Origin of the sequence: Hymenobacter siberiensis (genome assembly GCF_018967845.1) — a bacterium.
GTDB lineage: Bacteria > Bacteroidota > Bacteroidia > Cytophagales > Hymenobacteraceae > Hymenobacter > Hymenobacter siberiensis.
The window spans coordinates 1721598-1779268 of sequence record NZ_JAHLZZ010000001.1 but is presented as its reverse complement, the minus strand read 5'-3'; the positions used below and the strand labels follow the sequence as shown (position 1 = coordinate 1779268).

Here is a 57671-nt window from a genome sequence, read left to right as displayed (position 1 = left end):
TTGCTGCCGGTTTCCCATTTCAGGTTGGTGCGGTAGCTCTCGTCGCTGTCTTCTTCGGTGTTGATTCCGAAGCCCACGTTCACGTTGCCGAGCAGGCTGGGCTGTTCCACGGCAAAGCCGGGGGCCTCGCTGGTGGCGGTGCGAATGGGAAAGGCGTAGGGTGAGCTGGCTACGCCCAGTAGCGGCGGCACGAACTCGCGCTGCTGATACACCCGCCACCGCTTCAGGCCCACGTAATGCGCCGGGTCGTCATCAATGCCCCGGAAAATGCGGTCATAAGCTTGATAATCGGGTTCGGCGGTTGGCTTTTTCAGCAGCACCACCGGCGAGTCTTCCGGGCCGAAACTGAGGGGCTGCGGGGCCTGGCCGGGGGCATCGTGCCAGGCTACGTGCGTGCTGGTGGTGCCAAAGTCGATGGCAAACCGGAAACGCTTGGTTCCCTGTTGCTTTACTTCCTTCCAGAGCGGCACTACCAAGGCCCGGCCGCCGGCGGGCGCGGGGTTATACACCTCCACGTAGTCGAAATGGGTGCCACGCACTTCGTAGTACGTGCTGCCTTCGTCCTGGCCGGTTTTGGGGGTCCGCACGTAGCGGGTGGCGGCCTGGCCGGTGCCGGTTTCGCTCAGCGGCAGGCCGTTCACGCCAAATTTCAGCGTCACGGGCTTGTGCACCTGGCGCGGGTCGGTGTTGTTGGCATCCACCAGCATCACCTTATAAAAGTCGTTGTACTGCGGGGCATCGAGCAGCTTCACGAAAGGGAAAAACGAAAGGGCCACATTGGTCACGCGCCGCTGGCCCAGGGCCCCAAGCAGGTTGTCGCCCTGCGGGCTGTCGTAATAGGCCCGCTCGTATTCTACGTGGCCGCCGGTCACGGGCAGGCGCAGGCGCACCCGCACGCAGGCCGGCTCCAACTCCAGGCTCAGGTGCTCGGCCAGGTCCTTGGGCTCGAAGTAATCAAAATAAACCGCCTTGATTGGCAGCAGTGGCCAATGGGGCGGCTGGTAGCCCGTGGCCGTCTTCACGGTGCCGCAGTAAAAACGGCTCTGGTCCACCTCGTAGGGCACCATGAGCAGGGTTTCTTCCAGCAGGTCGCCCAAGGTAAGGTACGGGTAGGGCAGTTCCTGACCGGGCAGGGTGCGGTCGTTGACCGGGCGCGGGTCGGTAGCCGGCACCTTGGACCCGCTCTCAGCCAGCGCCGTGTTGTTGAAGTACATCTTACCCGGCATTTTCAGGCCGGGGCGCAGCACCAGGGGCAGGTGTTCGGCCACAGTGGCGCGGGTGGGCACCAGCCGCAAGTCCGAAGTACGGACGGTGTTCTCGTCGGGCCGCACCCGCACCGGCACCCCGGCAATGGCCACGGGATTACGCTGGGCATCCAGTAGCGCGGGATAGGCCGCCGCCGCCGGGGCCGCGTCCTGTTCCAAGCGGCCCTTGCGCAGCAGGTCCGGGTCGAGGCTGTCGCGCACGGTGCCGGCCAGGCGCACCAGGTCCGCATCGTGCACGAATTGCCGGTAGATGAACTCCACGAACGCCGTTTCGCGGGCGGCCAGCGGCACGTAGCGCTCATCGAAATACTGACCGCCGCCCTGCGGGCGCTGCACCGGCAGCACGGGCGGCGCAGGAGCCGGAAACAGCAGCGTGAGCGGCGACGTGCCGCCCACCAGCCGGGGAATGCCGTCGGAGCCGGCGTGGTAAAACAGGTACAGCTCGGTCACGTCCCGGAATTCGGGGTCGTTCAAATACAACGCCAGCACTTCGGCCAGGGGCTCGGTGGCCGGTTTGGCACGCATGGCCGCCAGTTCCGTTTGGCGCTGCCACACCCGCACTTGCAGGCGCTGGCCGGCCTTGGCCAGCTGGTGGTAGTTGAAAATCAATTCCCACAAATCCCAGAAGTGCCCCACCAGCCGGTGGCTGGCCGTGAGCGTGGCCGTGGGACTGGCCGCCGCCACGGCAGCCAGCGCGGTTTTCACGAGGTGCATCCGGGCAAAGGGCGAGGGAATGGCCACGGCCACGCGGCTGGTCTGGCCGCCATCGGGGTCGAGCATGCCCGCGATGTCTTCTTTGCTGAGGGAGCCAGTGCCGGTCTGGCCCCAGCCTTCGTGGTCGTTGGCACCCGTGGGGTGCAGGCGCAATACGTGAGCCATAAGCAGGAAGCCAGCGCAAAGGGCTGGCAGAGGGGGTTAGCTGTATTGAAGCTTGTCTTGGACGGCGGTGGCGGTGGCCTTCTCAAACGCATCTACTACCCAGCGCAGGGCCTGGGCATCGGTGGGGTTGGTGAGCTGCGCCTTGCCCACGGCCTCGCTCAGCAGCGAAGCAAACCGGTCGGGAGTCAGGCCGCCGTTGAAAATGCTGGTTGCGATGGTTTTGTCGGCCACCATCTTGTTGAAGCTCGTTTCGAGGGGCCGCAGGGCCGCAAAGCGACGCTGGTTCTGGTCGAGTTCGGTCAGCCACTCGTTGTATTCCGCGAAAAAGGCCTTCAGGTCGCGCAGCACGCCGGCATTGTCGAGCTTGCCGGCCAGGTCGCCAGCCCGGAAATACGTGGCCGACGTGTCGGTGGGCGTGTGTTTTAGGTAGTAACGAGCGAAATAATGCAGCCGAATCAGCGGCTGAGCCACTTCATCACGCAGCTGCTGCGGAAACTGGCTGAAATCAAATTCGGCCGTCGGGCTGGCCCCGCGCAGGCCAAATTCGTGGTAGCCGGGGCGCTGCCCGTCGAGGCGGGCGGCGGGCTGCCCGGCAAAATGCACGGCCGCCAGCGCGCCAAACAGCTCCAGCACATGGGCACGGTTGCGCTGGGCCGCCCGGCCGGGGTGGTTGGGCAGCGGCGGCCCGGCCACATCGCCGAGGTAGTAGAGCGCATCCAGCCCGCGCAGGTTGTCGGCGTAGTAGGAAAGCGCGGTTTTGGTTTTGGTCAGGAAGGTATCCGAGTTGATGAAGTCCGGGGCGGTGCCGGCGGCCTGCTCCGCGGCCGAGGGCTGGTCGAGGCGGAAGTAGGGCAGCATCACCAGCGCGCCGGCTTTCAGGGCCGTCCGCACGTTGGGCTGCGGCAGCTTGGCTTCGGGGGCGGCGTCGCGCAGGTTTTTCACGAGTAACGGAAAGCCTGCTGCGCCGGTGCCACCGAAGATACTGGATACGAAGAACACCCGGTCATCAGCAGTCAGGCTGGCAGCCAGGTACTTCATTTCCTTACTTTGCACCAGCGCGTTGAGCACCACACTGCCCACGTTAGGCGAGCCCCGAAACCCCACGTCCAGATTAGCCGCCAAGCTGTCGGACGTGAATAGTAGGTCGGTCAGCCCCTGCCCTTCCACCGACAACTCGTTATAGCCCACGTAGTCTTTAAACGACTTATTGATGCCGCCGAAGTCGTACACGAACGAATCAGTGAGTTGCCCGGCCCCGGTCGTGTTCAGTTCGGCCAGGGTGCTGAGGGGTTGGCTGAAAAAGCCCGTTTTGGGCTTCTGGCCGTCGGCGTAGAGGCTGGCGTGAATACGGCCGTAGCGCTTGAGCAGCTCCACGGTGCGGTTCATGTCGCCGTTCTGCGTGTCGGGGTCAATAAGCACGGGAACCAATCGGTCACAACCGGGAATGCGGACCCCTGCGGCCAGCAGCATGGTCAGCGAGCGCAGCACCCGTGCCCCGGTACCGCCAATGGCAAAAAGAAAAAGCTTGGATTCAGACATGGAAAAAGGGCAACGATGAGCAAATTGCGGCGGCTAGCGCCCATAAGTGAGCGCCCGGTACGGAATGGGCCACACCGGCGACCACCGCTTGAACAGCGTCGAGAACACCACGAACCAGAGCATAGCCACCCCGCAGTTCACCACCGTGAAGCACGTGCGGTACGACTCGGCCGGAGCCCCCAGTTGCGTGCAGTAGTGGTTAGCCAGCACCGCGCCCAGCCCGGCGGCCAGCAACAGCGTCAGGTACCAGTGCAGCGGTTTCGAAAGGCGCTGATTGAGTGCAAACCCCACTACATAGTAGAAAATCAGCATCAGTCCCAGCCCGGCCCCCAGCGTGGCCCAGCCGGTATTATTGAAAATCTCGGCCTTATAAAGCCCGTAGCTGGCCGTTTTGTGGTAAAACAGCCCCACTAGACCGGAATAGAGCGAATTGAAAATCGTTTGCATGTGCAGAAGGTAATCGCGGTTATTATTCTTTGTTGAGCGTGAGGACCGCCGTGAATACCGGCGGCAACGCGGCCGGGTACGATGCCCGCACGCCCGCCAGCACTTCCGTGAGGCGGTAGGTGCGCGGCGCGGGCTGGTTGTCGTTTTCGGTGCTCCACTGCCCGACCCAGCCGGGTAGCGCATCGGGCGCAGGCAGTACGAATCGCAGCGCCGTGCTGCCGGAGGCCACTGCGCTCAGGCGCACCCGCACCGTGTGGGTGTAGCCCGCCAGCGGCCCCGCCGCCTGGGCCACGGCGCGGAGGCTGCCCGGTACGATGGCGGCCGTGGTGCCAGCCGCTACCTGCAGATGCAGTTGCGCCGCCAGAAAGGCTGGCTGCTGCCAGGCCGGCGACAAAGCGCTGATATTGAGCGCAACGGTAAATTCGGCGGGCGCGCCACCGTCCAAGTCCACATCCAGGTTTTGACAAGCAGCTCCGTTCATGCCATCGCACGACACACCAGCCGTGGGTAGCAAGGCACTTTTGGCCGGCAGTCCCGTTAGCACAGCCACGGCGGGCACCTTGCCCAGGCTCAGGCCAAAGCCGGCGTATTGTGCGGTTGGCCTAGTGAGCGCGGCGCGGGTGTAGCGGGCCACCAGCGCGGGCGGGCCCACCACCCATATATAATAAGGCAACCGCTCACCGCCTAGCTGCCGCGACGCTTTGGGTGCCTTGACCGCCGGATGAAAAGTACCGTAAAACCGCGACGTTTCGGCGTACACGGCTATGGCCAGACCGGCCTTACTGGCTTCGACCAGCGCAATGCGAATGCGGTTTTTAATTTGCGAAAGCGGGGCTCCGTTTTTCGGGCCGTAGATAAAGTCCGACACCACCACGCTCACCTCCCGGGACGCAGCCGGGCGCGCCAGCACGGCATTGAGCAGGTCGGGCAATTCGGTGCCCAGCGCGGCCTCCTTGGGCTTCTCTCCCTGCACATACGCCATCATTTGCTGGTATTTAACCGGCTTGCTGATAGAATCTTCCAGGCACAGAAAAAACTGCCGCTGCGCCACGGCGCTGTTGGCGTAGGTATCGGTGAACAGGTCGCCCACGCGCTGCTGAAACTCCGTGGACGGGTTGGCCGCAGTTTGCAGTGGCATAAACCCTTTCATCCCGCCGGAATACTCCAGAAATACGCTGACATTCAGCGGAGCAGGCTTGGCGGCTACAATGGCTTTTTTCGGATTTTGGGAGGGTTGGTCCGTCTCCGATTTAGTCGCCGTATCACTTTCGCAGGCGGTGAAGAACAAACCAGCGGCCAGATAAAGCAGGGCGTTTCGGGAAGCCAGAGCAAATATCATCGAACCTGAATAATGTGTAGAAAGGAGTTGAATTAGCAATACTACTGCTTTTTTTAGGAATGTTCATCAATTATTGCTTTAATTCAAACACGGTGTTGGAACACCCTAATTTCCCCCCGCGTCCAAACGCGCGTGGGCGCTGATGGTATGTGCATCTTAAACATTGGCGCCATTTCGCGCCAAACCAAACCCGCTCGCCGCCGCTTTCTACCGGCCGCAAGCTGGCTTTTCAGCCAACGTTTCTACCGTGCCAACTGTTATAAAGCAGAAGGCAAATTGGGCCACCCCAACCCCGCCCCGTACCTTTGCGCCAGCGGCCTCCTACGTTGTGGCCGCCTCAAACCCGACGCCCGGTTAAAGGCACTTATTGCTCTTATGCCCAACACGATTTCAACCGATATCTGCATCATCGGGGCCGGCCCGGTCGGCCTGTTCGCCGTTTTCGAAGCCGGTTTGCTCAAGCTCCGCTGCCATGTGGTTGATGCGCTGCCCCAGCCCGGTGGCCAGCTCTCCGAAATTTATCCCAAGAAGCCGATTTACGACATCCCGGGTTTTCCCGAGATTCTGGCCGGCGACCTCGTCGATAATCTGATGAAGCAGATTAAGCCCTTCCACCCCACCTTCACGCTGGGCGAGCGGGTGGAGCGGTTTGCCAAGCTCGACGATGGCTCGTTCCAGCTGTTCACCACCGATGGCACCGAGATTCACTGCAAGGCCGTAGCCATTGCCGGCGGCCTGGGCTCGTTCGAGCCCCGCAAGCCAGCCGTCGAAAACTTGGAAAACTTCGAGGGTGGCAAAGGCGTGCACTACATGGTGCGCGACCCCGAGAGCTTCCGCGACAAGAAAATCGTGATTGCCGGCGGCGGCGACTCGGCCCTCGACTGGACCAACTTCCTGGCCAATGTGGCTTCCGACGTCACGCTCGTGCACCGGGGCACCACCTTCCGGGGCGCGGCCGACTCGGCCGAGAAAGTGCAGAAGCTGCACGAATCCGGCAAAATCAGGCTCGTGCTCAGCTCCAACGTTACGCACCTGCACGGCAACGGCACGCTGAAGGAAGTGACCATCACCGGCAACGATGGCAAGGCCGAAACCGTGCCGCTCGACTGCTTCATTCCCCTCTTCGGCCTCACGCCCAAGCTCGGCCCCATCGGCGAGTGGGGCCTCGAAATCGAGAACGACGCGGTGAAAGTGAACACGCTCGACTACAGCACCTCGCTGCCCGGCGTATTCGCCATCGGCGACATCAACACTTACCCCGGCAAGCTAAAGCTCATCCTCTGCGGCTTCCACGAAGCCGCCCTGATGTGCCAGGGCGCGTTCAAATACATTTTCCCCGACAAGAAGTACACCCTCAAGTACACGACCGTGAACGGGGCACCCTCTATGTGAGATGGTGAGTGGTGAGAGGGCGAGTTTGATGTTCGGTTTACGCAGGTAGCGCGGCTGGAACGTCAAGCTCGCCCTCTCACCACTCACTATTTCACCATCTCACTATATGGAAGAAGACATCCGCATCTACGTCGAGGAAGCGCCCGGCCAGCGCCGCGAAATAATTGCTCCCACCGACATGGGCCTGAGCCTGATGGAAGTGCTCAAAGCTGATGGCTACGACATTCAGGCGACTTGTGGCGGCATGGCCCTGTGCGCCACCTGCCACGTGGAGGTGCTGGCCGGCCCCGCCCTGCCCGAGCCCCAGGATGCCGAGCTCGACATGCTCGAAACCCTGCCCGTGGTGCACGAAGGCTCGCGCCTGAGCTGCCAGATTCGCCTCACGCCCCGCGTGGATGGGCTGGTGGTGCGCCTGGCCCCCACGGGCGCTTAGCAAAGCCTTTAATTACCAACAAAAAAGACCGTCAGCTCAGCATGACGGTCTTTTTTATGTATTCAGATGACACCTTATCCGGCCGCCACCAGCTGCTCGCGCATGCGCTCCTTGGCGGCAGCCGACAACCCCGGGCCAGCCTGCACGCGGCCGGCAGCCGAGGCCCAGGCCCATTCGGTAATCAGGATAGACTGCCGGGAGTAGCGCTTGCAATAGGGGCACAGGTGCAGGTGCAGCCACAGGCTGGCACGCTCGCGCTGCGGCATTACCGGGTCCTGGCGCTGCTCGATGAGCAGGGTGGCATGCTGGCAGTTGATAAGTCGTAACATAGCGAATAGTTAGTTTTTGCCCATGCCGTGTTTTTCGAGGCAGCGGCGCAGCTGCAGCTTGGCCCGATGCACGATAACCCAGTAGTTAGACGCAGTCAGGCCCAGTTCCTGACAAATTTCCTCGGCCGATAATTCCTCCACGAAGCGCATGGCAAATACGGCGCCTTGCTGCGGCGGGAGCCGCTCCTGGCACAGGCGCAGGATTTCGTGCAGCTCCTGCTGCTCCAGGGCGGCATCGGCCCGGAGCCAGCTGGCGGGGGCCTGCGGGCCGGTCCAGTGGCCGTTGGCGGGGTTGAAATAATCAGCTTCCGTAGCCCCACCGTCGTGGAGGGCATCGAGGCCGACGTGGGGGGCGCGGGCCTGCCGGCGGTAGTGGTCGATGATTTTGCGGCGCAGAATCACAAACAGCCAGGTTCGTTCCGAAGCATCGGCGCGGAAAGTGACCAGACTGGCCAGGGCGCTGAGAAAGGTTTCCTGTACCAGTTCTTCGGCGACCTCCGAATCGGAAACGCGGCTCAGGGCAAAGCGGTAAAGCTCGTCGCCGAAGCGGGCAGGCCATTCGGCCGGTACGGGGGTGGCTGGAGTCATGCGGAGCGACGACTGGACGGGTTGAGTCGCACCACAATATTACGCTTCGCTTGGTGAGCAGTAGCGCCGACTTTGCCGTCCGCGTACTATTCACTCACTACTGACGTAGTGGCCACGCCCACAATGCGGCGCGAAGCAATTTCCTGTACCAGCGCTACTACCCGCAGATTGGGGCGCTTCCAGCCAGCAGCCAGGGTGAGGGCCGGCGAGGCGGTGAAGGAGCCGTCGGCCCCTACCCTGCCCAGCGGCAGCAGCTGCTGCACCACGGCGGCGTGGTGCAGCAGCAGGCCCGCATTTTCGCCGCAGCCAATCTGCGAAGCCAGCCCGCTCTCGATGATGGCCAGCAGTACCTCGGTGGCAGCGGTACCGGCGGGCAAGCTGCTCACCCGAACCTGTGCGCTACTGCCCAAAACTGCCACCGACACCACCGCCTGCGGCACTTTGGCGGCTTTGGATACGGTGGCTACCAAGTCGGCAGAGCGACTGCCCACCAGCTCGCAGCGACCATTCACCACGGCCTGGGGCGTGTAGGAACCCGTGCCGAAACTGGTGGCGTACTGCCGCTGCCGCGCGGTGTAGGCCGGAGCCGAGAAGCCATCCTTCTACCCCAGCCGGTTCCAGTAGTCGACGTGCTCGCCCAGGGCAATGACTTCGACACCGGGCACCGCCTGAGCCCGGACCAGCTCACGCAGGGCCGCATCGGCGGCCGGGCAGCTGGAGCAGCCTTCGGAAATGAACAGCTCGACCACCACGGGCACCCGGCCGGCCCCCGCGAAGGGGCCCACGCGCCGCGCCGGCACCGGTGCCGCCCAACTGCCCAGCATCGGAACGGCCAATAACCAGTGTAATGCTTACATAACAACCAAAAATAGCCAACGCGAAGGCTACCAGCCGCAGACGCGGCCACCACCTCCCCTGCCCGGCCAGACGCCGCACGGGCACCGGCCTTACACGCCATGCAAAAAAAGCCCCCGGCGCGCTGGGGCGCGCTGGGGGCTTATCAGGGATTAGGCTGCGCTTGGGAAGCCGCGGGGGGCCAGCACTATTGGGCGCGCTTGGCGGGAACCGGGTCGGTGGTGCCCGCCGCCGGCACGGCCGGCGAGGGGGCCGCCGGGGCAGCAGCTGCGGCCGCGCCGGCAATAGGCACTAAGTCGAACATCTCCAGAGCAATACGCCAGCTGGCATCGGCCTCACGGCGCCAGATGCGCAGGAAAGTGCCGTTTTCCTCGGGGTGGTTGGTGCTGGCCGGGCGGTGCAGCGAGCCCACCACATAGCCCAAATCGCCGGCGGCGGCCAGGTAGCCGGTATTGGCAATGAAGAGGTAGCCGCCGTCGATGGACTTCATGTTGGCCGAAGCCGCCGCGCCCTGCATCATCGACAGGCCCGAGCGGTAGAGGCGGGCTTCGGCGCTCAGGTATTGCTGGTAGGTGGCACCGGGCTTCATGAGCTCGGCGGTGGCAAATTTGCTATCAACTTCGAGCACAATATTGGACGGCGCGGTGCTGGGCGTGGCCGCGGCGGCCATCAGGCGGGGCCGGGCCACGGTGGCCATCTGCGAAGGCACGGCCCCAATGCGCTCAATGCTCATATCAACCGCGAATTTCCACCGCCCATCGAGCTGCTTGCGCCATACGGTCACGTAATCGCCGGTCGAAACCGGGCGGTTGTTTTGCAGCATGGTCCAGGGGCCGGTGGTGTAGCCCAAGTCGCCCGACTGCGCGGCATCGGCCAGCACCGGGTACCAGGTAAGCTTGCTGCCGGGGCGCGAGGGCAGCGTACGCCACACCTCCTGGGCGTTGGCCAGCTTGCCGTTTTCGGTAACCAGGGAGGTGGGGGAGCTGTTGGCCAGAAACGCCGCTTCCGTACTTGTTTGCGTAGCTTGAGTCGCAAATGCTACTTCGGCCGCCACTACTGCCTCGTGGGGCAACTGGGCAAAGGCAGCCATTGGCAGCAGAAGGGCGACCGTAGCGGCTATAGTCAACTTATTCTTCATAAGGTCACAAGTAAAGTTAATTCCAGCTACTAATGTACGCGGTACGGTATAATTATACTTTTGGTACAATTTACACTTCCCCTTTCTGTACCGAACTTGCGGCCCTATTGGCCTAGCTAGGCCGGTTTTGGCTTTTTGACACTCTTGCTTTATTCGTTTTTTTCCTTGTTTTTATGAAATTATCAGACCTCACTGCCCGAGCGCGCCGCATTCGCCTGGTGCTCACCGATTGCGACGGCGTGCTGACCGATGGCGGGGTGTACTATTCCGAGCGGGGCGAGGAAATGAAGCGGTTCAATATCCGCGACGGCATGGGCGTGGAACGCCTGCGTAACCACGGCATCCTGACGGGCATTATGACGGGCGAAATGTCGCCGTCGGTGCGTACCCGCGCCGCCAAGCTGCGCATTGAGGAGCTGCACCTGGGCATAAAAGACAAGCCCACCTGCCTACACGAAATTCTGGCTCGCACCGGCCTGACGGCCGAAGAAGTGGCCTTTATCGGCGACGATACCAACGATGTGGAGATTCTGGGCCTGGTCGGCCTGTCGGCCTGCCCCGGCGATGCCACGTCCTTTGCCCGCGCCGTGGCCGACTTTCACTGCCAGACGGCCGGTGGCCACGGCTGCTTCCGCGAGCTGGCCGAATTCATCATCGCAGCGCAAGCGGTGAAATAGTGAAGTGGTGAGGTGGTGAAATGGTGAATAGGCGCAGAGCGATTTCGGCGTTGGTGAGGCCTTCGCCCACCAGGCTTAGCACCTCCATTTCGCGCTTGCTCAGGCCCAGGCTCAGGCGGGCAACGGTGCCCTCAACGGGCCGGGCCAGATATAACCGGTTTAGCAAAGCCAGGCCGATGGCCGAACACAAAAACGGCCGGCCGGCCGCCACGGTACCCAGGCTGTGCAAAAGCTCCGGCAGCAGCGCCGATTTAAGGATGTAGCCGTTGGCCCCCAAATCGAAGGTCCGGGCCACGTAGCGCTCGTTGGTGAGCTCGCCCCGGGCAAGCACGCGCAGCTGGGGGTACTGCTCGCGCAGGGCCGCCAGCACCGCGAAGACATCGGGGCCGTGCAGGCTCAGGTCGAGCAGCACTACTGTGGGGCTCAGGATGGGCAATTGGGCCAGCAGCTCCTCGCCCGTCGTGGCTTCGCCCACTATTTCGAGGCCTATGGCAGCTCCCAACCCGATGCGCAGCTCCTCGCGGGTGAGCCTATCGCCATCGGTAAGTAGCAAACGAATCATGGACGGAGAAAAAGGTAGAGCAGGCAGCTGAAAGATGGAGTTGTTTAGAAAGTCACAAAAGGTACTCAACCGGTCATGCAGCGCGCAGCGAAGCATCTTGCTCGCATCGTTGAACGGGCCTGAGGATGCGAACGGTCATGCTTCGCTGCGCGCTGCATGACCGTTCGGGGACTTTCTAAACAGCTTCCTTATCAAATTCTCAACCTACAAATCAGTAAAATGAGAATAAACAACCCGAAATTACCCTTTTTGCTAAGCTCAACTATAAGTATTGTAACAAAAGCAGTGTGAATCCCTTCAAAAAGCCGGATTAATCCGGGTGATTTAGTACTAATACGTAGCCCCGGGTCTCGTACATTCCAAGTTGCCAACTTTGTTGCGCGCCGGCCGTTTTGCCTAGTTCAAAATATCTTCCAGCTATGACACGACTACTTCTTGCCGATGACCACACCATCCTGCGTGATGGCATCCGGGCCCTGCTCTCTGCCGAACCGGACCTCGATGTGGTGGGCGAAGCCAGCAACGGGGCCGAAGTGCTGGCCCTGCTCGAAACCACGCCCGTAGACGTGGTGCTGATGGACGTGCAGATGCCCATACTCGACGGCTTTGCCACCATGCCGGAGCTGCGCCTGCGCTTCCCCGAGGTGCGCGTGCTGGTGCTCACCATGCTCGACCACGAGAACTACGTGGCCCGCATGCTGGACGCCGGCGCGCTGGGCTACGTGCTCAAGAACGCGGCCATCAGCGAAATCACCCACGCTATTCGCACCGTGGCGGCTGGCAACCCGTTTTTGTGCACCGAAATTGGCCTGAACATGCTTTATAAGGCCGTGGCCCAACGCCCGGGCACCGAAGACTCGACCGCCGAAGGCCACTCCGGGGCCGACCTCACGGCCCGCGAGCTGGAAGTGCTCAAGCTAATTGCCGAGGGCCTGACCAACGGCGAAATCGCCGACAAGCTTTTCACCAGCAAGCGCACCATCGAAACCCACCGCCAGAACATCATCGCCAAAACCCAGGCCAAAAACACCGCCGCCCTCATCAAGCTGGCCGTGAGCCGGGGGCTGATTTCTTGAGTTAGGAGTTAGGAGTTGAGTTCGTCGCAGAATGACTTACAACAGCCATTACAGCTTAACTCTTAACTCTTAACTCAATTAAGCATTCCGCCGATGGTGCCGATGGTGAGGGCGACGATGACCGTGTTGAATATGAAGGCGATGAGGCCGTGGAGCAGGGCGGCGCGGCGCAGCTCGCGGTTGCCGATGCCAATGTCGGCGGTTTGGGCCGTCATGCCGATGATGAAGGAAAAGTAGGCGAAGTCTACGTAGTTGGGCGTGAGTTTGGGGCTCTGGTCCTGGCCCTGGTCGTCGGGGAATATCAGGCCGCCGGTGTCCTGGCCGGTGTCTTCATCGGCGTCGTAATAGGTGTGGGCGTAGCGCAGCGTGAATACGAGGTGCACCAACGTCCAGGCCAGCACTACGGCGGCCACGCTCAGCACTACGTGCAGTACGCGCAGGTCTTTCGAAATGCCTTTGAGCGAGCCCATCAGGCCCACTACGGCCCCCAGGCTGGCCATGGCCGCGCACACCACCAGCACGAAGGCCTGGGTGCGGGGCAGGTCTTCGGAGGCGGCTACGCGGCGCATGTCGTCGGTGTCGGCCTGCCACATGCCCATGATTATCAGCGCCAGGTCGGTGGTAGCAAAGCCCACCCAGCCCACCACCACGCGGGCCAGGGTGCCCAGCAGGTGCGGGGCCAGCAGCGCACCCGCAATGCCGATTATTACCGCCAGGGCCAGCCGCCAGCGCACATCCATTGTTCGCGCCCAGCTCATTGGCCGGGTGCCTGTTGCTTTGGTTTTATTCATTTGGCTGCCAAGGTAGCGCGGCCTGGCCAATGCCCACGCCGCAGCTCCTGGTGGCCGGAATAGTTGCCGCGCCGTAAGCAAATGCATCTTTCCGCTGTTATTTCGCTCTATGAATGCTGCTCCCCTCTCCGGCCTCTACGCGCCCTCACTTGCCCTCGTCACCGATTTATACCAGCTTACGATGGCCTACGGCTACTGGCAGCAGGGCTTGCAGGACCGCGAGGCGGTGTTTCACCTCTACTTCCGCAAGGCCCCGTTTCAGGGCGGCTACGCGGTAGCCGCCGGGCTGGCCCTGACCGTTGATTGGGTTGAGAACCTGAAATTTTCGGAAGATGACCTGGAATACCTCGGCAGCCTGCGCGGCAGCAAAGGCGGGGTGATGTTTCCGCCCGATTTCCTGCGCTACCTGCGCGAACTGAAATTCACCTGCGACATCGACGCCGTGCCCGAGGGCACCGTTATATTTGGTAATGAGCCCATTATGCGGGTGCGCGGGCCGCTACTGCAGGCGCAATTGCTGGAAACAGCCCTGCTCACACTCATCAATTTCCAGACCCTGATTGCCACCAAAGCGGCCCGCATCCGGGAGGCCACCGGGCCAACCGACCAGATTCTGGAGTTTGGCCTGCGCCGCGCCCAGGGCTTCGATGGGGGCCTGGGCGCCAGCCGGGCGGCCTACCTCGGCGGGGCCGATGCCACCAGCAACGTACTGGCCGGGCAGCGCTACGGCATTCCGGTGCGCGGCACGCACGCGCACAGCTGGGTGATGTCGTTTGCTAATGAGGTGGATGCCTTTTCGGCCTATGCCCAGGCATTTCCCGACGACTCGGTATTTCTGGTGGATACCTATGATACGATTGAGGGCGTGCGCCAGGCCATTAAAGTGGCCCGCCAGATGCGCGCTAACGGCCACGAGTTGGCCGGTATCCGGCTCGATTCGGGCGACCTCGCCTACCTCAGCCGCGAGGCGCGGGCGGTGCTCGACGAGGCCGGCTTTACCGAAACGCGCATCGTGGCCAGCAACGATTTGGAGGAAAACCTCATCACCAGCCTCAAGCAGCAGGGCGCGCGCATCGATACCTGGGGCGTGGGCACTCAGCTCGTAACGGCCTACAACCAGGCCGCACTGGGGGGCGTGTACAAGCTGGCCGCCCTACGCAAAGCCGATGACTCGGGCTGGGACTTCACCATCAAGCTCTCCGAGCAGGTGGCCAAAACCAGCATCCCGGGCATCCTGCAAATTCGCCGCTACCTGAACGAGTACGGCAAGCCCCGCGCCGATATGCTGTACAACACGGCCGAGAGCCTGCCCAGCCACCTCATGCTCGTGGACCCGGCCGACAGCACCCGCCGCCTGCCCATCCGGCCCGATACCCAGTTTCGCGAGCTGCTGGAGCCGGTGTTCCGGCGCGGCCGCCGCGTGCTCGACCTGCCCACCCTAGCCGAGAGCCGCGCCCACGCCCAGCGCGAAGTGCAAAGCCTCGACCCAGGGGTGCGCCGCTTCCTGAATCCCCATGTATTCCCCGTCGGCCTCGAAATGGGCCTCTACGAGTACCGTACCCGTCTGATTCTGGAGAAGCGGCCGATGCGCTCGGCGTAAATTACTTTTTTCAGAGTTTTTTTCTTTTCCACTTGTCTTTAAACAGACACTCGTGTTGCTATGTAGTCTGTTGGCAAGTTGAATAAGTTATTGATGGCAGGGTCGTGCGCTACCGCCTCATCTAATCCGACAATCAGCATTTTATCGCTTGACTTATTTGCAAACGACCAAGTACCATCGTCGCTATCGTGCCAGACCCAAAGAATAGGTCGTCCTCCGCTCAATACTTCTTCAGCTATAAAGGTGGCCGCGTTTCGGGGCTCGAAAAATTTGAAGTCAAGCTTCTGGCCCAGAAGAGGTTGGTCTAGTTGGTAGCTCTCCTCGAACTCCGGCTCCCAAGGGAACTTACCGCCTTTATCCGTCCAGAATAGTTGCAGCGCGGGGAAGGCTTCGCAGTCATAAAACCACTGGGCATAGCCGAAATAGTCAGGAATATTATCTGCACTAGAGCGTGAGGACAATCAAAGATTTATCTATTTACCTAAGCCAATCTAGCGTAGCACCAATATGCCAAAAGGCGAGGAAGGAAACGGCGGTTTTTTCGTAGCGGGTGGCTAGGCGGCGGTATTGCTTGAGGCGGCCAAAAAAGCGCTCGACTTTGTTGCGGTCGCGGTAGGTTTCTTCGTCCATTGCCAAGGGTTCTACCCGGTTAGGATGGCTGGGAATGACGGCTTCGATGCCCTTTTCGGTGCAATAGGCGCGGGTCGCGTCGCTGTCGTAAGCCGTGTCGGCCAGCACTTTGCCCGGCTGCAGGTCCGCCAGCAAGGGCAGCGCCTGCGGGCTGTCGCCCGCCTGGCCTTCGGTCGCAATCAGCCGCACGGCGTTGCCCAGCGACTCCACGCAGGCGTGAATTTTGGTGCCGATGCCCCCGCGGCTGCGTCCGAGGCACTCGGTGGCGGCGGTACTTTTTTTTGGCCTGCTGAATGCTGGTGCGCCCGCACGACGGTCGAATCGAGCATGACCCAGTCCAGTTCGGGGGCTTGCAGGGCCTGGAAGGCCCGCTCCCAAACCCCTTTGGTCGCCATACGCCGGAAGCGCTTGCACACGGTGTTGAATTTGCCGAAGCGTTCGGGTAGGTCGGCCCACGGGCAGCCGGTGCGCATTATCCACACGACCGCGTTGAAAAACAAGCGGTTGTCTTTGCCCGTTACCCCGCAATCAGTGGCTTTGCCCGACAAAAGGGGGCTCACCGCCAGCCATTGAGCATCGCTAATCTCATGTCTTCGCATAAATAATTTCTTCGTTATAAACGATTGCCAAAGCAAAGGTAATTGTCCTCACGCTCTAACCTGCCGAAACTGAACCGGGTGCAGCTCCAGAATATCGAAGTTATTGATAGCCGTTTCCAAAGGATTACCGGCTTTGATGGTGTCACCGGCATCATTCAAAATAGCGTGCATCGTATCGAGAGGTAGACCAAAGGCAATTAGCTCGGGATGATTAAAATTCTTCCACAGACCAATTGTGTAAGCAAATGCGGGCGTGGCGGTATCTGCTTCAAATAAGCAGACCGTCCAGCCATGTTTTTCAATATCGTTTTTGATGTTGATTTCGGCTTGGGTATTGTGTTCTTCATGCGACATAGCAGTAAAACTAGCTTAGGCGTTATCACAAAAAATCCCTGCCGTCAATCAAGACAGCAGGGATTTCTATTGAGTCATTAAGTCTTACGCGTACCGAAGCTCGCCCGCGCCCACGCGCAGCGTCACGCCGCTTTCGGCGGTGAGGTGGCCAGCCACCTGCGCATCGTAGCCGCTGGCTTGCAGCGAGGCCACCACGGCAGCGGCGGAAGCTTCTTCGGTAACTAAGAGCATACCAGTGCCCATATTCCAGTAGAGGTAGGCTGTTTCGGCGCTGATGTCGCCGATTTCGCAGAGGCGCTGCATGGCGGGCAGAGGCTCGAAAAGATTATCCAGCACCGCACCGAGGCCATTTTTGAGCACCCGCTGGAAGTTATCGGCCACACCGCCGCCCGTGATGTGGGCCACGCCGTGTAGCGGCAGGCCGGCATCGAGCAAGGCCGCTACGCCGGACGAGTAGATGAGCGAAGGCGCGAGCATGGCGTCGCCCCAGGTGGGATATAGGCCGTCGTCGGTGCCGTCGTAGGGCGCATCGTGCCAGTTGTCACCGAATACCTTTTGCAGCGTCTTGCGGGCCAGCGAGTAGCCGTTGGAGCGGAACGAGGGCGAGCGCAGGGCCACCACCACGTGGCCGGCCTGGGCGGTTTTGCCGCTCAGGGGCTGGGCCAGGCTGGGGTGCAGCACGCCGATGGCCGTGGAGCACCAGTTGAAGTTCATCTTCGCGCCGGGCCAGCCGCCGATGCGATTGCCCAGCTCCGCGATTTCGCCGCCCGTGATGGCCACCTGGGCGAAGTTGGCAGCATCGTGCAGGCCGCGCATCATCTGGTCCACCACGTCGTAGTCGAGGTGGTTCACGTCGATGATATTGGAGAGGTTGGTGGGCACGAAGCCAGCGGCGATGAGGTCGTCGGCCGTCATGGCGATGAGGTCGTAGCCGAGAGTATCGTACTTGTTCAGGCGCTCGGCCACCTCAATCTTGGTCCCGATACCGTCGGAGCTGATGCCAAGGCGCTCGGCTCCGAAACGAATTTCGTTGGAGAAGCCGCCGTCGAGGTCCTGGGCGGGCTCGCCGGGCTTGCCTTTGCGGTTGACGAAGGTTTTTTTCGACCAGTTGTAGGCGTTGCGCGAGGCGGCGTTGCCTTCTTCGATGGAGTAGCCGGCGGGGTTATTTTTCGTGTCGTTCATGCGGTTCACCTCACCCCCCGGCCCCCTCTCCTTGGGGAGAGGGGGAGCCGAGGCGGCGCGAATTGAAGTTGGAAGTTGAATTTCAGGATAGAAGTCGTTAGGCTCCCCCTCTCCCCAAGGAGAGGGGGCCGGGGGGTGAGGTGAGACTAATGCTCCGTCGGCTCGGGGGCTTTGGCGCTCACCGACTTTTTTTCCTTTTTCTTATCGCCGCGGTGACTGGCGCGTTCCTCCTGAATGTGGCGGAGGTAGTGCGTCACGTCGCCCGTTGGGTATTTGCCCGAGAAACAGGCGAAGCAGCTGCCGCCGTGGCCTTTCTCCTCGGCAAAAAGCTCCTCCAAATCCGACAAATCCTGGTAAATCACCTTATCGGCTTCGATGTAGCGGCAGATTTCTTCCGTCGAATAATTGGCCGCAATCAGCTCGGTGCTCATGGCCATGTCGATGCCATAGATGCAGGGCGACACGATGGGCGGGGCGCTGGAAATGAAGTATACCTCGGCCGCGCCGGCTTCGCGCAGCAGCCGCACGATGCGGCGCGAAGTGGTGCCGCGCACAATGCTGTCGTCCACCACAGCCACCTTTTTGCCCGCCACAAACTCGCGGATGGGGTTCAGCTTTTTCTTCACCACGTCCTCGCGGCCGGCCTGAGTGGGCACAATGAAGGAGCGGCCCATGTGGTTGTTTTTCACCAGCGCCCGGCGGTAGGGTACGCCAATGGCCTCGGCCAGCCCGGAGGCCGCGAAGTAGCCCGAGCTTGGCACGTCGATGACCATGTCGGGCTTCAGGCCGGCATCGACCACCTTGCGAGCCAGACGCTTGCCGAGGCGCACCCGCTCGCGGGCCACCAGGTGGCCATGAATCACGGAGTCTTCGCGGGCAAAGTAAATGTGCTCGAACGCGCAGAACGCCTTGGGCGAGGCGTAAGGATTTTTATAGTGAACCTGAAAATTGTTGTCGATGAAGATGGCCTGACCCGGCCCCACATTCTTCACAAAGGCAAAATCGAGGTAGTCGAAGCAGGTACTTTCAGAAGCGAAAGCATACACCGGGCCGGCGGGCGTGTCGCGCCGCCCTAACACCAGCGGCCGGATGCCCAGCGGGTCGGTGAAAGCCAGCAGGCCATGCCCGGCTATCATCGTGATGGTGGCGTAGGCACCCTTCACCAGCTCCTGGGTGGTTTCTACGGCGTCGAAAATATCCACTACTGACAGGTGGTCGAGGTCTTTCACGCGCAGCTCCGAGGCGAAGGTGTACATGATGAGCTCCAGGTCGTTGGTGGTTTTGGGCAGCACGTGGTACTTGTCGTGCAGGCGCTTGGCCACGTCGCGAAAGTTGATTACGTTGCCGTTGTGCACCATGGCCAGCCCGAAGGGGTAGCTGGTAGTGAAAGGCTGCGCGAGGTCAGAATCGTTGGCGCCCTGGGTGGTGTAGCGCACATGCCCGATGCCGATGTTGCCTTTCAGCTTCTTCACGTGCTTGGGCTTGAACACGTCGTTGACGAGACCCTGCCCCTTGTGCAGGTGGAACGAGTCGTCGAACGTGGCGATGCCAGCCGCATCCTGCCCCCGGTGCTGGAGGGCGGTGAGGCCGACAATCATATCAGCCACGACGTTATCGGGACCGTGAAAACCTACTATTCCGCACATGGGATGGGGTTGTTAATTTGTAAATAAGGGGGTGTTTGTCATACAGAGCACAACGAAGCATCTTTACCGCTTCGTTGCATTCGCATTGATTACTACTGCGGTAAAGATGCTTCGCTGCGCTCTGCATGACGGCCTTTTTGTATCAGTTCAGCCAACGCTTGGGCATATAAATCATGCTCCACGGCCAGGCCGCGCCGCTCGACTTCCGCCAGGGTATCGGCCCCGCGCAAATCCACCGTTTGCTGAGCGAGAATGGGGCCGGTATCGAGGCCCTCATCAACCAGATGGACGGTGATTTTGGTTTCGGGCAGCTGGTTATTAAAAGCCCACTCGTAGGCGTGTAGGCCCTGGTGCTGGTGGGTGTCGGCGGGGTGAATATTGATGATACGGCCCGCAAACGGCTGAATGAAGGCCGGCGAAAGAATACGCATGTAGCCCGCCAGCACCACCAAATCGGGCTGATACTGCTGGAGCAGCGCGGCGGCTTCCGCATCGAATGTTTCGCGCTTGCGGCCCTGGCTGGGCAGCGAGGCTACCGGGCAGCCCTGCTCGGCGGCGAAGGTAAGGCCGGGCGCATCGGGCTTGTTACTGAACACCACCACCACTTCGGCCAGCCCTTGCAGCACACCAGTTTTGGTGGCTCCCAGCAGCGCCAGCATGTTGGAGCCGCGCCCCGACAGCAGGATAGCCAGGCGGGCAGGCCTCCCCCCCAGCCCCTCGCCGGGGGAGAGGGGCGCCAGACCACTTTGCGCAAAGGCATCAAGGAGCTTGGTCACTTTTAGGCGCGCTTCTGGTATCATACTATACTCAATTTACAACACTGTCTGTCAGCACCGGCGCGGGGCGTTGGGCAATGTCGGGCCGCACGTACATATCTTGGAAGCTAACGATACTGCACGCTTCGTAGGCGCGGGCAGTCGCATCAGCCAAATCAACGCCGTGGGCGGTGAGCACGAGCACGCGGCCGCCGTTAGTCACCAGCTCGCCGGCCTCGTTGCGCCGGGTGGCGCCGTGGTAGGCGCGCACACCAATGGGCAACTTATCGAGGCCGGTGATGGGGAAGCCGGTAGCGAATTTTGGAGCCGGGTAGCCGCCCGAGGCCAGCACCACGCCCACAAAAGCGCCGGGCCGCTGCACCACACCCTGCCGGGAAAGCGTGCCGTTGAGGGTGCCTTCGATGAGGGCCAGCAGGCTGCTGTCGAGGGCTGGCAGCAGGACTTCGGCTTCGGGGTCGCCGAGACGCACGTTGTATTCGAGCAGCTTGGGACCGGTGGGCGTGAGCATGATGCCGAAATACAGGAAGCCCCGGAAGTCGAACTGCTCGTGCTGGATACCGCCGAGGGTGGGGTCCACGATGTCGCGGCGGATGGCGGCGAGCACGTTGTCGTCGGCGAAGGGCACCGGGCAGTAGGCGCCCATGCCGCCGGTGTTGGGGCCGATGTCGCCAGCCAGCAGCTGCTTGTGGTCCTGCGAAGTGGCCAGCAGGCGAATAACGCGACCATCGGTGAGACCGATGATGCTGATTTCGGGACCGGTCAATTTTTCCTCCAGCAGGAAGGAAAACCAGCCGGAGTAACTCGTTTGCAAATCATCAAACGCCGCTTCGGCTTCTTCCGGCGACGAGCACACATACACGCCCTTGCCGGCGGCCAGGCCGTCGTATTTCACCACCACATGCCCACCCAGCTCAGCCGCTTTGGCGCGAGCTTCGGCAATGTTGTCGCTGCGGAAGGTCCAGGCCTGCGCCGTGGCCACGCCGTGGCGGCGCATGAATTCCTTGCTCCACACCTTCGAGCTTTCCAGCCGCGCCGCCGAGCGGGTAGGGCCGAACACCTGGATATTGGAGCCCGCGAAAAAGTCGGTGATGCCGGCCGCTAGCGGGGCTTCCGGCCCCACCACAATCAGCCGGGCGTCATGGGCCTGCGCGAAGGCTTTCACGGCCTCGAAGTCGAGCGGGTCGATTTCGGAGTGGCTGTTGGGAATGCCGGCGTTGCCGGGCAGCACGTGCACCGTGGCCCCGTCGCGGGTCAGCTTTTCGGCTAGGGCGTGCTCGCGCGCACCGGAGCCGAGGAGGAGAAGGGTTTTAGTGTTTGACATCGTTCTGGCATAACCTCACCCCCCGGCCCCCTCTCCTTGGGGAGAGGAGGAGCCGAGGCGGCGCGGATTTAGAGTTGTTTAAATTCCTCGTCGGCCGCTCTCAGCTTGGCTTTGGTGGCGAGAATATCCTTGTTCAGCCGTTCGCGCAGGCGGGGCAGGTTCAGGGCGCGCAGGGCACCCTGGGCGGCGTTGTCGGGGCGCACTACGGTGAGGTTGGGCGTGCCCGAGGGCATGATGACCGACGAGTTCAGGTTCATGGCCAGCTCGGCGTAGTCCTTGTAGGGCGGGCACGAAATCACGGGCACGTTCACGTTGGCGGCCAGGGCGCCGCCGAGGCCATTGCTCAGGCCGGCCACGGCGATGATGACGCCGGGCTCAATGCTGTTGTTCCAGATGTCGGCCATGCCGGCGATGGCTTCGCCGTTTTTGTGGGCCGAGGTCACGCGCAGCTGGGTGAAGACGTCGTAGCCCTCAAACTGCTGGCGGATTTTCTCGCAGTGCTCCTTATCGGCGGGCGAGCCCATCACGATGTTCACCCAAGCATCCTTAATGAGGCCGGCCTGCACGAGGTTGGCCAGCATGCGGGCGCGGGCGTCCTGGCGGCCGGTGTGGGGCGCGTCGGCGGTGCCGGTTTCGGCGGTGGGCAGGGGCTCGCCCACAATGCGCTCGTAGATGTCGAGGTAGCGGCGGCTGGCTTCCTGGGCCACTTCCGGGGTGAGGGCGCGGGGGTACTGGCCGTCCTTTTTGTTGGCAATCAGCCACTGACGGACGTACTCCTTGTCCATCTGCTCGACCGTTTCGGGGTTCTGGGCGTAGTCCTCGGCGCTCCAGAAGCGCGACGAGTCGGGCGTGTGCATCTCGTCGATGAGAATCAGCTCGCCGTTCAGCAGGCCAAACTCATACTTGGTATCGACCAGAATAATGCCCTTCGCGGTCAGCTGCTCGGAGCCCACTTTGAACAACGCCAGGGATTTTTCCTTCATCTGGTCGTACAGCTCCTTGCTCACCCAACCTTCGCTCACGAGGTTTTCAGGGGTGATTTCGCGGTCCGACTCTTCCTTAGTCGTCGGCGTCACAATTGGCTCCGGAAACTGCTGGTGCTTGGTCAGGCCGTCGGGCACGGTCACGCCCGAGAACGTGCGCTGGCCCTTCTGGTAGCCCCGCAGCATCGAGCCGGTGATGTAGTTCCGCACAATCATTTCCACCTTAATGGGCTCGGCCTCCTTCACCAGCATGGCGTTGGCATCGATGAGCTTGATAACGTGATTAGGAATGATGTGGGCCGTCTTTTCGAACCAGAAATTAGCCAGGCCGTTTAGCACCGCACCCTTGTGGGGAATGGCAGTTTCCAGCACCGAGTCGAAGGCCGAGAGGCGGTCGGTCACGATGATGAGGCGGTCGCCGCTGGGCGCACGCAGGCTGTCGCGCACTTTGCCGCGGTGCAGCAGGGGGAGTTGGGGAGAAGCGAAGTGGGTGAGGGTGTTCATTAGCGACGTTTCTGAAAGAGACTAGTTTTGATTGACGATTTGTATGGTCGGGGCCGTAGCGGCATTCTTTTGGGCGATGTGCGCCACGATATTCTTGAAGATTTGCAGCCCCTCCCCTTCTTCCGAGGCATCGGGGTTCTGGCGGCGGCGGCGGGCCCAGTCGGGGTGGTTGTAGGCCGACAAAAAGGCCTCGGGGTGCGGCATGAGGCCAAAAACCTGGCCCGTGGGGTCCGTCAGGGCCGCGCAGTTCAGGGCTGCACCGTTGGGGTTGAAGGGATATACGTCGGTGGCGCTGCCGTCGAAATCGGCGTAGGTCAGGCAGTTCAGCCCGGCCGCTTCGATGGCGGCCTGCGTGGCGGCATCCGGAATCACCAGCCGGCCCTCGCCGTGGCGCACGGGTACCTCTAGCGTATCAATGCCTTTGAGAAAAGGCGTGTTCGACAAGGGGTTGGCGCGGAGCGTCACCCACCGGTCTTCGTAGCGGCCGCTGGCGTTGTGCGTCAGCGTCACTTCGGGCGTCACGTCGCCGCCCATATTGGGCAGCAGCCCCAGCTTTACCAACACCTGGAAGCCATTGCAGATGCCGAATACGAATTTGCCGTCGGCAATAAACTGCTTGATGTCATCGAGCAGGGTGCGGCCCTTGGGACCGTTCTGGCGGTAGCGCAGCTTGTTAGCCAGCACCACGCCCGAGCCGAGGTCATCACCGAAGGAGAAACCGCCGGGGAAGTTCAGAATGTCGAAATCGTGGATGCTCACCTGTCCGTGCAGCACCTGGTTGAGGTGCACGATGGTAGCTTCGGCCCCGGCCAGCCGGTAGGCCGCCGCGAATTCTTCTTCGCAGTTGATGCCGAATCCGGTCAGAATTAGTGCGTGAACCATGGAATTAGTGCGAAAGGGTTGAAGAGGGCACGCCCAGCAGCTGGTTCACCGGCCCGTTGGTCCAGGCAGCGCGCAACGTGGCGGTGTTAGCCGCAATAACCGGCTGGCCTGCGTGGCGCACGGTCAGCTGGCCATCCAGGGTCACGCGGCCGAGGCGGGTGGCGCGGCTACCGAGCAGCTGCTCGAACGCCACCACATCCTCCGGTGCTACCGTAGCCAGAAAGCGCGAGTGCGACTCCGAAAACAGCTGCGTCGCCAGCGGCAGACCGACGGTGGGCAGGTCGATTCCAGCCCCGTAGCCGTAGCCAAACGTGGTTTCGGCCAGCGCTACGGCGAGGCCGCCGTCGCTCAGGTCGTGGCAGGACTGAATGAGACGCTGGTCGTTGGCTTCGCCGATAAGAGTGTACAGCGCCTTGGCTTTGGCGAAATCCACTTTAGGCACGTTGGCACCGAGCTGGCCGTGCAGGGCGTAGAACTCAGAACCGCCCAGCTCGTCGTAAGTTTCGCCGAGCAGGTACACCACGTCGTTCGCTTGCTTGAAATCTGAAGTCACGGCGCGACGCACGTCTTCCATCTTGGCCGTCATCGAGTAGAGCACGGTGGGGGGCACCGAAATCTTCACGCCGTCGGCCTTGAAGTCGTTTTTCATCGAGTCCTTGCCGCTGGTGAGTGGGATGCAGTAGGCCGCCGTGGCGTCGCGCAGGGCTTCGCACATGCGCACCAGCTTGGCCAGCTTCTGCTTGCCGTCGGGGTTTGTTGCGGGGTCGTACACCGAATCGGGCACGCAGAAGTTGTCGTTCACCGACCAGAAAATCCCGTCGCCGGGCGTCAGGTTCGGGAGCTTCCCTCCTACCGCGATAATCTGGCGCACCCCCTCGTCGAACGCGCCGGCCGACATATGGTAGGCGTCCAAATCGCCGTAGCGCGGCAGGATGCCGTTACTCACGGCCACGCCTTCCCAGCTCTCGAAATTGAAGCGCACCACGGCCGCGTCCTGCGGGGCCTGGCCGGTGGCGCCCATCAGGGGCTTCACAATGGTGCGGCCCTTCACCTCGTGGTCGTACTGGCGAATCACTGATTCGCGCGAGCAGATATTGAGCGAGCCGAGCAGCTGCGTCAGCGTTTCGGTATAGTCCGTTGTAGCCGGAATCTCGGGCTCAGCGGCGGTGGGTTTGGTCCACTCGGCTTCCAGAATTTTGCGCGGCACGCCCTCGTGCAGAAACTCCATATTGAGGCGGGCCACCGGCGCACCATCGAAGCGCACGTCCAGGAAACCATCCGAGGTAAAGTGGCCGATATCGGTCAGCTCCACTTCCATTTCCTGGCCCAGCGACATGATTTCGGCCATTTTTCCGGGCTCGACCACCAGCGTAAACCGCTCCTGCGACTCGCTCACGAAAATCTCCCAGGGCCGCAGGCCGGGGTACTTCAGCGGTACACGCTCCAGCTGCACTACCGCGCCACCCGAGATGCCGGCCAGCTCGCCCACGCTAGACGAGAGGCCGCCCGCGCCGTTGTCGGTGCTGCATTTCAGCAGGCCGCGCCGGGCCGCCAGCATCAGGAAATCCATTGCCAGCTTCTGGGTGATTGGTGAACCGATTTGCACGGCCGTGGCGGGCGCGGTTTCATCGAGCTCGATGCTCGAAAACGTCGCGCCGTGAATGCCGTCCTTGCCCACCCGGCCACCGGCCATGATGATGCGGTCGCCGGCATCGATATTCTTTTCCCACGAATCCTTACCCGCAAACTGCATGGGCATCACCGCGCCGGTGCCGCAGTACACCAGCGGCTTGCCAGCATACCGGTCATCAAATACAATGGCGCCGTTCACCGTTGGAATGCCCGACTTGTTGCCGCCGTCTTCGATACCCTTGCGCACGCCTTCCAGAATGCGGCGCGGGTGCAGCTGCCCGGTCAGTAGCGGCCCATCGTACTCGGGGTTGCCGAAGCACAGCACGTTGGTATTGAACAGCAGCCGCGCGCCGCCGATGCCGGTGGCCAGTGGGTCGCGGTTGTTGCCCAGAATACCCGTGATGGCCCCGCCGTACGGGTCAATCGCCGAGGGCGAGTTGTGCGTTTCCACCTTCCATACGAACAGCGAGTCGGCGTTGATGCGCACCGCGCCGGCGTTGTCGGAGAATACTTTCACCAACCAGTCGTTGCCGTTGGCGCGCAGCTGGCGGTCTACTTCGGAAGTGGCGTCCTTGATGTAAGTTTTGAAGAGCGAATCAACCTGCTTCTCCTCACCCGTTTCCAGGTCTTTGTAGTTGATGAGGGCCGAAAACTCCTTGTGTTTGCAATGCTCCGACCACGTCTGGGCGATGATTTCCAGCTCGCAATCCGTGGGGTCAGCGGGCAGGCCGACGGCTTTCCGCTCCTCCTGAGTTTCGGCGGTGGCGAAGTAGTCGCGCACGGCCCGCATCTCCTCCAGGTTCAGCGCATAGATGTTCTCCCTCGAGAGCTGCACCAGCTCCGCATCAGTACGGCCGGTCAGCGAAATGACTTCGGTGATGGCTTCGGCGCCGCCGCCGGGGCGCGGCGTGTAGTCGCGGATACCGTCGGCCACGCGCCCCACTTCCAGCCAGTTGATGAGCTTATTGCCAAGAAGCTCCTCCGCGATACGGCGCAGGTCAGCTTCGGGCAGGTCGTTTTCAATTAAATAGAGCTTCTTACTGAAAATGTGCTGCGTGTGCACGTCGAGCGGCTCGTTCAGCAGGTCGGCCAGGGCATTTTGGGCCGAGGTGCCTTCGTCGTCAGTCACGCCGGGGCGGCGGGCTACCAATATATAGGTAGCGAAGCCGGGCGCGGCCGTCAGCTCGTTCAGGCGCACGTCGTGCAGCACCGGGTCGGCGAGGCAGCGGGTGGCGAAATCGTGCAGCTGGGTTTCGCTGAGCGGGTAGCGCACCGTGTAGAGGGCGGCGCTGCGCACGCGGCCGGTGGCCAGGCCGAGATGGCGGGCGGCGGCTTCGGCCACGCGCTGGCCGTCGCCGTCGTGCTGGCCGGGTTTCAGGGTAAGCTGAATGGTGTGGGTGGTGTTTTCGGACATTGAGAAAATCAGAACGTCAGCGAAACAACGTCATGCTGAGCGGAGCGCAGCGGAGTCGAAGCATCTCGCTTGTGACAGTAAATCAATCGTTGTAACATCATTAGTTAGTGGTTGCAAGCGAGATGTTTCGACTTCGCTGCGCTCAACATGACGTACTCAAAACGCTTTCTCCGGCCGGCTGCCGGGCTTCACTACCGGCACGCCGGCAGCACACAGGGGGCAACTCTCGGGGGCAAAGGTCGCTGCCTGCACCGAAAGCAGCGCGAAATGCGGGAAATCCAGCCCGCCCTTTCCGCCCGTGCGGTCAATCAGCGAAGCCACGGCCAGCACCTCTGCGCCCATAGCACGCAGCACCTTAGCTACTTCCAGGGTACTTTTGCCGGTCGTCACTACATCTTCGGCAATAACCACTCTTTCACCCGGCTCGATGGTGAAGCCACGCCGCAGGGCCATCTGTCCGTCCGCGTCGCGCTCGGTGAAGATGCCGGGCACGCCCAGCTGCCGGGCCAGCTCGTAGCCAATCACCACGCCGCCCATGGCGGGGCCTACCACCACGTCGGGCTGCAGGCCGGCAGCCTGAATCTGGCCAGCCAGCGCGGCGGCGGCCGGTGCGGCCAGCTCCGGGCGGCGCAGGAAGCGGGCGCACTGCACGTAGGTATCGGAGTGCAGGCCCGACGACAGTCGGAAGTGCCCACGCAACAAGGCATCTTCCTGATGCAGCTGCCCGGTCAGCAGCTCGGCATCGAGGGCAATGGGCGAATGAGCTTGGGTGGTTTCAGTCATTTGATTCAGAAAGACTAACATGCAAAAAGCCGCGGTGAAGCGGCTTTTTAGTTCAGGCGTGGGTCGGGCTCGTTACGGCCCGGAATTCGTTGATTTGTTCCTGGAGCTCCCGGGCAGCGGCTCCAGCATCGGGAGCCTGCCAGATTCCCCGCGAGGAATTGATGAGCAGGCCGCTGCCATCCTGCCGCAGGCCGGCCCGCAGCGTGGCCGAAAGGTCGCCGCCCTGCACCCCGATGCCCGGCACCAAGAACCATTGCTCGGGGCAGGCGGCGCGGAGCTTGGCCACGGTGGCCGGCTCGGTTGCGCCTACTACCAGGCCCACGGTCGAGTCGAGTATTTCCTCGTCCATGAGCTTAGCCAGGCGGGCGGCCCAGTCGCTGATGGAGCCACCGCGCGTCATGGCCGCGTCCTGCAGGCCGTGCTGGGGCTTATTGGAGGTTTTCGCGAGGGAGAAAACGATTTTGCCGGGCCGGGCGAAGGGCCGAATGGTGTCGTCGCCCATATAGGGGTTCACGGTCACGCCGTCGGCACCCACAATGTCATAGGAAAAGCGGGCGTACTGCTCGGCCGTGTTGGCGATGTCACCGAATTTGCCGTCCAGAATCACCGGAATGTCCTTCGGGATATCGCGCACGGTTTGCTGGAGCAGGGCCACTCCGTTTTCACGGCTCAGAAAGAACGCAAGGTTGGGCTTGAACGCAGCCGCGTAGGGCGCGGCCTGGGCAATCACTTCGCCCAGACGGCGGGCCACGGTGACATCGTCACCGGTGGGGTCGAGGCCGACACAGAGCAGGGAATTAGCGGCTTGAACGCGGGCAATGAGCTTTTCCATAGAAATTTATTAATGTGTTGAATATGAAAATTTGCGGAATGTGTGACCGGGGCTGCCCAATTCTTCACACGGACAACAAATCTTTGAATCGCCCTGCTGGACGCAACATGATGGCCCTGAAGCCATTACTGGCCTCTGTCATCAACTTTATTTTCCATATTTCGCACATTTTTCTCATTTTCCCACATTTTCTATCTGCGCCACCTCGGCCGCCAGCCGCGCCGAGAGGCCCGGCGACAACCATTCGCCGCTGGCCACCTGCACGGCCTGCGCTCCTACGCGCAAGTAGTCCTGCACGTCGCGCAGCGTAAAAATGCCGCCCGTACCGAAGATGGGCAGCGTCAGTTTCTCGTCATTGGCCAGCTCCCACACGCAGCGCTGGGCCAGTGGCCGCAGCGCCTCGCCCGAGAGGCCACCCACCAGCGGCGCGGCAGCGCGGTCGGTGGGCAGGTGCAATACCTTCAAGGTATTGGTAGCAGCCAGGGCGGTCGCGCCGCCCTCCTGCGCCGCCAGGGCCAAGCCCCGGATGTGGTCGGGCCACGGCGGCAGCTTTACAATCACGGCCGCATCGTCGCGCAGCTCGTTGCGCACGGCCTCGGTGGCCTCGCGCACGAAGCGGGCCGTTATATCGGCCCCCGAGCCGCCGGCCGGTACGGTAATGTATACCTCCACCCCAGCCAGTTGCTCGCCCACTTCCCGTTGCAGGTAGCGGGCAATTTTACGGAAGCCCGGCACGCCCGGCGCCGTAATGCTCACAAATACCGGCACGCCGAAACGGCGCAGGCGCGGCAGGTGCTCCTGCACTAGCCCTTCGGCCCCTTCGATGCGCAGGTCGGTGCGGTTGAGCAGGGTTTGGTCGGCGACCTGCAGGATGCCTTCGTCGCCGGGCAGGCCGGCGCGGGGCTCCATGGTCACGGTTTTGGTAAAAATCGCCCCCAGCTGCTCGTAACCCTCGCCGCCGAGCTCCCACGGGGCCGCCGCCAGGCACACCGCATTCTGTAACGTTATGGCTCCGAGTTTCATATTGATTTGAGCTGTTAGCTAATAGCTGTTGCCTACTAGCTCTTTATACAAGATACTAACAGCCAACGGAATTTTCCACAAGCTAACAGCTAAGAGCCATCAGCTAATGGCCAGAATTTAGATAACGTTGTCGCGGTTAATCAGGAACGGCACGCACTCGCGGATGTCCGTCTGACCGAGGATGAACTGGGCCACGCGGGCCATGCCCACACCGGCACCCGAGTGCAGCTTCACGTCGTGCTCTTCGTGGAAGCCGAGGTACCACTCGAAGTCTTCCAGCTTCATGCCCTGGCGGATGAGGCCGGCCAGCATCGAGCTGGTTTCCAGCTTGTGGCGCAGCTTGGCACCGTTGAACTCCCGCTCGGCCGAACCAGCCGACTCGCCGGCCAGCGGCAGCAGCAGGTCCGACGAGTTCACCACGCGGGGGTCGTCGTCGTTGTTGCGCATGTTGAAGAACTTGATGTCGGCCGGGTAGTGCGTGATGAAGATGGGACCCTCCAGCTCGGTGAGGCGGTTTTCTTCGGCAGCACCCAGGTCGTCGCCCCACTGCAGCTCGGGAAATCCTTCGGGCTTGAGGCGCTCGATGGCATCGGCATAGGTCATGCGCTTAAAGGTGAGGTCTTTGATGTCCTCAGCATCGCGGCCAAACAGGGCCAGCTCCTTGGCGCACTTGGTGGCTACTTCGTTGGCGGCGGTGCGCACAATGCCGCTCAGGTGGCCCAGCAGTTCGTCGAGGTCGCCGAGGTGCTCAATTTCGAACAGGGTGAACTGCGCCAAGCGGCGATTATCAGCGTTCAGCTCCTTGCGGAAGCTCTGGATTTCGCCGCACACGCGGCCGCCTTCCACGGCCTGGGTCAGCATTTCGATGTAGAGCTGGTTCGACTGGGGCAGGAACATCTTCTTGCCGTCGTACCAGTCCAGCGTAAACAGGGTGTCAGTGTTTTCGCAAGCACCGGTCACGCCCACAATGTGGGGCATGTTGTGTACAGTCACGAAGCCTTCCTGCTCGCAGTACTTGCGGGCGCCGCGCATCATGGCATCCCATACTTTGATTACCGCCATGCGCTTGGGGTCGGTGCTCAGGTTGCGGTTGCCGGCGTGGGCCGAGGAGAGGGTAGCGGCGGCTACCTTGGGGGCGAGGGTGTTGGTGTCCATAAGATATTAGTTAAAAGCAGGTTTAGACTAAAAAGCTAGGGAGAAAACCGAACCAACTACGCACAAAAAAACCGTTTCGGAATCCGAAACGGTGGCGGGGCAATAACCAGAAAAAACAGCGGAAATAGCGGCGGCAAAATCGGTAAAACCGACGGCAGCAAAGACCTTCCGGTCCTCTCGCGGGTCGCTGTTGAGCAGGGTCCCGCGCTCTATCAACTGGTGTTTTGGTTGAAGCACGATGCAAAATTACGGAATGTTTACGCCGGGCAAACATTGGTAATGTTACCTTTTTGTTGGGTACTTATTTTTCAACTTCCATTTTCGCCCTAACTGGCTAATCGACCCACTCTTCACTCTGCTTTTTTGCTTCGGAAAAAATTCGGGCCTTCGTAACTAATTGCTTTGCAAGGACAACGTACCGTAACTTTGACTGTTCATTCCGGATATGTAGCCTTCATCTGCATTCAGCGGAAAGTAAAAAGCCCCTGAAATACACGGTATTTCAGGGGCTTTTTACTTTCCGGCCGGCTTACTTGCTATAACTGTAATTAATCGGCCAGAAACCGGGCGACAATTGTAATTATGGCCACAACTCAGCTGGTAGGGCCGGTGTCTACGTTCGACTCAATGGTGCTCTGCACGGTGGTGCTCACGGCCGAGAGAATATCATAGCCCGTAGCGGCTTCAATGGCGTTTACCGTGGTGCGATAAGCGCCCCAGGCCGTACCGATGGAGTTATTGTTGGGCATGTCCACGGCGATAACGCGGGTGCTGGTAGTTACGCGGCCGGCGTCGCCGGTGCCCTCGGGCAGCACCACCATCACCTTCCAGCAATTGCTGGGCACAGTGATGCGGCCGCTGCTAATGGTGGTGGCGTAGCCATTGGAGCCGGTGCCGCCGCTGCCGTAGCTGCCGGCAATGATGTAGACTTCGTTGCCGGCATTCACCAGGGTACGGGCGTAGTTCTCGAGGCCGGCCCAGGTTTGCTGGTTGTTGATGGGGGCCTGGGGCATCATATTCGTCATCAGAAAGGTGGCCGTGTTGTCGGCTACCGAGCCGGTGCGGTCGGCCGAGGGGCAGTTGTGGCCACGGTCGAAGCCCGAGCCCGAGTAGCTGGTGCTGCCTACGTGGTACCAGCTGCTGGGCAGGCTGGCATCGGAAGCGAAATTATCCTGGCGGGCGGTAGTGCCCAGCCAGGCGCTGCTCAGGTGCCAGCTCACCCAGTTCGGCTTGCCCTTATCGCGGCTGTACGAGAGGGTATACTGGGTTTTGGTCATCAGGTAGTTGTTGGGCGAGTTGGTGGCGTCGGTCACGGCGCCGCTGGGGTTGCCCATGGCCAGGTTGTTGTCGCGGGTGGCATCCTGGTTTACGGTGGCGGCAATGGGCTGCTGGCTGGGGGCTACTTGCTCGGTGCGCGAGCACGACGCGGCCAGGGTCAGGAGCAGCGCGGCGCTGCTGATGCGGGTAATGGTTTGCTTCATAAAAACAGGCAGGCAATGAGTTTTTGAATGATGACCGCAAAATTCCCTCTTTGGGATTGCCTCACCACCACCGTAATATTAACGCTACATTACCAATTGCCTAAATATTAGAGCATCAACATTTTGGCATTCGCTTTACAACAATTAAAAATCATAATTTACCTGTTTATTATTCAGACATATGCGCTCTGCCTTGTCACTTCGGTATTAGTTGGTTGGCAAGGCGGCGGGCCAGGGCCTGCCTAAACGACTGCCAATCAGCCTCACGGAAAACAGAAAGTCCCACTGGCAATGCGCCAACGGGACTTTCTGCAAAGGGCCTGCGGTGTGCTGTTGGCCGCTAATTATCAGGCGTTGCGTAGCCAGCCGCTGTCCGGCAGCATCGCGTAGCACTACATGGTAGAGGCCGGGAGCCAACCTGGGCAATTCCAGACCGGTAGTGACCTGGCCCACGGGCTGCTGGCTCACCAGCTGGCCCATTTCCGAATACGTCTGCACCAGGCCGCCCCCGGCCGGCATGTTCACAAAATGCACCTTCACGGCCTGGGCATCGGGGGCGGGGTTGGGGTAGGTTTCGAGCTGCGGCACGGCCACTGCTTTGGCTACCGCCACCACCACTACGGACGAGAAGGACTGGGTGCTATCGTTATCAACCTGCCGCAGGCGGTAGTAGAGGGTGCTGACGCCCAGGTTGCCGGCTTCAGCATCGCGGAGCTTGTAGCCGAGGGGGCTAGTGCTGCTGCCGGCTGCCGCTACCTAGCCCACGGCCTGAAAGGCGGTTTCGCCGCCCGTGGAGCGCTCCACGGCAAAGTAGCTGCTGTTTTTCTCGGTGGCCGTGGTACAGCTCAGGTCGGTGGTGGCGTTGTTCCACTTGCCTACAAAGGTTGTCAGCTCCACGGGCAGGGGCACAATGGTGGTAATAATGCCCCCGGCCAGGTTATCGGCAAAGGCCTGAAACACGTTGATGTTTACGCCCAGGGCCGCCGTTGAGGAATAGGGTCATTGCACCAAATGCGTAGTTAGCGTTTTCTGGTTGAGCTTAAAAAAACATGTGTCGATTGCTGAATCGGAAGGCCCTTTCCAGCGCCAGGATTCAGTGAAATGATTTACTGGCTGCTCAAATAGTTACAACAGCCTCCTCACAACTTGCCTTGTTCAAAGCGTGTTATTGGTCAATGCGTTGTGAATATTAGCTCAACTATAGCAACGCTAACTGTGCATTTGGCACAATGGCCCTAGCTTTTTATTGCGTATATTTGTAATATAACATTTTTAATATTACTTTTTATTCAGTTATCGTGAAATAAGCTCGTAAGCCGTTTGTTTTCGATTGATGCAACATTATTTTAGGTTCCTATTTCCACCTGCTGCATGAGCCCTACTCTACCCTTCAAGATTTTTGTAGTCGAGGACAATGAATGGTATGGCGAGCTACTCCTGCACCGCCTCAGCCAGAACCCGAACCACAGCGTTTCGCGCTTCACCACGGCCCAGGCATGCCTGGAGCAGCTGGGCGAAAAGCCGGATTTTATCACGCTCGACTATTCGCTGCCCGATGCCAAGGGCGAGCAGGTGCTGCGCCAGATTCGGGAGCGGCTGCAGGGCACCGAAGTAGTGGTGATATCGGGCCAGGAGGACGTGAGCACCGCCGTCAGCATGCTTCAGCAGGGGGCCTACGACTACCTGGTGAAGGATGAGAACACGCTCGACCGCCTCTGGAACCTGGTGGGCAAAGTAGCCCAGCAGGTGAGCCTGCGCCGCGAGAACAACCAGCTGCGCCAGCAGATTGGGGTGCGCCACGGAGCCGGCCAGGCCATTTTCGGCGAGCACGCGTCGATGCAGGCCGTGCAAACCCTCATCACCAAGGCGGCCCGCACCACCATCACGGTGAGCGTGAGCGGCGAAACCGGCACGGGTAAAGAACTGGTGGCCAAGGCAATTCACTTTCAGTCGAGCCGGGCGTGCCTGCCATTTGTGGCCGTAAACATGGCAGTCATTCCGCGCGAGCTGGTGGAGAGCGAGCTATTTGGGCACGAGAAGGGGGCATTTACCGGGGCGGTGGCCCGCCGCGTGGGCCGGCTGGAAGAAGCCACCGGCGGCACCCTGTTTCTGGACGAGATAGCCGACCTCGACCTGAGCCTGCAGGCCAAGCTGCTGCACGTGCTGCAAGAGCGCGAAGTAACCCGCTTGGGCGGCAACCAGACCATCCCGTTCGATGTGCGCCTGATTGTGGCCACGCATCGCGACCTGCTGACGGAGGTGCAGGCCGGCCGCTTCCGCGAAGACCTGTACTACCGCCTGCTGGGCCTGCCCATTGTGCTGCCCCCCCTGCGCCAGCGCGGGACCGATGTGCTGCTGCTGGCTGGGGTATTCGTGCGCGATTTCTGCCAGCTCAACAACCTGCCGCCACGCCAGCTCACCGACTCGGCCCGCGAGCAGCTGAAGGCGCATCCGTTTCCGGGCAACGTGCGCGAGCTGAAGGCCGTGGTGGAGCTGGCTACCGTGCTGGCCGACGGCGAGTTCATTCATGGCGAAGACCTGCCCCTGCGCCCCGGCAAAGCCACCTTTGGCCCCGGCAGCCAGCTTTCGCTGCGCGAGCAGACCACGGCCATCGTGCAAAGCTGCCTCGATGAGCTGGACGGCGACGTACTGGCCGTGGCGGCCCGCCTGAACATCGGGAAATCTACTATTTACCGTATGTTACGGCAACGCGAGCTGCACATCGGGTAAATACCGGCGAGGGGGCTGCCGGGTTTTCGCCGGATTTGTTGGTGCGCTTTGCCTTTGCCTGCGACATTGTTTTACGCTTAGCTCTTTTTTTAATGCGTCGCTCTCGTTATCCTCGTCTGGCTCGCCGGGCCGCTGCGTCAGCAGCCCGGCGGGTGGCCGGACGCAGGATGCAGCTCCCCCCGCTCGCACCTGCCGGCAATGCCGCCGCCCTGCCGGGGGTGGTGCCAAGGCAGGTACTGGCCAACCGGGTGGCGCTCATCCTGTTCAGCTACGACATGCGGCACCGCCAGCTGGTGCACTGCAACCAGCATTGCCACACCGTGCTGGGCTACACGGCCCAGGCGCTGCTGGCGCTGGGCGCCAGCCTGTGCCAGCAGATAATGCACCCAGACTCCCTGGCGCAGCTCATGCAATCGGATATGAAGCAGCTGCTGGCGCGGCACCAGACCGCCATCTGGGACTGCCGCGTGCGCCACCACGACGGCAGCTGGCACCTGCTGCGCCTGCGCATGCGGGCCAGCGTGCTGGGCCCCGAAGGCCAGGTCTGGGAGATTATGGGCAGTGCCGAAGACGTGACCCGCCATCGCGCCGCCATGGACGAGCTGCGCCAGAGCCGCCACCAGCTGCGGCAGGTGCTGGACGTGGTGCCCAACCTGGTGGCGGTGTTCGACCTGCAGCAGCAGCGCACCACCTACACTAACCGCCGCATCGAAACCCTGCTGGGTTATACCAGCGAAGAGATTCTAGCCTTCCCGCCCGGCCACCTGCTCCCGCACCTGCTGCCGACCGAGTCGCTGGTATGCTACCAGGGCACCATGAAGGACGTGGCCCAGCTGCGCGATGGCGAGGTACGAGCCGTGGAGTACACGGCCCGCCACCGCGACGGCACCATCCGCTGGCTGCACAGCGCCCACGCGCCCTTTGGACGCGATGCCCAGGGCCGAACCACCAGCGTTATCAGCGTGACCGAGGATATTAGCGAGCAGCGGGCCGACGACGAGCAGCACCGCCTTGCCACCGCCCGGCTCACTGAGCAGCACCGCCTGTTCCGGCAGGTGATTGATGCCCTGCCCCACCCCATCTACCTAAAGGATGAGCACGGCAATTACCTGCTGGCCAACAAGTCGCTGGCCGCTTTGTATAATATGACGCCCGATGAGCTGGTGCGCGCCGGCAAGCCGGACATTCCAACCACGGAAGACGCCGCCCGCTACCGGCAGCAGGACCTGCAGGTGCTCACCACCGGCCAGGACCTGACGCAGGAGGAGTGCTTCACGAACCCCGATGGCCGGGTCAACTGGTTTAGCAGCGTGAAGCGACTGTTTGTGCAGGACGACGGCACGGCCCAGGTGCTGGGCGTGGACAGCAACATTACCGAGCTAAAAAGCACCCAGCAGGCCCTAGAGGGTGCCATTGCGACAGCCCAGGTTGATGCCCAGGCCAAGGAGGATTTCCTGGCCAACATGAGCCACGAAATCCGCACGCCGCTGCACGGCATTCTGGGCCTGACGGGGGTGCTGGTGAAAACCACCCTCAGCCGCAGCCAGCACGATTACCTGCGGCTGCTGGGCGAATCGGCCGAGCACCTACTCAATGTGCTGAACGACGTGCTCACCACCGCCCGCCTCGGCGCGGGCAAGCTGCAGCCCGAGGCCATATCTTTTGCTCCCATAGAGCTGCTGCGCGGCTGCGCGGCTCTGCTGCGGCCCCGCGCCCGGGAAAAGGGCCTGCACCTACGCATCGAGAAGCCCACGCTGCCCGGCCCCGTGCTGGGCGACGCGCACCGCCTGCGCCAGGTGCTGCTCAACCTGGTCAGCAACGCCATCAAGTTCACCGAAACCGGCACCATCCACCTGCGCTGCCGGGTGGTGCCCGGCCCCCGCCAGCACACCGAGCCTGCGGGCACGGTGTGGCTGCAATTCATGGTGAGCGACACCGGCCTGGGCATTGCGCCCGAAACACTGGATAAAATCTTCGAGCCCTTCACCCAGGCCACCGCCAGCACCGACCGCGAGTACGGCGGCACGGGCCTGGGCCTGAGTATTTCGGAAGGCCTGGTGAAACTCATGGGCGGTGTGCTGCAGGTGTCCAGCGAGGTGAACCAGGGCAGTACGTTTGCCTTCACGCTGGCCTTCCAGCCGGTAGCCGCCGCCCGCCCGGCAGAACCTGAAACGCCGGCCGAGGCCCCTGCCCTGGCCGATGCCGGCCGCATTTTGCTGGTAGAAGACAACCTGGTGAACAGCCTGCTGGCCGAAACCGTGCTGCGCAACTGGGGCTGGCAGGTAACCACCGCAGCCAGTGGCCTGGCCGCCATCAACCTTTTTGAACACCGGACCTTCGACCTGGTATTAATGGATATTCAGATGCCGGGCATGGACGGCGAAACCGCCGCCCGCGCCCTGCGCCAACACCCCGACCCCAGCCGGGCCGCTACTCCGGTCATTGCCCTCACGGCCCGCGCCCAGTCCGGCGAGGCCGAGCGCCTGCGGGCATCCGGCTTTGCCGGCTACCTTGCCAAGCCCTACCGCGAAGAGCAGCTCCTCGAAACCATGCAGGCCGTGCTGGCACACCACAGCCAGGCCAGCAAATCCCCGTCTACTCCCCTCACCACTCCCACTATGCCTTCCGCAGCACCGTCCCTCTATAACCTAAGCAATGTGCGCCAGCTAGTGCGCAACGACGAAACCATCGTGCGCCGCCTGGCCTGGGCCTTCATCGAAACCACGCCCGCCATCCTCACTGCCCTCGACGAGGCCCTGACCAAAGGCGCCTGGGAAGCCCTGGGCGACGCCGCCCACCACCTCAAAAGCTCCCTCGACGGCCTGGGGGTGGAAAGCCTGCGCCACGTCATTCGGGAGGCGGAGGCCTACGCCGAAACGCCGCCCGCCCCGGCCCACGCCGCCCGGCAGGTCACCCTCATCCGCACCGTTACGGAGCAGGTAATGGCCGGCCTGCGCACGGAGTTTCCCGAGCTGCAATCCTAGCGCGCATGCCCCTTCCCATTCCCCTGGCCCCGGCGGCCCCGCTTATTCACACCGACACGCTGGTGATTGGGGCGGGACAGGCCGGACTGGCCGCCGCTTATTACCTGCAACGGCACGGCGTTGATTTCCGCCTGCTGGATGCTGCGCCCACGGCCGGCCATGCCTGGGACACCCGCTACGATTCGCTCCGCCTGTTTTCTCCGGCCTGGGCCAGCGGCCTGCCCGGCCGGCCCTGGCCCGGCCGCCGCCTCCGCTACCCAACTCGGGCCGAAACCAGCGCCTACCTGCGCGACTACGCCGCCCATTTCGCGTTTCCGCTCGATGCCGACCAGCGCGTGACCCGCCTCACAGCCGCCCCCGGCCAGCCCGGCTACCACGCGCACACCGCCGCCGGCCGCACCTACGCTGCCCGCCGCGTGATAGTGGCCACCGGCCCCTACACCACCCCCAAAATACCGGCGTGGGCCACCCAGCTGCCTGCTGCCGTGGCCCAGCTGCCCAGCCGCGACTACCGCCGGCCGAGCCAGCTGCCCGGCACCGGCCCGGTGGCCGTGGTGGGCAGCGGCAACTCGGCCCTGCAAATCGCGGCCGATATTGCGGCCACCGGCCGGCCGGTTTTCGTGGCTTTCGATGAGAAGACTCCGGCCATGCCCAACAGCCAGCTGATGTGGGCCGGCCTGACGCTACTGGGCCTGCTGCGCATTCCGCGCCACACGGCCCTCGGCCGCTGGATGGTGAGCCAGCCCGAACCCGTGGTGAGCGGCGACCTGGCGCGCCTGCGCCGGCTGCCGGCGGCCACCTTCATTGGCCGGGCCACGGCGGTGCTGCCCACCGGGGCCATTGAGGGCCAGCGGGCGGCCTCCCCTCCCCTCGATGCCGTGGTGTGGGCCACCGGCTACCGCCCGGCCTACGACTGGCTGGAGCTGCCCATTTTTGAGGCCAATGGCCAGCCCCGGCACCAGCGCGGCCTCACGGCCGCGCCGGGCGTGGCGTTTCTGGGACTCGACTGGCTCGATAGCCGTAACTCGGCGCTGCTCAACGGTATTGGGGCCGATGCCCGGCGCGTGGTGCAGGCCCTGCTGCAAATGCCCTAATCTTATTGAAACCTGGCCGGGGCTTTCGGGGTTGAATGCATCAGATGCAGCTTGCTGAATCAGGCTGCTTTTTGTCCACTAGATTTTTCTGTAGCATTATGTTTATTTTCATGCTTGGCCTCTTGCTGGTAACCGCCATTATGGCGCTCAAAACTGTATCCAACGTCGAAGAAATGCTCACGCCCATTCCGGTGCGTGCCCAATAATCCTCCAATTATCAATCAATAAAAAAAGCAGCCCGAAAGCTGCTTTTTTTATTGATTGATAATGCCCTGAATTTTCGGTTAGCGAATAACCAGCTTGCACATCTGGCTGGTGTTATCCGACTCAAGCCGCACGTAGTACAGGCCGTTGGCAAATTTGCTTAAATCAAGCGTGCGGGAATATTTGTCGTTGAATTCCGTGACGGTTTCGTGGTAGAGCACCGAGCCGATAACGTTCAGCACGCTCAACTCCACTTTCTTGCCCTGCAAGTTATTGATGGTGAGGTGCACAATGCCGGTGCTGGGGTTAGGATAAACCAGCAGGGTTTTGTCGTCGCTGGGGCGGGTTTGCTGGCCGGGGCGGTGCATGGAGGCGGCCGACACGGTGGGCACCGTGTGCAGCACCGGCCCGACGCCGAGGCTAAGGCAGACAAATAATAGCAGAGGTAAAAGTAAGCGTTTCATCATACTGTAAATTTAGTAGGCGGTAGAAAGGGCAGTAAGTTGTTGGATTAACGGTAAAATTCGCTTTTAGTTGACAAAGATACAGCCCTTGTGCAATAAGCTACACCAGAATATCCGAAAACCTCGATAAACTCCACTACTTTCACTTCCACTGTCCTTATTTCCCCGACCAGTTAAATGGATATTTTGTTGATTGGCGGTGGCCTGGCCGGGCTGGCGGCCGCCCTGGACCTGGCCCGGCGCGGCTACCAGGTAGCAGTAGTGGAGCGCAAGCAGTATCCGTTTCATAAAGTGTGCGGCGAATACGTGAGCAATGAGGTGCTGCCCTACCTGCGCCGCCTCGGGGCCGACCCGGCTGAGTTGGGTCCGGCGGCCATTTCGCGGTTCCTGCTGTCGTCGCCGGGCGGCCGCACGCTTAGCAGCCCGCTCGACCTGGGCGGCTTTGGCGTGAGCCGCTACGTGCTCGATGATTTTCTGTACCGGCAGGGCGTGGCGGCCGGGGTGGTGTTTCACCTCAAAAACACGGTGACAGACGTAACCTTTGACCCCGCCGCCGACCGGCACACCGTGACCCTGGCCGACGGCCGCACCCTCACGGCCCGCGTGGTGCTGGGCACCTACGGCAAGCGCGCCAACCTCGACCGGCAGCTGCAGCGGCCGTTTTTCGCGCAGCGCTCGCCCTACCTGGGCGTGAAGTACCATTTGCACCTGCCGGGCTTTCCGCGCGATGTGATTGCGCTGCACAACTTCGCCGATGGCTACGCCGGCATTTCAGCCATCGAGGAGGACAAGCTGTGCTTTTGCTACCTCAGCTCGCGCCAGAACCTGAAGGACCACGGCACTATTCCGGCGCTGGAGCGGGAGGTGCTGGCCCGCAACCCACGCCTGCGCGAAATCCTGGACGCGGCCGAAGTGCTGTATCCACAGCCCGAGGTCATCAACGAGATATCCTTCGCCCCCAAGCAGCCCGTGGAGCAGCACATCCTGATGGTGGGCGACGCGGCGGGCCTCATCACGCCGCTGTGTGGTAATGGTATGGCCATGGCGCTGCACGGCGCGGCGCTGGCGGCGGCGGCGGCCGATGTTTTTTTGGCGGGCCGCACCAGCCGCCCGCAGCTGGAAACGGACTACGCCCGCGCCTGGCAGACCCAGTTTGGGGCGCGCCTGCGGGTGGGCCGGGCGGTGCAGCAGCTCTTTGGCGGACCGCTGCTGAGCGAGGCGGTGGTGGGCGGCCTGCGCCACTGGCCGGGCGCGGTGCGGGCCCTGATGCGCCGCACCCACGGCCAGCCCTTCTAAAATCTGGCGGCAGCGCGGCAGTCCGGGCACCAAGGCCGGAATGTTATTGGTGTTTTTTTGGACCCAAACGTGTAAAATCCTGCCTTATTCCGTAAGTAGTGGACCAATGTGCGGGACTACCCGTAATTTCAGCCGTCAGGCGCATTGGTTATCATGCGTTTTTAAAATCCGAAAATCCTTCCCGGAATGCCGAGTTACTTAGGTGCCATTGGCACAGCCAACCCCGTCCACCGCATTGCGCAGCCGCAAATTGCCGATTTCATGGCCCAGGCCCTGGAATTTGGCGAAAACGACACGCGCAAGCTGCGGGCGCTGTACCGGGTGTCGGGCATTGCGCACCGCTATTCGGTGCTGCCCGACTACGGCCGGGCCAATGGCGACTACACGTTTTTTCCCAATACCCCCACCCTGGAGCCGTTTCCGAGCGTGGGCCAGCGCATGGCCGTTTACCGGCGGGAAGCGTTGCCGCTGGCTACCGAGGCCGTGCGCGAGTGCCTGCGCCAGGTGCCCGACGTGGCGGCGGACACCATCACGCACCTGGTGACGGTGAGCTGCACGGGCATGTACGCGCCGGGGCTGGACATTGAGCTGGTGCAGACCCTGGGCCTGCGCCGCGACGTGCGCCGTACCTGCGTGAATTTCATGGGCTGCTACGCCGCCGTGAACGCCGTGAAGCTGGCCGATGCCTTCTGCCGCGCCGATGCTCAGGCCCGCGTGCTGATTGTGAGCGTTGAGCTATGCACGCTGCACTTCCAGAAGAGCCCCGAGGAAGACCACCTCATCAGCAACGCGCTGTTTGGCGATGGCGCGGCGGCCTGCCTGGTGCAGGCCCGCCCGCTGCCCAACGGCGTGCCCAGTCTAGCGCTGCAGGCCTTTCACTGCGGCCTGGAGCCCGATGGGCACGACGATATGGCGTGGCACATCAACGACTTTGGGTTTGAGATGACGCTGAGCAGCTACGTACCGAAGCTGATTCAGCGCGGCATCCGCAACCTGACGGATGGGCTGCTGGCCAGCCTGCCCGTGGAGCTGGCCGACATCCGGCACTTTGCCATTCACCCCGGCGGGCGTAAGATTCTGGAAACTATTGAGACCGAGCTGGGCCTGACCCACGACGATAACCGCCACGCCTACCGCGTGCTGCGCGACTATGGCAATATGTCGTCGGCCACGGTGCTGTTTGTGCTGCGCGACGTGCTGGCCCACGCCACCCCGGCCGATGCCGGCGCGCCCGTGCTCAGCTTCGCCTTCGGCCCGGGCCTGACAATGGAGGCCATGCTGCTGGAGGTGAGTTATGAGTTAAAAGTCATGAGTTATGACTCAAGCAAAGCGGACGCTCTTATATCCGCGTAGCAATTTTCGCATAGACACATCCAACTTGTTATGAGATACTTATCTTGTAGCTCATCATTCATACCGCATCATTGGATTTTTCTGAACGCGCTGCCGGCCCGGAGCTGATGGACGACCTGACGCTGGCCAACGATGCCCTGCGCCAGAACCTCGACGAGCTGGAAACCATCAATACCTGGCTGGGCGGCTATGCGCCAGTGCTGAACGCGCTGCAACGCCTGAAAAGCCGGTTTCCGACCAGCCGGCCCCTGCGCCTGGCCGACCTGGGCAGCGGCGGCGGCGACACCCTGCGCCACGTAGCCCGCTGGGCCCGCAAAAACGGAATCGCCATAGAGCTGACGGGCATCGATGCCAATGCCTTTATGCTGGAATATGCCACGGCCAAAAGCCGGGAATATCCCGAAATCAGCTACCGACAGTTCGACATTTTCTCCCCGGAGTTTCAGGCGCAGCCCTTCGATGTGCTGACGTGCAGCCTGTTCTGCCACCATTTTACCGATAATGAGCTGGTGCCGCTGCTGCGGCAGTGGCACCAGCAGGCCGGCGTGGCCGTGGTCATCAACGACCTGCACCGGCACTGGCTGGCCTACCACAGCATCAAGTGGCTGACGTGGCTACTGGGCGGCTCCTACCTCGTGCGACACGATGCGCCGCTGTCGGTGGCCCGCGCCTTCCGGCGGCAGAACTGGGTAGATTTGCTGGCGCGGGCAGGCATCACGAAGTACGAGCTGCGCTGGCGCTGGGCCTTTCGCTGGCAGGTGGTTTTTTAGGGGTTGGGTGAGCTGGCTGCTTATATTGATACCCAAAACGAACGGTTTTTTAGCCCGCAGAAGGCGCAGAGGCAGCCAGACCGGTGTAAGCTAATCTGAGTGGTTTCAACGAGCCACTAACGACTGCTTTTTCAGAATTATGTCCCGAAAGAATAGTCAAATAGTGGACGGTAAAAAACATAGTACTGAACCGGATTTGACTGGGCAGTCTTTTCTACTTCATTTCCTGCCACTGTCGGCGCTGACCAACGTACTGGTCGAGCGCTTTTTGGCGGGTGACCGCATGGAAACCAACACCGTATAGGATACGGCAACGGGGCGGCCATGCAACTGGCCCGGCGTGAAGGTTGGCAGCTGGCGCACGGCGGTCAGAGTGGCCTCGTCGCAGCGGCCGCCCACCCCTTTCAGCAGGCGGGCATCGGTGACAGCCCCGGCCGCCGTCACCACGAAGGTTACGAACACGCGGCTCTCGCCGCAGCCCCCGGCCCCGGCGGCGCTCAGCCGGTCCCGGATAGCCGCCGCCACGGCCGCGCCGCTGCCCCCGTAGCCCGGCAGCTGGGGCATCCGCTCGACGTAGGTGTATACTTTAGCTGAATCGGCAGGCCCGGAACGGACCGGCCGGGGGACGGACTGGACCGACCCCGCCGCGGAGCCCGACAGCGCGCCAAACAGGATGGCAGTCAGGCCGAATAAACGCCAGAAAGTTACTGAATTCATACCCTAAGATAAAACCGTCTGGCTACTGCAACGGCCGCCCGCCCTCTCCGCGCCTCCTACTCGTTACTGCTGCTGCTCTTTCGGAATTATACTCCAAAAGAGCAGCGAGCGGGAGCTGTACCAACTGCTTCACGCTAAAAAAGCCCGGCGGCTACCCGGTAGGTATTAGCGTGGGCTTCTATGATGTCGATGATGCGTTCGGAATAGCCGCCGCCCATGCACACCACCACGGGCAGGCAGTGGCGGTGGCAGAGGCCGAGCACCAGCTCGTCGCGCCGGCGGCAGCCTTCGCGGGTGAGGGCCAGGTGGCCGAGCTTGTCGGTGGCCAGCACATCGACGCCGGCCAGGTAGAACACGAAATCAGGCTGCACTTCATCCAGCAGGCGGGGCAGGGTTTCGGCTAGTAACTTGAGATAGTGGGCGTCGTCGGTGCCGTCGGGCAGGGGGAGGTCGAGGTCGGAGGCTTCTTTGCGGGCGGGGTAGTTACGGCCGCCGTGCATGGAAAAGGTGAACACGCGGGGCTCGTGCTGAAAGATGGCAGCCGTACCGTTGCCCTGGTGCACGTCGAGGTCCACGATGAGGACTTTCTGTGCGTGGCCGTACGCCAGCAGCCAGGCTGCGGCGGCAGCCTGGTCGTTCAGCAGGCAAAAGCCTTCGCCCCGCGCCCGAAACGCGTGGTGCGTGCCGCCCGCAATGTTGAACGCCACGCCGTGCACCAGCGCCATCCGGGCCGCCTCAATGGTGCCGCCCAGGATGGTGATTTCGCGCTCGAACAGCTCGCGTGACCACGGAAAACCGGTGGCCCGCTCCTCCTGCCGGGTGAGCTGGCCGGTGCGCAGGCGGTGATAGTAGTCGGTATCGTGCACCCGTAGGATGTCCTCGTCGGGCGGGGGCTGGGCCACGAAAAAATCGGCGGCGGTGGCGGTGCCTTCGTGCAGGAGCTGCCCGGGCAACAGCTCGTACTTGAGCATGGGAAAACGGTGGCCGGCGGGCAGTGGGTGGGCGTAGCAGGGCGCAAAAGCAATGGGCAGCATCGGGGCAAAAGTGGGTGAGATGGCTGGGGGACTCAATCCCCCAATTTTGTAACACAAAACTTACCCTAAATGCTTGTCTTTGTGCGCGCCGGTGTGCTTCTTGCCGGTGCGAATACGGCCACCAGCTACTGGCAAAGCTGAGGAAACCCCAGAGACATCAAAAAAACGCCCCGACTACTGAAGTCGGGGCGTTTTTTTGATGTCTCTGGTAATGCGGGGTATGATGGGAGTTCGCCCATGCGCTGTTTTTATTGGGCCTGCGCCCGGTCCACGGTGGCGGTGGCTTCCTGCGGCACGCCCACCGAATGTCGCCCGGCTTTGCATACAAAAATGGCGGCCTGACTGAGCGGGCATTTTTTGCTTTTATCGCCCCAAAAACGCCAATCCACCGATTACCAAAGGATAATGTCTGCGCGCCTCGTCTATTGCTGGCGGGGGCGCAGAACTTTCACTCCGTTGGCCATCAACACGATGGTGTTGCTGATAAAGCTTTCGCAGGTAGCCAGCTCGTAGGTAGTGCCCCCGGTGCGGGCATTGGTGATTTCGACGGCTTGGCAGATGATGCGGCTCGGATAGTAATTGGTGAGGGTGCGGCGCACTGGCAGCGGAAGGGTGCTGGGCTCTACAATGGTGCCGGTGGCTTCGACATCGCCATTGGTGCTGAACCTGACCAGCCGAAAGGCCTGGCTTTGTGTGTAGCTGGCCTGATACCAGCCCTGGGCGCGTTTCCATTTTACGTGGCGGGCCTCCGGATACAGCTTTTGCAGGGCCACAAAGGCCAGCGGGGGCACCTGGGCATCGGGAATGCCCTGCGCCGGCGCAACCTGCCCCCACAAAAGGGCCGCCAGAAGCAATAAGGTAGTTTTCATAACGGTATAGGCGCGGGAAACGCTGGTGGGGGCGCACGGCCTGGGCCAAAAGCACCCACTCCCTTACTACCTGAGCATGCAAAAACGCATCATCGGGGGGATGAGTTTTGTCAACTACGGCCTACCGTGCCGGCTGCGGGCTAGTGGATAACAACTGTTGCACATAAGCATCAGCTAATAATGCGCCCATCCTCCATCTCAATAATGCGGTGTGTTTTGGCGGCGAAGTCGTTGTCGTGCGTTACGATGAGCAGGGCCTGGTGGTAGGTTTCGGCCAGCTCCTTGAAGATGTCGAACACGATTTCGCCGTTTTTCTGGTCGAGGTTGCCGGTGGGCTCGTCGCCGAGGATGATGAGCGGGTCGTTTATCAGGGCGCGGGCAATGGCGACGCGCTGCTTCTGGCCGCCCGACAGCTGGTTGGGCTTCTTGAGCGCCTCGCTTTCGATGCCCAGAATCTTTAGCTTCTCGTAGGCGCGGTGCTCGATTTCCGGATTCGATAATTTGCCCAGCTTTTCGGCGGGCAGCATCACGTTGCGCAGCACCGAAAACTCGTTCAGCAAGTAGTGAAACTGGAACACGAAGCCGATTTGCTCGTTACGCACGCGGGCCAGCGCGGCCTCTTTTTTGCCCCGCATCGGCACACCGTCAATCAATAGCTCGCCCTCATAGGCAGTGTCCATGGTGGAAAGGATGTAGAGCAGCGTGGACTTGCCGCAGCCCGACTTGCCCACCACGGCCGCAAACTCGCCCCGGTTCAGGGCAAACGACACGTCGTGCAGCACCTGCACCCGCACGGGGTCGTCGAAATACTTGATTAGCTGGCGGGCTTCAATTGCGGGGGTGTCCATGTTACTTGCCTCGGATGATGTCGACCGGGTCGACCCGGCTGGCCTTGCGGGCCGGGAAATACCCCGCCAGGTAGGTGGTAATGAGCGAGAAAACCGCCCCAATGCCGTAGAAAACCGGGTTGAAACTGACCGGGTAGAAGTGCACCGTGGGCAGCGAGGCCGGGTGAAACGGCACGTAGGAAATCAGGACCGAGAGCCCGAAGCCGAACAGCAGCCCCGCCGCGCCGCCCGACAGCCCAATGGCCAGCGCCACCGCCACAAACAGCCGCTGCACATCGGCCCCCGAAAACCCAATGGCCTTGAAGATGGCAATAGTGTCCATCTTCTCGTAAATCATCATGTTCAGGATGTTATAAATCCCGAAGCCCGCCACAATCAGCAGCGTGATACCCACGGTGTACGAAATGAGCGTGCGGATGAAGGTGCCGGTTTCGAACTGCGAATTGGCAGTTTGGATGTCCAGGGCCTGCACGTCGTAGCGCTGCGCGTATTCCCTGGCCAGCTGCGGGGCCAGGCTGAAATCGTGGAGCTTCACCTGCACGTCGGTGACGTAGTTGTTGGCTTCGCCGAGCAGCTTTTGGGCCGTGAGCAGAGAGGTGTAGCTCTGTACTTTATCGACCTCCAGGATGCCCGACTGAAACAAGCCGACGACCTTGAGCGGCACGCGGTTGCCCTTCACGGTCGTGATTTGCACGATATCGCCCACACCTACCAGCATGAGGTCGGCGGCGGCTTTGCCGAGGATGATGCTATTGGACACGGTACTGATGCTGAGCAGGTTGCCGGCCACCACGTAGTCGCCAAAGGCAAAAAGCCGGTTTTCCTGCTCCACTTCAATACCGCTGATGGTGCCAGTGAGGTTGATGGTACCCACGTTGTAGAATACCTGGGCCTGGGTTTTGGGGGCCACGCCGCGCACGCGTGGGTCGTGGCGCAGGGCCGCGATGATGGCCCCGGCGTTGTGAATGCGCGGCAGCTCGTTGCTGGGCCTGATGGAACGGATAAAATTGTGCTGCCGTGGCCCGGGCGCGGTATACCGGTCGATGGGCTGCTGCGGGGCCGGCTGCACCTCGTTGTAGAGGCGCACGTGGGGCGTGCGGTTGAGTACCAGCCCATCGAGCAGCTGGTTGAGGCCCGCCATGAAGCTGAGCAGCGCAATGAACATGGTGATGCTGAACGTGACGCCAACGGCCGCCACCAGCGACTGCCGCCCACGGGCCAGCAGCAGCGACAGGGCCACATCGTAGAGCAGGGGCAGCTTCATTTCGCGGGGGCTGTAAGTTCGTCGGCGGGCGTCAGGCCTGCCAGGATTTCCACCATCTGGTAATCGCGCAGGCCGGTTTTCACCCGCGCCAGCTGACCGTTGGCCCTGCGCACCGTGGAGTCGTCGACCAACAGGCGGCGCGGAATCAGCAGGGCCCTGGACTTGGTTTGCAGCACGATGTTGACCTCGAAGCTCACGAACGGATACAGCACCGGCGGCTGGCGTACGAAGGTCGCATTCACCTGAAACGTGCGGCTGCCGGCGTTCATCATCGGCGAAATGGCGCTGACGCGGGCCGTGAACACCTGCCCCTTGTAGCTATCCAGCGTGACCAGCACCAGCTGACCGGGGCGGATTTTCACGATGTCGGACTCGTCTACCTGCATTTCGAGCACGAAGTGGCGGGCGTCGCCCAGCAGGGCTAGCGGCGTTTGGGGCGTCACGGCCTCGCCCTTTTCGCGGTAGAGTTGGTACACGATGCCGTTTACTTTGCTGCGCAGGACGAAGTCGCTGGCCTGCCGCTGGGCAATCTGGAGGTTTTTGCGCGACTGCGCGGCCCCGAAATCGAGCTGTTTTTTAAGTGTCTGGTAGTTGAGCACGGCCGACTCGTAGGCGGCTCGGGAGCCGGCATAGGCCAGCTCGCGCTGCTCCAGCGTCTGCTTCGTGCCGATGGTCTGCTGCCAGAGCTGGCGCTGGCGCGTGAGCTGCAGCTGGTCGTTCTGCATGGTGCGGCGTTGCAGGGCAATGCGCTGGCGGGCCTCTTCGAGCTGGCTTTGGTTGGCGGCCACGGCGGCATAGCGGGCGGCCAGGGCGGCGTTTTCCTGATTGAGCTGCTGCACATCGCTGGCAATGGAGAGCAGCGGCGTACCCACCCGCACCGAGTCGCCCTCGTGCACCAACACCGTTTGAATAATGCCGCCGGCGGTGGCAAATGCCTGGTACTGCTGCCCGCTCTTGACGGTGCCAGCCGCGTACACCGACTCCGAAATAGCCGACCAGACTGGTTTCACCCGCTCGGCCTTATCCCGGCAGCCGACCAAAGCCACGAGTAGCAGCAGCAGCCAGCGCCCGGGTGGCACGGCAGACGGGCAAGATGTTCGGTGTCGGTTGAGGTTCATGGGCTGACACGCGGCAATCGGGGGCCCCGTTTTCAAGAGGGAAATAAGATAATTACTCGCTCCGGCAGGCTGCTCCGGCAGGCTGATTGATGGAGCAGGTGATAATGCATAAGCGGCTGTTTTAGTAGCTGATGTTACGCAGTGGCGGCTGCTGGTTTGGTTGCTGGCTGCTAGTTGTTGGCAGAACGCGGTTGAGCCGTTTCTCAGGACACGAAACCAGCAACCGGAAACAAGAAACTAAGTGCAGTTTCTGACCCAATAGCTGCCGGCGTAACATCAATAATTAGGCTAACACGGCCGTATTGGCTCCCAGAATCTCGCGGGCCTGCGCCACCTCGGCGGCGGTGCCGTGGGCCAGGAGCATGTATTTCCCCACCTTGATTTCGGTTTCGTACTCCAGCACGCTGTTGTCGGGCACGCCCAGGCTCACCAGCGCCGCGCCCAGGGCACTCACGCCGCCTACCACCACGGCGCCTTCCAGCGCGCCCACCAGCATGCCCACCAGCGGCCCGGCCAGCACGAGCGGACCCACGCCCGGAATAAGGATGAAGGCGGAGCCCATCAGCATGCCCCATATGCTGCCCCAGAAGGCCCCATTGCCGCCCCATTTCATTATACGGTCCCATATTGTAGTAGCCCACCACGTTTTCCTCGGCGTGGTAGTCGCGGCCCACAATAGAGAGCTGCTGCATGTTGAAACTGTGATGCTGGAGCTTTTTAACGGCCTGCTCGGCTTGCTCGTGGGTGTCGTAGAGCGCGGTCATTACGGGGGCCTGGTTCATATAAAAGTTGGGGGGGGGTGAGGTAGTTGAATGAGGAGAAAATTGGCAACCGACCATTGCTACCGCCGACCTACTTAGTGGCGAACTGGAGAGGTAAGATTACGCGGGGCCAGCTGCCAGCCGCCAGCCGCATGACGAGCATCAAGCATTAGGCTAATTTTCAACAGGGGTTTTGCGGGGACACTGCTGGTTATTTACCATCCGTTGGCACCACCGGCGCGGACCGGCGGCCTGGCCAGTCGTGGCCGGAGCTGGCGCGGCCGGGCGGCATTTTCAGCAGTAGAAACCGCGCCAGCCACCGGCTCACGCACCAGCGTGCTATTGCCTTGATTTTTAAATTTTTATGCAGTGGAACCTACTGCCAAAAAATCCCCGACTGCCTTATTAGCTGGTGCTACGCCGGTAATGCTTGGGTCAGGGGCTGCACTTAGTTGTTGGTTACTCGTTACTGATTAGTGCTCTTCCTAACAAAACAGCTCAACCGCATTCAACCGCGTTCAACCCGCAACCAAATAGCCGCTGTAGCAGCCCCTGCGTGACAGCCGTTACTAAAACGGAGAGCATTTAAATAAGAACGTCATGCTGCGCTGGCCGAGGCAGCTCTACCGCATCAGTAATTATTTACTTACGCAGTAGAAACGCCTCGGCCAGCGCAGCATGACGTTCTTTTCGGGGCTTGCGGCCAACGGCCGACACGCCCTGGCAGTAAAGCTATTGAAGACCTACAGGGCGTTCAGCATTTTGATAACCTGGTGCTGGCGCTTGCCCAGCTTGGCTTTCAGGCGGCTCACCAGCTCGTGGCCCTTGCCTTCCACGTAGGTCAGGTCCTCGTCGGTGAGGTGGGTGTAGGTTTGCTGCAGCTTGTGTTTTAGCTGGTCCCAGTTGCCGCGCAGGCGCAGCCGTTGGTCGGTGCGGAAGTCGCGGAAGTGTTGACGGCGCGCCATGCCCTTTTTGGAGTACAGCAGGATGCCGATGAGCGCACCCACGCCCGCGCCGGCCAGGGCGGTGAGCAATACTTTACCGGTAGCATTTTTGGGGTTTTCGCACGTCATAATAAGCGGATGAAAATTGGATAATCAGGCCACAGGCCAACTTCGGCGCTGGGCATTTGGGGTTTTGGGGTTTTGGCAAAGATTGCGCCCGGGCCTGCCGCACCGCCCTGACTTTCAACAGGCCAATTGATGATGTTCATCAAGCCGGGGGCGGGCTGGCCGCTTTCAGGGCTGCTACTGCCAGGCCGGAACGTGGTCCAGGGCCACAAAATCGAGCACCAGGCCGAGTGGCTGGGGCCGGGGGTAAGGGCGGGGCGTCAGGCCGAGGGAGTTGTTGGTGGCCTCGCCCAGCAGGGTGCGCAGGTCGCCGGGCTGGGCGTGGCGGAGGCCCATCGTCCAGGTAGCGAAACTGCGCGTTGGCCACGACCCTTCGCCCAGCACGTGGCAGTGGTGGTGGCGCGGGTCCGACAGGATGGCGTGGTAATAGAGGTGCCGGACGGCGGCCCGGGGGCCTTCCAGCACTTGCAGAAAGCGGCCCTCGGGCGTGTGCAGCAGCACGCCGGTGATGCCGTGCTGCCGGTTGTAGGCGCGGGACTGCAGCAGCAGCTTGTGGAGGGCGGTGGTCCCCATCGGCTCCATCCACTGGCTTTGGTATATAAGGTGATACGGTTGCATAACAGATAAGCAGAAAGGCGGGCGAGGGGGTTACAGCCGGGCCGGGGCGCAGCCCGGGCATCGGGACGGGCCACAACGGCAGCGGCAGTGGTGGTAAGGGCTTCGCGGGGCCGCAGCACGTGGCGGCCGGCCGTGGTTTGTTCCAGAGCCCGGCGCGCGAAGGCCAGGGTACTGAAGACGGTAACTTTCATGGAATGAAGCGGAAATGGCAATCGGCCCGAAACAAGGCTCCGCAAGGTTCCGGCCGGCGGCCGGCGCAACCCATGATGTAAATCCAATTTTCACTTGATAATCATTGGACTATACAACTTCATTATTCAGCTTATTTGCGAGCGGCGGCTTCGGCTCCGCTTCGCGGCCCAAGCCGGCTCTGGTATCATTGGTGCCGCACAGCCTTGTACACCTCCACCCAGCCCACGCCTGCCAGCGCGGCCAGCACGCACCCGCCCAGCCAGGCCAGCGGCACGGGCGCGAAGCCGAACAGCCGCTGCGCCGCTGGCACCAGCAGCGTAATCAGCAGCAGGGCCAGCGTGAGGGCCAGCATCAGCCAGAGGATGCGGTTGGGCACGCGCAGGGTGCGCCACACCGATTGCGTAAACGAGCGGTTGACCAGCGTGAGACCCACGTTGCTGAGCACCAGCGTGGCAAACACCAGCGTGCGGCCCACCGGCAGCGGCAGGCCCAGGCGCATGGCCGCGTAGTACACGCCCAGCACCGCCGCCGCAATGCCCAGGCCCTGCAGCAGGCTGCGGCCCAGCTCGGCCCCGGCCAGGAAGGTGCTGCTGAGCGGGCGCGGCGGCTGCTGCATCTGGCCGGCCTCGGCGGGCTCGTTTTCGAAGGCGATGGAACAGGTCGGGCCCATCACCAGCTCCAAGAAAATGATGTGCACGGGCGTGAACAGATTGGCCCACTCCCACCCCGCCAGCAGCGGCACGGCCACCGTGAGCACAATGGGGATGTGAATGGAAACGACGTAGAACACCGCCTTTTTAAAGTTCTGATAAATGCGCCGGCCCTGGGCAATGGCCGTCACCATGCCCGCCAGGTCGTCGTCGACGAGCACCAGCGAGGCCGCCTGGCGGGCCACTTCGGTGCCGCGCCGACCCATGGCCACGCCAATGTGGGCCGCCTTGAGGGCAGGGCCGTCGTTCACGCCGTCGCCGGTCATGGCCACTACTTCGCCGTTGGCTTTCAGGGCTTCCACCACTTTGAGCTTGGCCTCCGGAAACATGCGGGCAAATACCGCCGTGGTGGCGGCCTGCGGCTGAAGCTCGGCGTTGGATAAGTCCATCACCTGCTGGCCGGTGAGCAGTACATCGGCTCCCGGCAGGCCCACCTGGCGGGCAATTGCCTGGGCGGTTTCGGGAAAGTCGCCGGTTATCATCTTCACCTGAATGCCGGCCGCCAGAAACTCCTGGATAACGGCCGCCGCATTGGCTTTGGGCGGGTTTTCGAGGGCAATCAGCCCCAGAAACCCCCAGGCAAAATCGTCCTGCGCGGCCGGGAAGTCGGGGCCGGCCTGCGCCGCCTGCGCCACGCCCAGCACCCGGTAGCCCCGACCCGACAGCTCCCTGGTGACCCGCCGAATTTCCTCGGCTACGGCCGGGGCCGGGCGGCACACGGCCAGAATATGCTCTACGGCCCCTTTGCCGGCCACCAGGGGCCGGCCGCTTACCTGCCGCACATGGGTCATCATGGGCGGAGTGCCGCCCAACGGATACTCGTGCAGCATGGGGCTGGGGGCGGTAGCGTCGGCCGGGGCGGCGGTAGCAAAGGCGGCCACAATGGCCTTTTCCATGGCGTCGAAGGGTTCGGTTTCGCTGGCGTAGCGGGCGCAGGCCAGCACCTGGGCAGCCGTGGGCGCAAGCGGACCGGGCAGCGCCACAAGGCTGGCCGTGGCCCCATCATAAAGCTGCGCCACGCGCATGCCCTCCTGGGTGAGGGTGCCGGTTTTATCGGCGCAGATGACCGTGGCCGAGCCCAGGCTTTCCACGGTTTGTGGCTGCTTGGTGAGCACGCCCAGCCGGCTCAGCCGGGCCGCGCCCAGCGCCATAAAGCTGCTGAAGGCCACCGGAATTTCTTCGGGCAGAATGGACATGGCCAACGTGAGGCCGAAGAGCAGGGCCGTGACCCAGTTGCCGGAATGGGCGAAATTTACGCCCCACACCAACACAAACGCCGCCGCCCCCATCCAGGCCATGCGCAGCACAAACTGCCGCACCTGCAGCTGCAAGGGCGTTTTTTCGGTATCAATAGCTTCCAGGCTCTGCCCGATGCGGCCGAGCCTGGTGCCTGTGCCCACGGCCGTGACCGTGAGCCAGGCGCTGCCCGCCACGGTGCTGGTGCCCGCAAAGGCCGGGTCGCCCACGGCCTTGGCTACCGGCACGGCCTCGCCGGTTAGAATGGCCTCATCCACGGAGAAGTCGTTCAGCTTGGTTACGGTGCCGTCGGCGGGCAGGCGGGCGCCTTCGGCCACCAGCACCGCGTCGCCCACCACCAGGTCTTCGACCGGCACGGTGACTACCTCGCCATTGCGGCGCACCTGGGCCCGGGGCTGCGTGAGCTGGCGCAGGGCCCCCAGCGCCTTATCGCTGCGAATTTCCTGGTACACCGAGATGCCCGCCACCGCCAGTAGCGCCACGCCCAGCGTGATGGCCTCGGCCCCTTCGCCCAGCCCGACATACACCGCACAAGCCACCAGCAGCAGCAGAAACATGGGCTCCAGCACTACTTCCCGCAGGGTGGCCAGCAGCCCCGAGCCCTTGGCCGCGGGCAGCACATTGGGGCCATGGGCCAGGCGGGCGGCCAGCACGGCTTTACTGGTAAGGCCGGGAGCGGGCGCGAGGAGGGGCATCAGCTAATTAAATGACATTCTGCTTATTCGTATTAACAGTTCAGGCTAACGTGCGCCGCCCCCACCGCCGCCGCGTTGCTGCGCACCCGCTCCAGCAGGGCCTGCTGAGCGGCGGCCACGCTGGCGGCCTGCCCGCCCCATATTTCCAGGGCCGACTGTTGCAGCGCCCGGCCAAATGAGAACGTGAGCGCCCACGGCAGCCGGCCGGCAAACCGCTTGTGCATGGCCGCCAGGTGGCGCGTGGCGGCATCGGGCGACTGCCCACCCGACAAAAATGCCAAACCCGGCACGGCCGCCGGCACCGTGCGCAGCAGGCAGGCCACGGTAGCGTCGGCCACCTGGGCGGTGGTGGGCTGTTTGGGGCAGTCGGCCCCGGCCAGCACCATGCTGGGCTTTAGCAACATGCCTTCCAGGGCCACGCTCTGAATGCGCAGCTGGGCGAACACCTCGTGCAGCACGTCTTCCGTCACGGCGGCGCAGCGGGCCAGGGCGTGGGGGCCGGTCAGCAGCACTTCGGGCTCCACGATGGGCACCAGGCCGGCCGCCTGGCACAGGGCGGCGTAGCGGGCCAGGGCGTGGGCATTGGCCACAATGCCGGCCCGGCTGGGCCGGTCGTGGCCGATGGTGAGCACCGCCCGCCACTTGGCAAAGCGGGCTCCCAGCGCCGCGTATTCGGCCAGGCGCGGGCGCAGGCCGTCGAGCCCTTCAGTCACCTGCTCGCCGGGGAAGCCGGCCAGCTCGTGCGCGCCCAGGTCTACCTTGATGCCGGGGATGATGCCCGCCTGCTGCAGGATTTCCATGAAAGAAACGCCCGCCACCGTACGCTGCCGGATGGTTTCATCAAACAGAATGGCCCCGCTGATGCCCGCGCCAAGGCCCGGCGTGGTCACCAGCAGTTCGCGGTAGGCGCGGCGGGCCTCCACGGTTTCGGGGATGCCCAGCGCGGCGAAGCGGGCGTTGCAGGTGCCGGTGCTTTCGTCCATCGCCAGCAGGCCCTTGCCGGGGGCCATCAGCGCCTGAGCGGTGGTGATTAGGGTGTTTAGGTTCATGGCTTTACTATTAAAACGACTGTCATCCTGAGCGCAGCGAAGGACCTTATCATGCTCGCATCAGTTGAATTACGGCAAACTGTTCTTCGGTGATAAGGTCCTTCGCTGCGCTCAGGATGACAGGACGGGCGCTAGGCTTTCCACTGCCAGTTGCGGATTTCGGGCATGTCTTCGCCGTGGTGTTCGATGTAGCGCTTGTGCTCCACCAGCTTATCCTTGAGGTACTGTTTGAGGTAAGCGCCCTTGTTGCCAAGCTGGGGCACGCGGTCGAGCACGTCCATGACCAGGTGGAAACGGTCCATGTCGTTGAGCACCGTCATGTCGAAGGCCGTGGTGATGGTACCTTCCTCCTTGTAGCCGCGCACGTGCAGGAGCTGGTTGTTGGCGCGGCTGTAGGTGAGGCGATGCACCAGCCACGGATAGCCGTGAAAGGCGAAAATAACGGGCTTGTCGCGGGTAAACAGCGCGTCGTAATCGGCCTCGCTCAGGCCGTGGGGGTGTTCGGTACTGCGCTCCAGCTTGAGTAAATCGACCACGTTGACGACCCGGATTTTCAGCTCCGGCAGGTGCTCGCGCAGGATGCTGGCGGCGGCCAGAATTTCGAGGGTGGGCACGTCGCCGCAGCAGGCCAGCACGGCGTCGGGCTCCTGACCGGCGTCGGTGCTGGCCCAGGGCCAGAGGCCAATACCCTCGGCGCAGTGCGTGCGGGCGGCGTCCATGCTCAGCCACTGCGGGGCGGGGTGCTTGCCAGCCACTATCACGTTCACGTAATGGCGGCTGCGCAGGCAGTGGTCCATCACCGAGAGCAGGCAGTTAGCATCGGGCGGCAGGTACACGCGCACAATACTGGCTTTCTTGTTGATAACGTGGTCGATGAAGCCGGGGTCCTGGTGCGTGAAGCCGTTGTGGTCCTGCCGCCACACGGTACTCGTGAGCAGGTAGTTGAGCGAGGCAATTTTGCGCCGCCACGGAATTTCGAGCGTCAGCTTCAGCCACTTGGCGTGCTGATTAAACATCGAATCGACGATGTGCACAAACGCCTCGTAGCAGTTGAACAGCCCGTGCCGGCCGGTCAATAAATATCCTTCCAGCCAGCCCTCGCACTGGTGCTCGCTCAGCATTTCGAGCACGCCGCCATCGGGGGCCAGAAACTCGTCGTTGACCTGCACGGCCGCATCCCACTGGCGGTCGGTGGCCTCGAACACGGCTTCCAGCTTGTTCGACATCGTCTCATCGGGCCCGAAGACGCGGAAGTTGCGCGGGGCGGCGTTCAGCTTCAGCACATCGCGCAGAAACTTGCCTACCGTGCCGGTATCGCTGGCCTCCACGGCGCCCGGCGCAGGCACTCTCACGGCGTAGTCGGCGTAGTTGGGCAGGTGCAAATCGTGCAGCAGCAGGCCGCCGTTGGCGTTGGGGTTGGCGCCCATGCGGCGGGTGCCTTGCGGGGCCAGCGCGGCTATTTCGGGCTGCAGCTTGCCTTCATCATCGAATAATTCTTCGGGCCGGTAGCTTTTCAGCCAGCCTTCGAGCTGGGCCAGGTGCGCGGGCGGGGCGCTGGCCGATACGGCCAGCGGCACCTGGTGCGAACGGAACGTACCCTCGTTGGGCACGCCGTCCACTTGCTTGGGGCCGGTCCAGCCCTTGGGCGATTTCAGCACAATCATCGGCCAGCGCGGCCGGGTGAGGTCGCCGTTTTCCCGGGCCTCATACTGAATGTGTTGAATGTTGGCAACAGCTTCTTCCAGGGCCGCCGCCATGGCTTGGTGCATCAGCTCGGGCTCGTGGCCTTCCACGTAGTAGGGCGTCCAGCCGTAGCCGCGCAGCAGTTGGTCCAGCTCTTCGGGCGTGATGCGGGCCAGCACCGTAGGATTGGAAATCTTGTAGCCGTTGAGGTGCAGAATGGGCAGCACTGCGCCGTCGCGGGCCGGGTTGAGGAACTTGTTGGAGTGCCAGGCGGTGGCCAGCGGGCCGGTTTCGGCCTCACCGTCGCCAATCACGCAGGCCACCACCAGCTCGGGGTTATCAAACACCGCCCCGAAGGCGTGGCTGAGCGAGTAGCCCAATTCGCCGCCCTCGTGGATGGAGCCCGGCGTTTGGGGCGAGGCGTGGCTGGAGATGCCACCGGGGTAGGAAAACTGCGTAAAAAGCCGTTTCAGCCCAATTTCATCCTGGCTGATACTCGGGTATACTTCGCTGTAGGTGCCTTCCAGATACGTGCCCGCCACCACCGCCGGCCCGCCGTGGCCGGGGCCGGAGAGGTAAATCATGTTCAGGTCATGCGCTTTGATGGCCCGGTTGAGGTGCGTGTAGATGAAGTTCTGGCCCGGCGTGGTGCCCCAATGCCCCAGCAGCATCTTCTTGACGTGCGCCAGCGTGAGTGGCTCGCGCAGCAAGGGATTGTCGCACAAGTATATCTGGCCCACCGACAGGTAGTTGGCCGCCCGCCAGTAGGCGTCGATAAGCGCGG

At 62.2% G+C, this 57671-nt stretch carries 50 protein-coding genes and 3 pseudogenes (2 of these 53 cut by a window edge); 11 read left to right on the top strand and 42 right to left on the bottom strand.

Features of this window, described 5'->3' with window-relative positions:
- The 4 genes in view from KQ661_RS07665 to KQ661_RS07650 are tightly spaced (at most 36 nt apart) and all read right to left on the bottom strand, a layout consistent with a single transcriptional unit that may run on beyond the window.
- Positions 1-2144 carry the 5' portion of a hypothetical protein gene (locus KQ661_RS07665; RefSeq protein ID WP_216686074.1) on the bottom strand. It extends 1357 nt beyond the left edge of the window, so the window shows 2144 of its 3501 coding nt (coding positions 1-2144); the start codon lies at positions 2142-2144; its stop codon lies beyond the left edge, outside the window.
- 36 nt (positions 2145-2180) lie between these two features.
- On the bottom strand, positions 2181-3683 hold the full coding sequence (locus tag KQ661_RS07660) for a hypothetical protein (RefSeq protein ID WP_216686073.1): 1503 nt from the start codon (positions 3681-3683) through the stop codon (positions 2181-2183).
- A 33-nt stretch (positions 3684-3716) separates the two neighbouring features.
- Complete coding sequence (locus tag KQ661_RS07655; RefSeq protein WP_216686072.1) at positions 3717-4130, bottom strand: hypothetical protein; 414 nt, start codon at positions 4128-4130, stop codon at positions 3717-3719.
- 22 nt (positions 4131-4152) lie between these two features.
- A complete protein-coding gene (locus tag KQ661_RS07650; RefSeq protein ID WP_216686071.1) occupies positions 4153-5469 on the bottom strand; it encodes a hypothetical protein in 1317 nt (438 codons plus the stop codon).
- A gap of 375 nt (positions 5470-5844) precedes the next feature.
- On the opposite strand from KQ661_RS07650, the gene KQ661_RS07645 reads away from it, so the two are divergent.
- Complete coding sequence (locus KQ661_RS07645; RefSeq protein ID WP_216680078.1) at positions 5845-6861, top strand: NAD(P)/FAD-dependent oxidoreductase; 1017 nt, start codon at positions 5845-5847, stop codon at positions 6859-6861.
- Positions 6862-6967: 106 nt separating this feature from the next.
- Positions 6968-7294: a 2Fe-2S iron-sulfur cluster-binding protein gene (locus KQ661_RS07640; RefSeq protein WP_216680077.1), complete on the top strand. Its 327-nt coding sequence runs from the start codon at positions 6968-6970 to the stop codon at positions 7292-7294.
- Positions 7295-7368: 74 nt separating this feature from the next.
- Here KQ661_RS07640 and KQ661_RS07635 read toward each other — a convergent pair whose 3' ends face one another.
- The 4 genes and pseudogenes from KQ661_RS07635 to KQ661_RS07615 all read right to left on the bottom strand — a co-directional run bounded on the left by KQ661_RS07635 (position 7369) and on the right by KQ661_RS07615 (position 10156).
- The gene (locus tag KQ661_RS07635) at positions 7369-7623 is read right to left on the bottom strand and encodes an anti-sigma factor family protein (RefSeq protein WP_216680076.1); all 255 of its coding nucleotides are present in this window, start codon (positions 7621-7623) and stop codon (positions 7369-7371) included.
- A 9-nt stretch (positions 7624-7632) separates the two neighbouring features.
- A complete protein-coding gene (locus tag KQ661_RS07630) occupies positions 7633-8211 on the bottom strand; it encodes a sigma-70 family RNA polymerase sigma factor (RefSeq protein WP_216686070.1) in 579 nt (192 codons plus the stop codon).
- Between the two features lie 86 nt (positions 8212-8297).
- A pseudogene (locus KQ661_RS07625) lies at positions 8298-9035 on the bottom strand (DUF1223 domain-containing protein).
- A gap of 218 nt (positions 9036-9253) precedes the next feature.
- Complete coding sequence (locus tag KQ661_RS07615; RefSeq protein ID WP_216686068.1) at positions 9254-10156, bottom strand: Cif family virulence factor; 903 nt, start codon at positions 10154-10156, stop codon at positions 9254-9256.
- Between the two features lie 221 nt (positions 10157-10377).
- Here KQ661_RS07615 and KQ661_RS07610 point away from each other — a divergent pair, with 221 nt between their 5' ends.
- Positions 10378-10881 (top strand): KdsC family phosphatase, encoded by a 504-nt coding sequence (locus KQ661_RS07610; RefSeq protein ID WP_216680072.1) that lies wholly within the window; start codon positions 10378-10380, stop codon positions 10879-10881.
- Here the strand turns inward: KQ661_RS07610 and KQ661_RS07605 are convergent.
- A complete protein-coding gene (locus tag KQ661_RS07605; RefSeq protein ID WP_216686067.1) occupies positions 10856-11443 on the bottom strand; it encodes a response regulator in 588 nt (195 codons plus the stop codon). The two genes, KQ661_RS07610 and KQ661_RS07605, sit on opposite strands and share 26 nt — an antisense overlap.
- Before the next feature lie 419 nt (positions 11444-11862).
- On the opposite strand from KQ661_RS07605, the gene KQ661_RS07600 reads away from it, so the two are divergent.
- On the top strand, positions 11863-12519 hold the full coding sequence (locus tag KQ661_RS07600; protein ID WP_216686066.1) for a response regulator: 657 nt from the start codon (positions 11863-11865) through the stop codon (positions 12517-12519).
- Positions 12520-12593: 74 nt separating this feature from the next.
- Here KQ661_RS07600 and KQ661_RS07595 read toward each other — a convergent pair whose 3' ends face one another.
- The gene (locus KQ661_RS07595) at positions 12594-13310 is read right to left on the bottom strand and encodes a DUF1345 domain-containing protein (RefSeq protein WP_216680069.1); all 717 of its coding nucleotides are present in this window, start codon (positions 13308-13310) and stop codon (positions 12594-12596) included.
- A gap of 109 nt (positions 13311-13419) precedes the next feature.
- On the opposite strand from KQ661_RS07595, the gene KQ661_RS07590 reads away from it, so the two are divergent.
- The gene (locus tag KQ661_RS07590; protein WP_216686065.1) at positions 13420-14910 is read left to right on the top strand and encodes a nicotinate phosphoribosyltransferase; all 1491 of its coding nucleotides are present in this window, start codon (positions 13420-13422) and stop codon (positions 14908-14910) included.
- A 38-nt stretch (positions 14911-14948) separates the two neighbouring features.
- Here the strand turns inward: KQ661_RS07590 and KQ661_RS07585 are convergent, their stop codons facing one another.
- From KQ661_RS07585 to KQ661_RS07500, 18 genes and pseudogenes are all read right to left on the bottom strand, one after another.
- Positions 14949-15371 carry a DUF4262 domain-containing protein gene (locus KQ661_RS07585; RefSeq protein WP_216686064.1) on the bottom strand — a complete coding sequence of 141 codons (423 nt, stop codon included), beginning with the start codon at positions 15369-15371 and terminating at the stop codon, positions 14949-14951.
- A gap of 16 nt (positions 15372-15387) precedes the next feature.
- Positions 15388-16112 (bottom strand): annotated as a pseudogene (locus tag KQ661_RS07580) (IS5 family transposase); the annotation flags it as partial.
- Between the two features lie 75 nt (positions 16113-16187).
- On the bottom strand, positions 16188-16493 hold the full coding sequence (locus KQ661_RS07575) for a DUF4262 domain-containing protein (RefSeq protein ID WP_216686063.1): 306 nt from the start codon (positions 16491-16493) through the stop codon (positions 16188-16190).
- An 84-nt stretch (positions 16494-16577) separates the two neighbouring features.
- Positions 16578-17675, bottom strand: a complete 1098-nt coding sequence (locus KQ661_RS07570; protein ID WP_216686062.1) for an AIR synthase-related protein — start codon at positions 17673-17675, stop codon at positions 16578-16580.
- 146 nt (positions 17676-17821) lie between these two features.
- The gene (gene purF, locus KQ661_RS07565; RefSeq protein ID WP_216680065.1) at positions 17822-19321 is read right to left on the bottom strand and encodes an amidophosphoribosyltransferase; all 1500 of its coding nucleotides are present in this window, start codon (positions 19319-19321) and stop codon (positions 17822-17824) included.
- A gap of 92 nt (positions 19322-19413) precedes the next feature.
- Positions 19414-20121: a phosphoribosylglycinamide formyltransferase gene (gene purN, locus KQ661_RS07560; RefSeq protein ID WP_216686061.1), complete on the bottom strand. Its 708-nt coding sequence runs from the start codon at positions 20119-20121 to the stop codon at positions 19414-19416.
- A gap of 7 nt (positions 20122-20128) precedes the next feature.
- Positions 20129-21418 carry a phosphoribosylamine--glycine ligase gene (purD, locus tag KQ661_RS07555; protein WP_216686060.1) on the bottom strand — a complete coding sequence of 430 codons (1290 nt, stop codon included), beginning with the start codon at positions 21416-21418 and terminating at the stop codon, positions 20129-20131.
- A gap of 68 nt (positions 21419-21486) precedes the next feature.
- A complete protein-coding gene (purC, locus tag KQ661_RS07550) occupies positions 21487-22905 on the bottom strand; it encodes a phosphoribosylaminoimidazolesuccinocarboxamide synthase (protein ID WP_216686059.1) in 1419 nt (472 codons plus the stop codon).
- Between the two features lie 21 nt (positions 22906-22926).
- Positions 22927-23787: a phosphoribosylformylglycinamidine synthase subunit PurQ gene (locus KQ661_RS07545; RefSeq protein WP_216680061.1), complete on the bottom strand. Its 861-nt coding sequence runs from the start codon at positions 23785-23787 to the stop codon at positions 22927-22929.
- Between the two features lie 4 nt (positions 23788-23791).
- Positions 23792-26833, bottom strand: a complete 3042-nt coding sequence (locus KQ661_RS07540; protein WP_216686058.1) for an AIR synthase-related protein — start codon at positions 26831-26833, stop codon at positions 23792-23794.
- A gap of 156 nt (positions 26834-26989) precedes the next feature.
- Positions 26990-27616, bottom strand: coding sequence for an orotate phosphoribosyltransferase (gene pyrE, locus KQ661_RS07535; protein ID WP_216680059.1), 627 nt, complete (start codon positions 27614-27616; stop codon positions 26990-26992).
- Between the two features lie 52 nt (positions 27617-27668).
- Positions 27669-28448 carry an orotidine-5'-phosphate decarboxylase gene (gene pyrF, locus KQ661_RS07530; RefSeq protein ID WP_216686057.1) on the bottom strand — a complete coding sequence of 260 codons (780 nt, stop codon included), beginning with the start codon at positions 28446-28448 and terminating at the stop codon, positions 27669-27671.
- Between the two features lie 174 nt (positions 28449-28622).
- Positions 28623-29471, bottom strand: coding sequence for a dihydroorotate dehydrogenase (locus KQ661_RS07525; RefSeq protein WP_216686056.1), 849 nt, complete (start codon positions 29469-29471; stop codon positions 28623-28625).
- A gap of 117 nt (positions 29472-29588) precedes the next feature.
- Positions 29589-30626, bottom strand: coding sequence for an amino acid--tRNA ligase-related protein (locus KQ661_RS07520; RefSeq protein ID WP_216680056.1), 1038 nt, complete (start codon positions 30624-30626; stop codon positions 29589-29591).
- Positions 30627-30653: 27 nt separating this feature from the next.
- On the bottom strand, positions 30654-30863 hold the full coding sequence (locus tag KQ661_RS07515; protein ID WP_216680055.1) for a hypothetical protein: 210 nt from the start codon (positions 30861-30863) through the stop codon (positions 30654-30656).
- Positions 30864-31219: 356 nt separating this feature from the next.
- On the bottom strand, positions 31220-32107 hold the full coding sequence (locus tag KQ661_RS07510; RefSeq protein ID WP_216680054.1) for a DNA/RNA non-specific endonuclease: 888 nt from the start codon (positions 32105-32107) through the stop codon (positions 31220-31222).
- 207 nt (positions 32108-32314) lie between these two features.
- A complete protein-coding gene (locus tag KQ661_RS07505; RefSeq protein ID WP_216686055.1) occupies positions 32315-32719 on the bottom strand; it encodes a T9SS type A sorting domain-containing protein in 405 nt (134 codons plus the stop codon).
- 144 nt (positions 32720-32863) lie between these two features.
- Positions 32864-33067 (bottom strand): hypothetical protein, encoded by a 204-nt coding sequence (locus KQ661_RS07500; protein ID WP_216686054.1) that lies wholly within the window; start codon positions 33065-33067, stop codon positions 32864-32866.
- 411 nt (positions 33068-33478) lie between these two features.
- Between KQ661_RS07500 and KQ661_RS07495 the strand changes: the two genes are divergently transcribed.
- From KQ661_RS07495 to KQ661_RS07485, 3 genes are all read left to right on the top strand, one after another.
- Positions 33479-34837, top strand: coding sequence for a sigma-54-dependent transcriptional regulator (locus KQ661_RS07495; protein ID WP_216686053.1), 1359 nt, complete (start codon positions 33479-33481; stop codon positions 34835-34837).
- 167 nt (positions 34838-35004) lie between these two features.
- Complete coding sequence (locus KQ661_RS07490) at positions 35005-37821, top strand: PAS domain-containing hybrid sensor histidine kinase/response regulator (protein WP_216686052.1); 2817 nt, start codon at positions 35005-35007, stop codon at positions 37819-37821.
- A 5-nt stretch (positions 37822-37826) separates the two neighbouring features.
- A complete protein-coding gene (locus KQ661_RS07485) occupies positions 37827-38915 on the top strand; it encodes a flavin-containing monooxygenase (protein ID WP_216686051.1) in 1089 nt (362 codons plus the stop codon).
- Between the two features lie 284 nt (positions 38916-39199).
- Here KQ661_RS07485 and KQ661_RS07480 read toward each other — a convergent pair whose 3' ends face one another.
- Positions 39200-39586: a T9SS type A sorting domain-containing protein gene (locus KQ661_RS07480; RefSeq protein WP_216686050.1), complete on the bottom strand. Its 387-nt coding sequence runs from the start codon at positions 39584-39586 to the stop codon at positions 39200-39202.
- Between the two features lie 174 nt (positions 39587-39760).
- On the opposite strand from KQ661_RS07480, the gene KQ661_RS07475 reads away from it, so the two are divergent.
- The 3 genes from KQ661_RS07475 (at position 39761) to KQ661_RS07465 (ending at position 43002) form a co-directional block, all read left to right on the top strand.
- The gene (locus KQ661_RS07475) at positions 39761-40879 is read left to right on the top strand and encodes an NAD(P)/FAD-dependent oxidoreductase (RefSeq protein ID WP_216686049.1); all 1119 of its coding nucleotides are present in this window, start codon (positions 39761-39763) and stop codon (positions 40877-40879) included.
- 186 nt (positions 40880-41065) lie between these two features.
- Positions 41066-42232, top strand: coding sequence for a type III polyketide synthase (locus KQ661_RS07470; protein ID WP_216680046.1), 1167 nt, complete (start codon positions 41066-41068; stop codon positions 42230-42232).
- 71 nt (positions 42233-42303) lie between these two features.
- Positions 42304-43002 (top strand): methyltransferase domain-containing protein, encoded by a 699-nt coding sequence (locus KQ661_RS07465; RefSeq protein WP_235726939.1) that lies wholly within the window; start codon positions 42304-42306, stop codon positions 43000-43002.
- A gap of 219 nt (positions 43003-43221) precedes the next feature.
- On the opposite strand, the gene KQ661_RS07460 is transcribed toward KQ661_RS07465, so the two are convergent.
- The 13 genes and pseudogenes from KQ661_RS07460 to KQ661_RS07405 form a co-directional block, all read right to left on the bottom strand.
- Positions 43222-43719 (bottom strand): energy transducer TonB, encoded by a 498-nt coding sequence (locus KQ661_RS07460; protein ID WP_216686048.1) that lies wholly within the window; start codon positions 43717-43719, stop codon positions 43222-43224.
- 134 nt (positions 43720-43853) lie between these two features.
- A complete protein-coding gene (locus tag KQ661_RS07455; protein ID WP_216686047.1) occupies positions 43854-44753 on the bottom strand; it encodes a histone deacetylase family protein in 900 nt (299 codons plus the stop codon).
- 422 nt (positions 44754-45175) lie between these two features.
- Positions 45176-45622 carry a hypothetical protein gene (locus KQ661_RS07450; protein ID WP_216686046.1) on the bottom strand — a complete coding sequence of 149 codons (447 nt, stop codon included), beginning with the start codon at positions 45620-45622 and terminating at the stop codon, positions 45176-45178.
- Between the two features lie 170 nt (positions 45623-45792).
- Positions 45793-46470: an ABC transporter ATP-binding protein gene (locus KQ661_RS07445; RefSeq protein ID WP_216686045.1), complete on the bottom strand. Its 678-nt coding sequence runs from the start codon at positions 46468-46470 to the stop codon at positions 45793-45795.
- A gap of 1 nt (position 46471) precedes the next feature.
- Positions 46472-47734 (bottom strand): ABC transporter permease, encoded by a 1263-nt coding sequence (locus KQ661_RS07440; RefSeq protein ID WP_216686044.1) that lies wholly within the window; start codon positions 47732-47734, stop codon positions 46472-46474.
- Complete coding sequence (locus KQ661_RS07435) at positions 47731-48813, bottom strand: efflux RND transporter periplasmic adaptor subunit (protein WP_317196080.1); 1083 nt, start codon at positions 48811-48813, stop codon at positions 47731-47733. Before KQ661_RS07435 ends, KQ661_RS07440 begins: the two co-directional genes overlap by 4 nt.
- A 322-nt stretch (positions 48814-49135) precedes the next feature.
- A complete protein-coding gene (locus tag KQ661_RS07430) occupies positions 49136-49465 on the bottom strand; it encodes a hypothetical protein (RefSeq protein ID WP_226915755.1) in 330 nt (109 codons plus the stop codon).
- Positions 49466-49505: 40 nt separating this feature from the next.
- Positions 49506-49616, bottom strand: a pseudogene (locus KQ661_RS22775) (general stress protein); the annotation flags it as partial.
- Between the two features lie 740 nt (positions 49617-50356).
- Entirely contained in the window at positions 50357-50686 is a 330-nt protein-coding gene (locus tag KQ661_RS07425; protein ID WP_216680038.1) for a hypothetical protein, read from the bottom strand.
- Positions 50687-50860: 174 nt separating this feature from the next.
- Positions 50861-51301 carry a BLUF domain-containing protein gene (locus KQ661_RS07420; RefSeq protein ID WP_216686042.1) on the bottom strand — a complete coding sequence of 147 codons (441 nt, stop codon included), beginning with the start codon at positions 51299-51301 and terminating at the stop codon, positions 50861-50863.
- A 376-nt stretch (positions 51302-51677) separates the two neighbouring features.
- Complete coding sequence (locus KQ661_RS07415; RefSeq protein ID WP_216686041.1) at positions 51678-54155, bottom strand: cation-translocating P-type ATPase; 2478 nt, start codon at positions 54153-54155, stop codon at positions 51678-51680.
- Between the two features lie 32 nt (positions 54156-54187).
- Complete coding sequence (locus KQ661_RS07410) at positions 54188-55204, bottom strand: class I fructose-bisphosphate aldolase (RefSeq protein ID WP_216686040.1); 1017 nt, start codon at positions 55202-55204, stop codon at positions 54188-54190.
- A 131-nt stretch (positions 55205-55335) separates the two neighbouring features.
- Positions 55336-57671: the 3' portion of a phosphoketolase family protein gene (locus KQ661_RS07405; RefSeq protein ID WP_216686039.1), read on the bottom strand. 67 nt of this gene lie beyond the right edge of the window; 2336 of the gene's 2403 nt are visible here — the last part of the coding sequence; the start codon falls outside the window, past its right edge — the gene reads right to left on this strand; the stop codon is at positions 55336-55338.

Coding starts and splice junctions, on each gene's coding strand:
- KQ661_RS07615 (WP_216686068.1), bottom strand. CDS start 10,156: ATGGCTGCCTTTGCCCAGTTGCCCCACGAGGCAGTAGTGGCGGCCGAA.
- KQ661_RS07600 (WP_216686066.1), top strand. CDS start 11,863: ATGACACGACTACTTCTTGCCGATGACCACACCATCCTGCGTGATGGC.
- KQ661_RS07570 (WP_216686062.1), bottom strand. CDS start 17,675: ATGAACGACACGAAAAATAACCCCGCCGGCTACTCCATCGAAGAAGGC.
- KQ661_RS07540 (WP_216686058.1), bottom strand. CDS start 26,833: ATGTCCGAAAACACCACCCACACCATTCAGCTTACCCTGAAACCCGGC.
- KQ661_RS07630 (WP_216686070.1), bottom strand. CDS start 8,211: ATGACTCCAGCCACCCCCGTACCGGCCGAATGGCCTGCCCGCTTCGGC.
- purF (WP_216680065.1), bottom strand. CDS start 19,321: ATGTGCGGAATAGTAGGTTTTCACGGTCCCGATAACGTCGTGGCTGAT.
- purN (WP_216686061.1), bottom strand. CDS start 20,121: ATGATACCAGAAGCGCGCCTAAAAGTGACCAAGCTCCTTGATGCCTTT.
- KQ661_RS07645 (WP_216680078.1), top strand. CDS start 5,845: ATGCCCAACACGATTTCAACCGATATCTGCATCATCGGGGCCGGCCCG.
- KQ661_RS07595 (WP_216680069.1), bottom strand. CDS start 13,310: ATGAATAAAACCAAAGCAACAGGCACCCGGCCAATGAGCTGGGCGCGA.
- KQ661_RS07480 (WP_216686050.1), bottom strand. CDS start 39,586: ATGATGAAACGCTTACTTTTACCTCTGCTATTATTTGTCTGCCTTAGC.
- KQ661_RS07510 (WP_216680054.1), bottom strand. CDS start 32,107: ATGAAGCAAACCATTACCCGCATCAGCAGCGCCGCGCTGCTCCTGACC.
- KQ661_RS07640 (WP_216680077.1), top strand. CDS start 6,968: ATGGAAGAAGACATCCGCATCTACGTCGAGGAAGCGCCCGGCCAGCGC.
- KQ661_RS07525 (WP_216686056.1), bottom strand. CDS start 29,471: ATGAAACTCGGAGCCATAACGTTACAGAATGCGGTGTGCCTGGCGGCG.
- KQ661_RS07460 (WP_216686048.1), bottom strand. CDS start 43,719: ATGAATTCAGTAACTTTCTGGCGTTTATTCGGCCTGACTGCCATCCTG.
- KQ661_RS07545 (WP_216680061.1), bottom strand. CDS start 23,787: ATGGTTCACGCACTAATTCTGACCGGATTCGGCATCAACTGCGAAGAA.
- KQ661_RS07475 (WP_216686049.1), top strand. CDS start 39,761: ATGGATATTTTGTTGATTGGCGGTGGCCTGGCCGGGCTGGCGGCCGCC.
- pyrF (WP_216686057.1), bottom strand. CDS start 28,448: ATGGAAAAGCTCATTGCCCGCGTTCAAGCCGCTAATTCCCTGCTCTGT.
- KQ661_RS07650 (WP_216686071.1), bottom strand. CDS start 5,469: ATGATATTTGCTCTGGCTTCCCGAAACGCCCTGCTTTATCTGGCCGCT.
- KQ661_RS07430 (WP_226915755.1), bottom strand. CDS start 49,465: ATGAAATGGGGCGGCAATGGGGCCTTCTGGGGCAGCATATGGGGCATG.
- KQ661_RS07655 (WP_216686072.1), bottom strand. CDS start 4,130: ATGCAAACGATTTTCAATTCGCTCTATTCCGGTCTAGTGGGGCTGTTT.
- KQ661_RS07425 (WP_216680038.1), bottom strand. CDS start 50,686: ATGACGTGCGAAAACCCCAAAAATGCTACCGGTAAAGTATTGCTCACC.
- KQ661_RS07420 (WP_216686042.1), bottom strand. CDS start 51,301: ATGCAACCGTATCACCTTATATACCAAAGCCAGTGGATGGAGCCGATG.
- KQ661_RS07455 (WP_216686047.1), bottom strand. CDS start 44,753: ATGCTGCCCATTGCTTTTGCGCCCTGCTACGCCCACCCACTGCCCGCC.
- KQ661_RS07635 (WP_216680076.1), bottom strand. CDS start 7,623: ATGTTACGACTTATCAACTGCCAGCATGCCACCCTGCTCATCGAGCAG.
- pyrE (WP_216680059.1), bottom strand. CDS start 27,616: ATGACTGAAACCACCCAAGCTCATTCGCCCATTGCCCTCGATGCCGAG.
- KQ661_RS07495 (WP_216686053.1), top strand. CDS start 33,479: ATGAGCCCTACTCTACCCTTCAAGATTTTTGTAGTCGAGGACAATGAA.
- KQ661_RS07490 (WP_216686052.1), top strand. CDS start 35,005: ATGCAGCTCCCCCCGCTCGCACCTGCCGGCAATGCCGCCGCCCTGCCG.
- KQ661_RS07410 (WP_216686040.1), bottom strand. CDS start 55,204: ATGAACCTAAACACCCTAATCACCACCGCTCAGGCGCTGATGGCCCCC.
- KQ661_RS07590 (WP_216686065.1), top strand. CDS start 13,420: ATGAATGCTGCTCCCCTCTCCGGCCTCTACGCGCCCTCACTTGCCCTC.
- KQ661_RS07610 (WP_216680072.1), top strand. CDS start 10,378: ATGAAATTATCAGACCTCACTGCCCGAGCGCGCCGCATTCGCCTGGTG.
- KQ661_RS07440 (WP_216686044.1), bottom strand. CDS start 47,734: ATGAAGCTGCCCCTGCTCTACGATGTGGCCCTGTCGCTGCTGCTGGCC.
- KQ661_RS07445 (WP_216686045.1), bottom strand. CDS start 46,470: ATGGACACCCCCGCAATTGAAGCCCGCCAGCTAATCAAGTATTTCGAC.
- KQ661_RS07660 (WP_216686073.1), bottom strand. CDS start 3,683: ATGTCTGAATCCAAGCTTTTTCTTTTTGCCATTGGCGGTACCGGGGCA.
- purD (WP_216686060.1), bottom strand. CDS start 21,418: ATGTCAAACACTAAAACCCTTCTCCTCCTCGGCTCCGGTGCGCGCGAG.
- KQ661_RS07575 (WP_216686063.1), bottom strand. CDS start 16,493: ATGTCGCATGAAGAACACAATACCCAAGCCGAAATCAACATCAAAAAC.
- KQ661_RS07485 (WP_216686051.1), top strand. CDS start 37,827: ATGCCCCTTCCCATTCCCCTGGCCCCGGCGGCCCCGCTTATTCACACC.
- KQ661_RS07450 (WP_216686046.1), bottom strand. CDS start 45,622: ATGAAAACTACCTTATTGCTTCTGGCGGCCCTTTTGTGGGGGCAGGTT.
- KQ661_RS07415 (WP_216686041.1), bottom strand. CDS start 54,155: ATGCCCCTCCTCGCGCCCGCTCCCGGCCTTACCAGTAAAGCCGTGCTG.
- purC (WP_216686059.1), bottom strand. CDS start 22,905: ATGAACACCCTCACCCACTTCGCTTCTCCCCAACTCCCCCTGCTGCAC.
- KQ661_RS07520 (WP_216680056.1), bottom strand. CDS start 30,626: ATGGACACCAACACCCTCGCCCCCAAGGTAGCCGCCGCTACCCTCTCC.
- KQ661_RS07470 (WP_216680046.1), top strand. CDS start 41,066: ATGCCGAGTTACTTAGGTGCCATTGGCACAGCCAACCCCGTCCACCGC.
- KQ661_RS07605 (WP_216686067.1), bottom strand. CDS start 11,443: ATGATTCGTTTGCTACTTACCGATGGCGATAGGCTCACCCGCGAGGAG.